Source organism: Streptomyces sp. NPDC048255, assembly GCF_040652415.1.
Taxonomy (GTDB): domain Bacteria; phylum Actinomycetota; class Actinomycetes; order Streptomycetales; family Streptomycetaceae; genus Streptomyces.
In genome coordinates this window covers 111,966-162,417 of record NZ_JBEZMA010000011.1, presented here as the reverse complement: position 1 = coordinate 162,417, position 50,452 = coordinate 111,966, and the positions used below count along the sequence as shown (strand labels likewise).

49 protein-coding genes, 1 tRNA gene and 1 pseudogene (1 of these 51 running past the window's edge) are annotated in these 50,452 nt (G+C 71.6%); 27 read left to right on the top strand and 24 right to left on the bottom strand.

The window, feature by feature from the left end; genetic code table 11:
- Positions 1–106, top strand: a pseudogene (locus AB0D94_RS12645) (lytic transglycosylase domain-containing protein); the annotation flags it as partial.
- Positions 107–308: 202 nt separating this feature from the next.
- Here AB0D94_RS12645 and AB0D94_RS12640 read toward each other — a convergent pair.
- The gene (locus tag AB0D94_RS12640; RefSeq protein WP_362049926.1) at positions 309–1,478 is read right to left on the bottom strand and encodes a steroid 3-ketoacyl-CoA thiolase; all 1,170 of its coding nucleotides are present in this window, start codon (positions 1,476–1,478) and stop codon (positions 309–311) included.
- Positions 1,479–1,721: 243 nt separating this feature from the next.
- Here AB0D94_RS12640 and AB0D94_RS12635 point away from each other — a divergent pair, with 243 nt between their 5' ends.
- A complete protein-coding gene (locus AB0D94_RS12635; protein WP_362049923.1) occupies positions 1,722–2,966 on the top strand; it encodes a cytochrome P450 in 1,245 nt (414 codons plus the stop codon).
- Positions 2,967–3,236: 270 nt separating this feature from the next.
- Here the strand turns inward: AB0D94_RS12635 and AB0D94_RS12630 are convergent, their stop codons facing one another.
- Both AB0D94_RS12630 and AB0D94_RS12625 read right to left on the bottom strand, forming a co-directional pair.
- Entirely contained in the window at positions 3,237–4,169 is a 933-nt protein-coding gene (locus AB0D94_RS12630) for a hypothetical protein (RefSeq protein WP_362049920.1), read from the bottom strand.
- Between the two features lie 249 nt (positions 4,170–4,418).
- A complete protein-coding gene (locus AB0D94_RS12625) occupies positions 4,419–6,473 on the bottom strand; it encodes a bifunctional glycosyltransferase 87/phosphatase PAP2 family protein (RefSeq protein ID WP_362049917.1) in 2,055 nt (684 codons plus the stop codon).
- Positions 6,474–6,593: 120 nt separating this feature from the next.
- Here AB0D94_RS12625 and AB0D94_RS12620 point away from each other — a divergent pair, with 120 nt between their 5' ends.
- Positions 6,594–6,929, top strand: a complete 336-nt coding sequence (locus AB0D94_RS12620; protein WP_362049914.1) for an antibiotic biosynthesis monooxygenase — start codon at positions 6,594–6,596, stop codon at positions 6,927–6,929.
- 102 nt (positions 6,930–7,031) lie between these two features.
- Here the strand turns inward: AB0D94_RS12620 and AB0D94_RS12615 are convergent, their stop codons facing one another.
- Positions 7,032–7,427, bottom strand: coding sequence for a nuclear transport factor 2 family protein (locus AB0D94_RS12615; RefSeq protein ID WP_362049911.1), 396 nt, complete (start codon positions 7,425–7,427; stop codon positions 7,032–7,034).
- Between the two features lie 261 nt (positions 7,428–7,688).
- Here AB0D94_RS12615 and AB0D94_RS12610 point away from each other — a divergent pair, with 261 nt between their 5' ends.
- A complete protein-coding gene (locus AB0D94_RS12610) occupies positions 7,689–8,156 on the top strand; it encodes a GNAT family N-acetyltransferase (protein ID WP_362049956.1) in 468 nt (155 codons plus the stop codon).
- 61 nt (positions 8,157–8,217) lie between these two features.
- Here the strand turns inward: AB0D94_RS12610 and AB0D94_RS12605 are convergent, their stop codons facing one another.
- The gene (locus tag AB0D94_RS12605; protein WP_362049908.1) at positions 8,218–10,287 is read right to left on the bottom strand and encodes an MFS transporter; all 2,070 of its coding nucleotides are present in this window, start codon (positions 10,285–10,287) and stop codon (positions 8,218–8,220) included.
- A gap of 223 nt (positions 10,288–10,510) precedes the next feature.
- On the opposite strand from AB0D94_RS12605, the gene AB0D94_RS12600 reads away from it, so the two are divergent.
- The 3 genes from AB0D94_RS12600 (at position 10,511) to AB0D94_RS12590 (ending at position 12,710) form a co-directional block, all read left to right on the top strand.
- Positions 10,511–11,386: a peptidoglycan-binding domain-containing protein gene (locus AB0D94_RS12600; RefSeq protein WP_362049905.1), complete on the top strand. Its 876-nt coding sequence runs from the start codon at positions 10,511–10,513 to the stop codon at positions 11,384–11,386.
- Positions 11,387–11,521: 135 nt separating this feature from the next.
- Positions 11,522–12,205: an HAD-IA family hydrolase gene (locus AB0D94_RS12595; protein ID WP_362049902.1), complete on the top strand. Its 684-nt coding sequence runs from the start codon at positions 11,522–11,524 to the stop codon at positions 12,203–12,205.
- A gap of 259 nt (positions 12,206–12,464) precedes the next feature.
- Entirely contained in the window at positions 12,465–12,710 is a 246-nt protein-coding gene (locus tag AB0D94_RS12590; RefSeq protein WP_362049899.1) for a hypothetical protein, read from the top strand.
- Between the two features lie 168 nt (positions 12,711–12,878).
- On the opposite strand, the gene AB0D94_RS12585 is transcribed toward AB0D94_RS12590, so the two are convergent.
- Positions 12,879–13,460, bottom strand: coding sequence for a TMEM165/GDT1 family protein (locus AB0D94_RS12585; RefSeq protein WP_362049896.1), 582 nt, complete (start codon positions 13,458–13,460; stop codon positions 12,879–12,881).
- Positions 13,461–14,038: 578 nt separating this feature from the next.
- Between AB0D94_RS12585 and AB0D94_RS12580 the strand changes: the two genes are divergently transcribed.
- From AB0D94_RS12580 to AB0D94_RS12565, 4 genes are all read left to right on the top strand, one after another.
- Positions 14,039–14,692 carry an HNH endonuclease family protein gene (locus tag AB0D94_RS12580; protein ID WP_362049893.1) on the top strand — a complete coding sequence of 218 codons (654 nt, stop codon included), beginning with the start codon at positions 14,039–14,041 and terminating at the stop codon, positions 14,690–14,692.
- A 79-nt stretch (positions 14,693–14,771) separates the two neighbouring features.
- Positions 14,772–16,430, top strand: coding sequence for an alkaline phosphatase D family protein (locus AB0D94_RS12575; protein WP_362049890.1), 1,659 nt, complete (start codon positions 14,772–14,774; stop codon positions 16,428–16,430).
- Positions 16,431–16,792: 362 nt separating this feature from the next.
- Positions 16,793–17,428, top strand: a complete 636-nt coding sequence (locus tag AB0D94_RS12570; RefSeq protein WP_362049887.1) for a VTT domain-containing protein — start codon at positions 16,793–16,795, stop codon at positions 17,426–17,428.
- A 298-nt stretch (positions 17,429–17,726) separates the two neighbouring features.
- A complete protein-coding gene (locus AB0D94_RS12565; RefSeq protein WP_362049884.1) occupies positions 17,727–18,245 on the top strand; it encodes a hypothetical protein in 519 nt (172 codons plus the stop codon).
- 165 nt (positions 18,246–18,410) lie between these two features.
- On the opposite strand, the gene AB0D94_RS12560 is transcribed toward AB0D94_RS12565, so the two are convergent.
- The 3 genes from AB0D94_RS12560 to AB0D94_RS12550 form a co-directional block, all read right to left on the bottom strand.
- On the bottom strand, positions 18,411–18,635 hold the full coding sequence (locus AB0D94_RS12560; RefSeq protein ID WP_362049881.1) for a DUF2277 domain-containing protein: 225 nt from the start codon (positions 18,633–18,635) through the stop codon (positions 18,411–18,413).
- 26 nt (positions 18,636–18,661) lie between these two features.
- Positions 18,662–19,291: a hypothetical protein gene (locus AB0D94_RS12555; protein ID WP_362049878.1), complete on the bottom strand. Its 630-nt coding sequence runs from the start codon at positions 19,289–19,291 to the stop codon at positions 18,662–18,664.
- Positions 19,292–19,703: 412 nt separating this feature from the next.
- Positions 19,704–19,778, bottom strand: a tRNA-Val gene (locus AB0D94_RS12550).
- 55 nt (positions 19,779–19,833) lie between these two features.
- Here AB0D94_RS12550 and AB0D94_RS12545 point away from each other — a divergent pair.
- The 3 genes from AB0D94_RS12545 (at position 19,834) to AB0D94_RS12535 (ending at position 22,165) form a co-directional block, all read left to right on the top strand.
- The gene (locus tag AB0D94_RS12545) at positions 19,834–21,129 is read left to right on the top strand and encodes a hypothetical protein (RefSeq protein WP_362049875.1); all 1,296 of its coding nucleotides are present in this window, start codon (positions 19,834–19,836) and stop codon (positions 21,127–21,129) included.
- A gap of 248 nt (positions 21,130–21,377) precedes the next feature.
- Positions 21,378–21,914 carry a DUF4383 domain-containing protein gene (locus AB0D94_RS12540; protein ID WP_362049953.1) on the top strand — a complete coding sequence of 179 codons (537 nt, stop codon included), beginning with the start codon at positions 21,378–21,380 and terminating at the stop codon, positions 21,912–21,914.
- 32 nt (positions 21,915–21,946) lie between these two features.
- Positions 21,947–22,165 carry a zinc ribbon domain-containing protein gene (locus AB0D94_RS12535; RefSeq protein WP_362049872.1) on the top strand — a complete coding sequence of 73 codons (219 nt, stop codon included), beginning with the start codon at positions 21,947–21,949 and terminating at the stop codon, positions 22,163–22,165.
- A 55-nt stretch (positions 22,166–22,220) separates the two neighbouring features.
- On the opposite strand, the gene AB0D94_RS12530 is transcribed toward AB0D94_RS12535, so the two are convergent.
- Genes AB0D94_RS12530 through AB0D94_RS12515 form a run of 4 tightly spaced genes read right to left on the bottom strand, consistent with a single transcriptional unit; the run spans position 22,221 to position 27,410 of the window.
- Complete coding sequence (locus AB0D94_RS12530) at positions 22,221–22,880, bottom strand: class I SAM-dependent methyltransferase (protein ID WP_362049869.1); 660 nt, start codon at positions 22,878–22,880, stop codon at positions 22,221–22,223.
- The gene (locus AB0D94_RS12525) at positions 22,877–23,707 is read right to left on the bottom strand and encodes an HAD family hydrolase (RefSeq protein ID WP_362049866.1); all 831 of its coding nucleotides are present in this window, start codon (positions 23,705–23,707) and stop codon (positions 22,877–22,879) included. The genes AB0D94_RS12530 and AB0D94_RS12525 overlap by 4 nt, the downstream gene beginning before the upstream one ends.
- A complete protein-coding gene (locus AB0D94_RS12520; RefSeq protein ID WP_362049950.1) occupies positions 23,704–26,205 on the bottom strand; it encodes a phosphoribosyltransferase in 2,502 nt (833 codons plus the stop codon). The genes AB0D94_RS12525 and AB0D94_RS12520 overlap by 4 nt, the downstream gene beginning before the upstream one ends.
- 38 nt (positions 26,206–26,243) lie before the next feature.
- On the bottom strand, positions 26,244–27,410 hold the full coding sequence (locus AB0D94_RS12515; RefSeq protein WP_362049863.1) for an HpcH/HpaI aldolase/citrate lyase family protein: 1,167 nt from the start codon (positions 27,408–27,410) through the stop codon (positions 26,244–26,246).
- A 194-nt stretch (positions 27,411–27,604) separates the two neighbouring features.
- Between AB0D94_RS12515 and AB0D94_RS12510 the strand changes: the two genes are divergently transcribed.
- Positions 27,605–28,387 (top strand): TerD family protein, encoded by a 783-nt coding sequence (locus AB0D94_RS12510; protein ID WP_362049947.1) that lies wholly within the window; start codon positions 27,605–27,607, stop codon positions 28,385–28,387.
- Between the two features lie 78 nt (positions 28,388–28,465).
- Here AB0D94_RS12510 and AB0D94_RS12505 read toward each other — a convergent pair whose 3' ends face one another.
- The 6 genes from AB0D94_RS12505 to AB0D94_RS12480 all read right to left on the bottom strand — a co-directional run bounded on the left by AB0D94_RS12505 (position 28,466) and on the right by AB0D94_RS12480 (position 32,975).
- Positions 28,466–29,206, bottom strand: coding sequence for a Tellurium resistance (locus tag AB0D94_RS12505; protein WP_362049860.1), 741 nt, complete (start codon positions 29,204–29,206; stop codon positions 28,466–28,468).
- A 123-nt stretch (positions 29,207–29,329) separates the two neighbouring features.
- Positions 29,330–30,442 (bottom strand): DUF475 domain-containing protein, encoded by a 1,113-nt coding sequence (locus AB0D94_RS12500; RefSeq protein ID WP_362049857.1) that lies wholly within the window; start codon positions 30,440–30,442, stop codon positions 29,330–29,332.
- Between the two features lie 34 nt (positions 30,443–30,476).
- Positions 30,477–31,052: a TerD family protein gene (locus tag AB0D94_RS12495; RefSeq protein WP_266936833.1), complete on the bottom strand. Its 576-nt coding sequence runs from the start codon at positions 31,050–31,052 to the stop codon at positions 30,477–30,479.
- A gap of 194 nt (positions 31,053–31,246) precedes the next feature.
- Positions 31,247–31,822, bottom strand: a complete 576-nt coding sequence (locus tag AB0D94_RS12490) for a TerD family protein (RefSeq protein ID WP_008739115.1) — start codon at positions 31,820–31,822, stop codon at positions 31,247–31,249.
- Positions 31,823–31,939: 117 nt separating this feature from the next.
- Positions 31,940–32,398, bottom strand: a complete 459-nt coding sequence (locus AB0D94_RS12485) for a peroxiredoxin (protein ID WP_362049852.1) — start codon at positions 32,396–32,398, stop codon at positions 31,940–31,942.
- 148 nt (positions 32,399–32,546) lie between these two features.
- Positions 32,547–32,975: a DUF3052 domain-containing protein gene (locus tag AB0D94_RS12480; protein WP_362049849.1), complete on the bottom strand. Its 429-nt coding sequence runs from the start codon at positions 32,973–32,975 to the stop codon at positions 32,547–32,549.
- A 441-nt stretch (positions 32,976–33,416) separates the two neighbouring features.
- Here AB0D94_RS12480 and aceE point away from each other — a divergent pair, with 441 nt between their 5' ends.
- Entirely contained in the window at positions 33,417–36,149 is a 2,733-nt protein-coding gene (aceE, locus tag AB0D94_RS12475) for a pyruvate dehydrogenase (acetyl-transferring), homodimeric type (protein ID WP_362049846.1), read from the top strand.
- Positions 36,150–36,242: 93 nt separating this feature from the next.
- A complete protein-coding gene (locus tag AB0D94_RS12470) occupies positions 36,243–37,022 on the top strand; it encodes a potassium channel family protein (protein ID WP_362049843.1) in 780 nt (259 codons plus the stop codon).
- Here the strand turns inward: AB0D94_RS12470 and AB0D94_RS12465 are convergent.
- Together AB0D94_RS12465 and AB0D94_RS12460 are read right to left on the bottom strand one after the other, a co-directional pair.
- Positions 37,003–37,452 carry a peptidase inhibitor family I36 protein gene (locus AB0D94_RS12465; protein WP_362049840.1) on the bottom strand — a complete coding sequence of 150 codons (450 nt, stop codon included), beginning with the start codon at positions 37,450–37,452 and terminating at the stop codon, positions 37,003–37,005. The genes AB0D94_RS12470 and AB0D94_RS12465 overlap by 20 nt on opposite strands.
- Before the next feature lie 221 nt (positions 37,453–37,673).
- Positions 37,674–39,281: an MFS transporter gene (locus AB0D94_RS12460; RefSeq protein ID WP_362049837.1), complete on the bottom strand. Its 1,608-nt coding sequence runs from the start codon at positions 39,279–39,281 to the stop codon at positions 37,674–37,676.
- A gap of 167 nt (positions 39,282–39,448) precedes the next feature.
- Here AB0D94_RS12460 and AB0D94_RS12455 point away from each other — a divergent pair, with 167 nt between their 5' ends.
- The 3 genes from AB0D94_RS12455 (at position 39,449) to AB0D94_RS12445 (ending at position 42,534) form a co-directional block, all read left to right on the top strand.
- Complete coding sequence (locus AB0D94_RS12455) at positions 39,449–40,138, top strand: TetR family transcriptional regulator (RefSeq protein ID WP_362049834.1); 690 nt, start codon at positions 39,449–39,451, stop codon at positions 40,136–40,138.
- Between the two features lie 324 nt (positions 40,139–40,462).
- Positions 40,463–41,602, top strand: coding sequence for an alpha/beta hydrolase (locus AB0D94_RS12450; protein WP_362049944.1), 1,140 nt, complete (start codon positions 40,463–40,465; stop codon positions 41,600–41,602).
- A gap of 74 nt (positions 41,603–41,676) precedes the next feature.
- On the top strand, positions 41,677–42,534 hold the full coding sequence (locus AB0D94_RS12445) for a DUF4429 domain-containing protein (RefSeq protein ID WP_362049831.1): 858 nt from the start codon (positions 41,677–41,679) through the stop codon (positions 42,532–42,534).
- A gap of 21 nt (positions 42,535–42,555) precedes the next feature.
- On the opposite strand, the gene AB0D94_RS12440 is transcribed toward AB0D94_RS12445, so the two are convergent.
- The gene (locus tag AB0D94_RS12440; RefSeq protein ID WP_362049829.1) at positions 42,556–42,954 is read right to left on the bottom strand and encodes a MerR family transcriptional regulator; all 399 of its coding nucleotides are present in this window, start codon (positions 42,952–42,954) and stop codon (positions 42,556–42,558) included.
- Positions 42,955–43,032: 78 nt separating this feature from the next.
- Between AB0D94_RS12440 and AB0D94_RS12435 the strand changes: the two genes are divergently transcribed.
- Positions 43,033–43,848: a serine hydrolase domain-containing protein gene (locus tag AB0D94_RS12435; protein WP_362049941.1), complete on the top strand. Its 816-nt coding sequence runs from the start codon at positions 43,033–43,035 to the stop codon at positions 43,846–43,848.
- On the opposite strand, the gene AB0D94_RS12430 is transcribed toward AB0D94_RS12435, so the two are convergent.
- The gene (locus AB0D94_RS12430; RefSeq protein WP_362049826.1) at positions 43,845–44,498 is read right to left on the bottom strand and encodes a pirin family protein; all 654 of its coding nucleotides are present in this window, start codon (positions 44,496–44,498) and stop codon (positions 43,845–43,847) included. The genes AB0D94_RS12435 and AB0D94_RS12430 overlap by 4 nt on opposite strands.
- Positions 44,499–44,567: 69 nt before the next feature.
- On the opposite strand from AB0D94_RS12430, the gene AB0D94_RS12425 reads away from it, so the two are divergent.
- The 5 genes from AB0D94_RS12425 to fabF all read left to right on the top strand — a co-directional run bounded on the left by AB0D94_RS12425 (position 44,568) and on the right by fabF (position 49,465).
- Positions 44,568–45,785 (top strand): helix-turn-helix domain-containing protein, encoded by a 1,218-nt coding sequence (locus AB0D94_RS12425; RefSeq protein WP_362049823.1) that lies wholly within the window; start codon positions 44,568–44,570, stop codon positions 45,783–45,785.
- Positions 45,786–45,874: 89 nt separating this feature from the next.
- On the top strand, positions 45,875–46,792 hold the full coding sequence (locus AB0D94_RS12420) for an ACP S-malonyltransferase (RefSeq protein WP_362049820.1): 918 nt from the start codon (positions 45,875–45,877) through the stop codon (positions 46,790–46,792).
- 19 nt (positions 46,793–46,811) lie between these two features.
- A complete protein-coding gene (locus AB0D94_RS12415; RefSeq protein WP_362049817.1) occupies positions 46,812–47,816 on the top strand; it encodes a ketoacyl-ACP synthase III in 1,005 nt (334 codons plus the stop codon).
- Between the two features lie 55 nt (positions 47,817–47,871).
- The gene (locus AB0D94_RS12410; RefSeq protein ID WP_362049814.1) at positions 47,872–48,120 is read left to right on the top strand and encodes an acyl carrier protein; all 249 of its coding nucleotides are present in this window, start codon (positions 47,872–47,874) and stop codon (positions 48,118–48,120) included.
- 79 nt (positions 48,121–48,199) lie between these two features.
- A complete protein-coding gene (fabF, locus tag AB0D94_RS12405; RefSeq protein WP_362049811.1) occupies positions 48,200–49,465 on the top strand; it encodes a beta-ketoacyl-ACP synthase II in 1,266 nt (421 codons plus the stop codon).
- Between the two features lie 66 nt (positions 49,466–49,531).
- Here the strand turns inward: fabF and AB0D94_RS12400 are convergent, their stop codons facing one another.
- Positions 49,532–50,026 carry a DUF3145 domain-containing protein gene (locus AB0D94_RS12400; protein ID WP_031150765.1) on the bottom strand — a complete coding sequence of 165 codons (495 nt, stop codon included), beginning with the start codon at positions 50,024–50,026 and terminating at the stop codon, positions 49,532–49,534.
- A 251-nt stretch (positions 50,027–50,277) separates the two neighbouring features.
- On the opposite strand from AB0D94_RS12400, the gene AB0D94_RS12395 reads away from it, so the two are divergent.
- Positions 50,278–50,452 carry the start of an SGNH/GDSL hydrolase family protein gene (locus AB0D94_RS12395; RefSeq protein WP_362049938.1) on the top strand. The gene runs 722 nt beyond the window's last position, so 175 of the gene's 897 nt are visible here — the first part of the coding sequence; it begins with the start codon at positions 50,278–50,280; its stop codon lies beyond the right edge, outside the window.

Genomic DNA, 50,452 nt, shown 5'->3' with positions numbered 1-50,452 from the left:
GACCAACCCCGCCACCCAGATCAAGTGGGGCCTGGACTACATGAACGAGCGCTACGGCAGCCCCGTCGGCGCCTGGAACTTCTGGCAGAACAACCACTGGTACTAAACCACCAGCGGCAGCAGACGCCTCAGCGGGCGCTCAGCCCCCACACGCATGGGGCGCAGCAGCCCCGCACGCATGCGAAGGCCCCGGTGGCCGGCCTCCCCAGGTCCGGCCCCCGGGGCCTTCGGCTTCCCATCCCACTGGGCTCGGTGCGCGCCGCCCGTAGGGGGTGTCCTGCCTGACCGGCGGGACGCCCCCCACGGGCTCACAGGCGCTGGATGATCGTCCCGGTCGCCAGCGCGCCGCCCGCGCACATGGTGACCAGGGCGAATTCCTTGTCGCGGCGCTCCAGCTCGTGGAGCGCGGTGGTGATCAGCCGGGCGCCGGTGGCGCCGACGGGGTGGCCGAGTGCGATGCCGCCGCCGTTGACGTTGACCTTCTCCAGGTCCTGGTCGAAGACCTGGGCCCAGCTGAGGACGACGGAGGCGAAGGCCTCGTTGATCTCGACGAGGTCGATGTCCTTGAGCGACATCCCGGCCTTGCCGAGCACGGCCCGCGTCGCGTCGATCGGCCCGTCCAGGTGGTAGTGGGGGTCGGCGCCGACCAGGGTCTGGGCGACGATCCGGGCGCGCGGCCTGAGCTTGAGGGCGCGCGCCATCTTGCGTGAGGCCCACATCACGGCGGCGGCCCCGTCGGAGATCTGCGAGGAGTTCCCGGCGGTGTGCACGGCCGTCGGCATGACCGGCTTGAGCCGGGCCAGCGCCTCCATGCTCGTGTCCCGCAGGCCCTCGTCCCGGTCGACCAGCCGCCACATGCCCTGCCCGGCGGCCTGCTCCTCCTCCGTCGTCGGCACCTGCACGGCGAAGGTCTCGCGCTTGAACCGTTCCTCGGCCCACGCGGCGGCGGCCCGTTCCTGGGAGAGCAGGCCGAGCCGGTCCACGTCCTCGCGGGACAGGCCGCGGTGGCGGGCGATCCGTTCGGCGGCCTCGAACTGGTTCGGGAGGTCCACGTTCCACTCGTCCGGGAAGGGCTTGCCCGGGCCGTGCTTGGATCCGGAGCCCAGCGGCACCCGGCTCATGGCCTCGACGCCGCAGGCGATGCCGATGTCCATGACCCCGCCGGAGATCATGTTGGCGACCATGTGGTTGGCCTGCTGCGAGCTGCCGCACTGGCAGTCCACGGTCGTCGCGGCGGTCTCGTACGGGAGCCCCATGGCCAGCCAGGCGTTGCGGGCGGGGTTCATCGACTGCTCGCCGGCGTGGGTGACGGTGCCGCCCACGATCTGCTCCACGCAGTCGGGCTGGATTCCGGTCCGGGCGAGGAGCTCGCGGTAGGTCTCGCCGAGCAGGTAGGCGGGATGGAGGTTGGCGAGCGCGCCCCCGCGCTTGCCGATGGGGGTGCGTACGGCTTCGACGATGACGGGTTCCGCGGCCATGAGCTCGTCCTCTCCTGCACAGCGCCAGCGCGGCGGGCCGTCCCGGCGCCCCGCCCTGAACTAGTACGCGTTCTAGTTCTCCCCGCAGTCTTATGACCCGGAGCCCCGTCACGCAAGGGTCTTGCACGCGGCCTGCACGGATTCCACACGCAACAGTTGACGCCCCGACCCTTGTCACTTCTAGAACTCGTTACTACCTTCAAGCCAACTTCTGATGCTCCGTCAGACTTTGGAGTTGCCCCGATGCCCTGTCCCGCGCTGCCCGAAGGCTTCGACGCCACCGACCCCGACCTGCTCCAAAGCCGGGTCCCGCTCCCGGAGTTCGCCGAGCTGCGGCAGACCGTGCCGGTGTGGTGGTGCCCGCAGCGGCGGGGCGTCACCGGCTTCGACGACGAGGGCTACTGGGTCGTGACCCGGCACGCGGACGTCAAGTACGTCTCCACGCACCCGGAGCTCTTCTCCTCCACCACCAACACCGCGATCATCCGCTTCAACGAGCACATCCAGCGTGAGCAGATAGATGCCCAGCGACTGATCATGCTGAACATGGATCCGCCGGAGCACACGCGCGTCCGCCAGATCGTGCAGCGCGGCTTCACCCCGCGGGCCATCCGCGGGCTGGAACAGGCCCTGCGGGACCGGGCGCGGAAGATCGTCGAGGAGGCGGTGGCGGCCTCGGCCGACGGCAGCTTCGACTTCGTCACGCAGGTGGCGTGCGAACTCCCGCTCCAGGCCATCGCCGAGCTGATCGGCGTACCGCAGGAGGACCGGTCGCGGATCTTCGAGTGGTCGAACAAGATGATCGCCTACGACGACCCGGAGTACGCGATCACCGAAGAGGTCGGCTCCGAGGCGGCGATGGAGCTCATCGGCTACGCGATGAACCTGTCCGCCGCGCGCAAGGAGTGCCCGGCCAAGGACATCGTGACGCAGCTGGTGGCGGCCGAGGGCGAGGGCAACCTCGGCTCCGACGAGTTCGGCTTCTTCGTGCTGCTGCTGGCCGTCGCGGGCAACGAGACGACCCGCAACGCGATCAGCCACGGCATGCACGCCTTCCTCACCCACCCCGAGCAGTGGGAGCTGTACAAGCGCACCCGGCCCTCCACCGCGGCCGAGGAGATCGTGCGCTGGGCCACCCCGGTCGTGTCCTTCCAGCGCACCGCCACCCAGGACACGGAACTGGGCGGCCAGAAGATCAAGGCGGGCGACCGCGTGGGGCTCTTCTACTCCTCCGCCAACCACGACCCCGAGGTCTTCGAGAACCCGGGCGCCTTCGACATCACCCGCGACCCGAACCCGCACCTGGGCTTCGGCGGCGGCGGCCCGCACTTCTGCCTCGGCAAATCCCTGGCGATCATGGAGATCGACCTGATCTTCAACGCCCTCGCCGACGCCCTGCCCGATCTGCGCCTGACCGGCGAGGACCCGCGGCGCCTGCGCGCGGCCTGGCTCAACGGCATCAAGGAACTCCGGGTCAGCCACCCCTGACCCGAGACCCGAGCACGGCAGGGGCCACCCCTCCCACGCCCCGGCCCCTGCCGCCCGCCGGTCACCGGCCGCCGCCGACCACGTTGCCGCCACGACCTCGCCGTCGGCGGAGTGCACGACCTCGGCCACGGTCCGGGCGGCGGCGTGACCCCTCCCGCCCGAGTGGCGGGAGCGCCGCCCGTGCCCGATCCTGACAGGACGCGGCGATCCACCGCAGGGGCGCCGGGGCCCGTTGGCCCCGGCGCCCCTGCGGCCTGTGCGCGGCTGCCGCTACACGCCGCCCGCGATCATGCCCCAGCCCTGGGCCATCCCGGCGAGCGGACCGACCGCGGCGAACTGGCCCCCGCTCAGCGTCGCGGTCCGGGCGGTCCCGCCGGCCTTGTAGAAGATCACGCTGTCCGCGGTCCGGGACACCGTTTCGAACCGTGCGGAGCTGCCGCCGTCGCGGAGAGCACTGACCTTGCCGTCGGTCGCCGTGCCCACTTTGGAGACGAACTCGGTTTTTGTCTCCGAGAAGGCGGCCATGACGGAGTCCTTGGTCGCGATCAGGTCCCCGTTCATTGCCACCAGGTCTGACAGGTACGCGTCTTCGTCCCTTGATCCGACCTGCGTGTAGACGCCGTTCTGGAGCGTCCCGTACGTCAGGGAGAACCGGAAGTCCCCTGCCGTCTCTTCCGTGCTTTCCACGATGACCATCGTGTCGCAGGAGCTGCCCACGAGCCACCAGTCTTCACCGATGTCGCCGTAATCTCGCACCTGCTGGTACACGCCGTTCTTCAAGCTGCCCATCACCACACCGTCACCCGACAGCTCCCCCAAGACCACGGAGTCACCCGACGCCGTCACAGAGTGCCACCCGTCCAAGGCGTCGTCGTCGAAGGCCTTCACGCGGGTGTACTTGCCCTCCGTGAACGTGCCGCTCTCGCCCTTTCCGCTGAACGCGTCCCACAGCAGCAGCGAGTCACGGCTCACGGCGGCGCTCGTGTAGCCGTCCGGGAGGGTGAGCGCCGCCTTCTGCTGCCAGCGCCCGGCCTCGAGGGTGCCGGTCACAGCCGCGCCGGTCAGTTCTCTGTAGAACAGGATCGAGCTGTTCGGGGCTGTCCGCGCGCAGAACTCCGAAGCGGCGGTCGCGGGCGTACCCGGGCCGACCGACAGAACGGCCGTCACGGCGGTGACAAGTGCGGCCACCAGGGATTTCCTCATGGTTCTCCCCTTTTCCTCGCACTCGGACCCGTGCGGCATCGGGGTGCAGCGGATTCCCCCTCACCGTCCGCCGGGGCGGCGGACCGGTGCTTCCCCCGAACGGTCGGACGCCCCCCTGATCATCGTGCGCGGGATCCGGCGCCCTCGCATCTCGGCTCCGGCCGCCGGCCCGGGTACGGCAACGCCGCCGGGACCCCGTCTGCGGGGCCCGGCGGCGTTGCGGTGCGTACGGACGAGGCTCGGGTGGCGCTACGCCGGCCCGGAGCGGGCGGGCGTTCGCACCCGGTCCCCGGCCTCCGACTCGCCCACGGCCTCGGCTTTGGCCGGGTCCGACGGCGTCCGCTGGCCCGGAAGGCTCACCTGCAGGCCACGGGGCCCGGACAGCGCGTACACGAGCCCGAAGCCCGCCGTCACGACGACCGCCCCGCCGACCGCGTCCAGCACCCAGTGGTTGGCGGTGGCGACGATCGCGCAGACCGTGATCAGCGGGTGCAGCGCCCCGAGGAGCTTCTGCCAGCCCTTCGGCGCGAGGACGACGATCACGATGCCGCACCACAGCGACCAGCCGAAGTGCAGCGAGGGCATCGCCGCGTACTGGTTGGAGATCGCGGTCATGGCCCCGTACGACGGGTTGGCCAGGTCCTGCGGCCCGTGGACGGTGTCGACGAAGCCGAGGCCCGGCATCAGGCGCGGCGGTGCGAGCGGGTAGAGCCAGAAGCCTATGAGGGCGAGGACGGTGGCCAGGCCGAGGGAGGCGCGGGCCCAGCGGTAGTCCCCGGGGCGGCGCCAGTACAGGACGGCCAGGATCGTCAGCGGAACGACGAAGTGGAAGGAGGTGTAGTAGAAGTTGAAGAAGGCCTCCAGCCAGGGCGTGTTCACCACGGCATGGTTCACGGCGTGCTCGATGTCGAGGCCCAGCGCCCGCTCGATGCCCAGGATCTGGCTGCCGTTGCCCTCGGCGAGGCTGCGGCTGGTGGGCGCGGCGGCCCGGATGTGCGAGTAGAGCGAGTACCCGACCCGTATCAGCAGCAGTTCCAGCAGCAGGTTGGGCCGCGACAGCACGCGCCGCCAGAACGGCAGCAGCGGCACCCGCGCCCAGCGGGCCTCGGCCGGGCGCCCGTACGCGGTCGGCACGGGCTCGCGCCAGTACGGCGACGAGCGCGGCAGGAACGGCACGGCGCAGGCCGCCGCCAGCGCGGCGAGCAGCAGCACGTTGTCGCGTACGGGGGCCAGCGCGGCCAGGTTCGGCAGCAGCACCGCACTCGGCAGGGTCATGGCCAGGACCACGGCCACCGGCCACACGGGCCGGTCCGCGGCCCGCTTGCCGACCTTGCCCGCGACGGCGAGCAGGACCCACAGCAGCTGGTGGCGCCAGCCCGCCGGGGAGACGGCGACGGCCACGCAGCCGGTGACGGCGACGGCCAGCAGCAGCTGGCCGTCGCGGGCGTAGCGGACGGCGCGGCGCAGGCCGATCCAGGCGATGGCGGCCGCGAGGGCGACGTAGAGCAGTATCTCGACGGGTCCGGTCAGGCCGAGGCGCAGCAGCGCCCCGTGCACGGACTGGTTGGCGAGGCTGTCGGGCGCGCCGCCGAGGCCCGCTCCGGCCAGGTGCTCGGCCCAGTACGTCCAGGAGTCGCGCGGCATGGCCGCCCAGGACAGGGCGGTGGCCCCGGCGAAGGTCGCGGCGGCGGCCCCGGCGGCGGGCCGGCGCCCGGACAGCCACAGCAGGGGGGCGAAGAGCAGCAGGGCGGGCTGGAGGGCCGCGGCGAGGCCGATGAGGAAGCCCGCGGGGCGGTCGCCGGGCACCCGGAAGACGGCCAGGAGCACCAGCAGCACCGGCAGCACGGCGGTCTGTCCCGGCGAGGCGGCCTCGCGCACGGGCAGCGAGACCATCATCAGGGCGACCAGCACGGGCGCGGCCAGCAGCGCGGTGCGCCGTGGGACCGGGTCGGGCAGGGCCCGCGCGGCGACCAGCCCGATGGCGGCGACGAACAGCAGGGTCACGCAGGTCCAGGCCACCTCCAGGGAGGGGGCCGCGAAGCCGGTCAGCGGCTTGAGGACGAGCCCTGCGAAGGGGGTCCCGGTGAACTGCCCGGCGTCGTACAGCGACCCGGGCAGACTGCCTGGGAGGTGGAACCCGCTGAGCCACTCACCGGGAGGCACGCGCAGCACGGCGGCGGCCTGTCTGACGGCCAGGGCCCCCGCCAGCGCCCACAGGAGCAGGCGCGCCGCCCCCAGCCTGCCACTATCGCCTATGACCCCGGCATGTCCGTTCGCACCACTGTGCTCCGCCGCGTTAGCCACGCCTCGCCGGCCTCCCGCCGTGTTGACCGCAACCCTGACTTCGCCTGGCTGCCGCGTTTCATGCACCACTTGATTACCTGGGACGAGGTTATCTCCCGCGGGATACCTAGGATGGCGTGCATGAGCATCGTGAAGATCAACGCGCTGACCGTCCCCGCCGAGCAGCGGGAGGTGCTGGAGCAGCGCTTCGCCTCGCGGGCGGGTGCCGTGGAGGGTTCGGACGGGTTCGAGTGGTTCGAGCTGCTGCGGCCCGTGGAGGGCACCGACCAGTACCTCGTCTACACGCGGTGGCGTTCCGAGGAGGACTTCCAGGCGTGGATGGAGGGCCCGATGAAGGCGGCGCACCAAGGCGGCGGCGGTGGTGCGGGCGGCGGCGAGCGCCCCAAGCCCGCGACCTCGGCTTCGTCGGTGTGGTCGTTCGAGGTCGTGCAGCAGGCGGCGCCGAAGCAGGCCTGACCGGCGGATCGGTACACCGGGGCCCGGGTCGGCGACCCGGGCCCCTTGGCGTGTTGTGGGGGCTCAGCTCCAGAAGGTCACTCCGGGAGTCAGCGCCAGGAGTCAGCGCCAGAAGGCGTCGCTCTCGTCGATGTCCTCGGTGCACTCGTCGATATCGGTGATCTTGTGGCCGATGATGGTGAAGAAGAGGCCTCCGCGGATCTCGATGCCCCGGTCGCCGCGGTCGGCCCGTACGGTGTGGAAGCTCATGACGTGGCCGCGGCCGTCGGCGAGGACCGCGTGGGGCTCGACCTGGAAGGTGCCGTGGGTCTCCTCCCCGAGCCTTCGGTAGAGGTCGAGGACGGCCTCGCGCCCCTTGTGGTGCCCCGACAGCGGGTTGCTGCCGGGCACGTGGTGGATGACGTCGGCCGTCATCAGCGTGCTCAGCGTCTCCATGTCTCCTTTGCCGAAGGCCTCGTAGCCGCGGCGGATCAGGGCACAGTCCGGATGCTCCGACATGTCGGTTCACACTCTCCCTGTGGGCGGTTTGTCCTTTTCCTATCATCGGCCCGCCCCTGTGGATATTCCACGCCACCGATCCGGCACGGACTCCACAATGACGTCATGGACAGCAAAGCGATCATCACCGCAGCCTCTGGAACCACGACGACCCGAACGACGCCCGGCACGGCGACCGGCATGAAGACCGGTACGGCGACCTGCACGAAGACCGGTACGGACACCGGCACGGCGACCGCCACCACGCCGGCGTCGTGGACGGTGACCCCGGAGTCCTTCGACACCGCGGACGCCACCGCCCTGCGTCGTGCTTACTTCGCCGACATCGCCGGCCGGTTCTGGAAGCGGCCGGTCACCGAGGCCGAGATCGACCAGGGGCTCCAGGACTTCCCGGACGACGGCCTGGTGCCGCCGGCCGGACTGTTCGTCGTCGGGCGCCTCGACGGCGCGGCTCTGGCCTGCGGCGGGATACGCCTGCTCGACCCGGCCACCGCCGAGCTCACCAGGGTGTACGTCGACCAGCGCGCCCGCGGCACCGGCGGCGGGGCGGCGCTGCTCGAGGTCCTGGAGGAGGCGGGCCGGTCGATGGGCGCCGAGCGGGTCAGGCTGGACACCCGGTCCGACCTCGTGGAGGCCCGCGCGTTGTACGCGCGCCACGGGTACGCGGAGATACCCGCCTACAACTCCGGCCCGTACGCACAGCACTGGTTCGAGAAGCGCCTCGTCTGACGGGCGTGCGCGGTCGGTGCAGGGCGGGGTCGATGCCGGGCGCGGTCGATGCCGGGCGCGGTCAGTGCAGGGCGTGGTCGCGCCGCGGCGGGGCGTCGTAGGGCTCCTCGTCGTCGGATCCGCACAGCTCCTCGTTGATCTCGGCGACCAGTTCGACCAGGTCGGTGGGGCGCTCGGGGCCCCACCAGTCGCCGAGCAGCTCGGCGAGGGACTCCTGCCGGGCCGCGGCGAGCTTGCCGGCGGCCTCGCGTCCCTTGTCGGTCAGCACCAGCGCCAGTCCCTCGCGGCGGGCCAGCCCGCGCTCCTCGGTCTGCCGGGCGGCGTCCGTGATGGCCTTCAGCGGCACGATGGTGCGTTCGGCGAGCATCGCGGGCTCGGTGGAGCCGTACTTGTTGATCCGCAGCAGCAGCCAGCTGGCGGCGGGCAGCAGGTCGTAGCCGGCCTTCGCGGTGATCTTCTCGTAGACGTGGCGGCGGCCTTCGCGGGTGCCGAGGACCGACAGCGCGCGGGCGACCTCGTCGCGCGAGGAGCGCTCGACGGGGTTGGAGGCGAGGGTCTCGGTCACATCGGGTGCGGTGACCGAGCCGCGGAGCTTGTCCTCCTTGAGGAACCAGGCGATCACGAAGGCGATGAGGACGATGGGCACCGCGTAGAGGAAGACGTCGGTGATGGAGCCGGCGTAGGCGTCGAGGACGCGGGGGCGCACCTCGGCGAGGAGTGCGCCGACGGCCCGGGGGTCGGCCTCCAGCCGCGCGACGTCCACCCCGGGCGGCAGCGGGACACCGGCGAGGGCGGCCCTCAGTTTGTCGTCGAGCCGGTTGGTGAAGATCGTGCCGAAGATGGCGACGCCGAAGGAGGCGCCGATGGAGCGGAAGAAGGTGGCACCGGAGGTGGCGACGCCGAGGTCGGCGTAGCTGACCGCGTTCTGCACCACCAGCACGAGGACCTGCATGACCAGGCCGAGTCCGGCGCCGAAGACGAAGAAGTAGGCGCTCATCTCCCAGGTGGAGCTGGTGCGGTGCAGCTGGTGCAGGAGGAGCAGCCCGAGGGCGGTGACGGCGGTGCCCACGATGGGGAAGACCTTCCACCGGCCGGTGCGGCTGACGATCTGCCCGGAGGCGGTGGAGGAGATCAGCATGCCGACCACCATCGGCAGCATGTGGACGCCGGACATGGTCGGTGAGACGCCCTGGACGACCTGGAGGAAGGTCGGCAGGTAGACCATCGCGCCGAACATGGCGAAACCGACGACGAAGCTGATCACCGAGCAGAGGGTGAAGGTGCGGATCCGGAACAGCTTCAGCGGCAGGACGGGTTCGGCGGCCTTCCGCTCCACGAGGACGAAGGCGACGAGCAGTACGGCGCCGAGGACGGCGAGGCCGATGATCTGGGCCGAGCCCCAGGCCCAGGTGTTGCCGCCGAGGGAGGCGACGAGCACGAGGCAGGTGGCGACGGAGGCGATGAGGAGGGTGCCGAGGTAGTCGATGGTGTGCTTCGAGGAGCGCGCCGGGATGTGCAGTGCGGCGGCGATGACGGCGAGCGCGACGAGCCCGATGGGGAGGTTGATGTAGAAGACCCAGCGCCAGGACAGGTGGTCGACGAACAGTCCGCCCAGCAGGGGGCCGAGCACGCTGGTGGCTCCGAAGACGGCGCCGAAGAGGCCCTGGTACTTGCCGCGTTCGCGGGGCGGGACGATGTCGCCGACGATCGCCATCGACAGCACGATCAGCCCGCCGCCGCCCAGGCCCTGGAGGGCGCGGAATCCGATCAGCTGGGGCATGTCCTGCGCGAGGCCGCAGAGGGCCGAGCCGATGAGGAAGAGGACGATGGCGTACTGGAAGAGCTTCTTGCGTCCGTACTGGTCGCCGAGCTTGCCCCACAGGGGGGTGGCCGCGGTGGAGGCGAGCATGTAGGCGGTGACGACCCAGGAGAGGTGGGCCATGCCGCCGAGCTCGCTGACGATGGTCGGCAGGGCGGTGGAGACGATGGTCTGGTCGAGTGCGGCGATCAGCAGACCGAGCAGCAGGGCGCCGATGGAGACGATCACTTCGCGGGAGGTGTGCTCGGCAGGTCCGGACCGGTGCGGACCGGAACCGGGGTCCACAGCCTCCGTGGTCACATCCTGAGCCATCGACTCCTCCTCAGGCAGGATCAACATCTCCATCCTGAGCGGTGTGTCCGGTTATGGCCTCTCGGAGGGTTGGGAGGGCCCCGGCGGGTCTGCATAATCGCAGGCAGTTGCCAGGGGAGGGATTCCAGTGAACCGTGAGCACTGTCCAGATTGCGGCGCCGTCGCTGCCGCCTGCGGGTGTGCGCCGGGTGCGGGTTTCAACCCCTTGCGCATCCGCCCGTACGTGAGCCTGCCCGACCCGGTCGAGCCTGAGGACCCGGCGCCGGCACCGGCGCCACTGCCGCCGATGCTGGGCGTGGTGGCCCCGGATCCGGGCCAGGGCCACACCCCGGCGTACGGGATACCCGTACCGCCGGTGCAGCAGCCGTGGCCGGACGGCCCGGCGTACGCGCCGCACCCGGCCGACACGGCCCGCCTCGGGCAGGTCCCGGAAGCGGCCACGGAACCCGGCGGCACGGCCGACGCAGGAGGTAGAGGCAGAAGGGGCGGGGGCGGGGGCCCCAGGAAGCGGACCAACCGTGCTGCGCAGAGCGTGCTGCCCCTGATGATCACCGCGGCCGCGATGATCGGGCTCGGGGGGACGGCCTTGGCGCTGTGGGTGCTGCCGGGTTCGTCGGGCAGCGAGGTCACCTTGCTGGACGCGAGGCCGTCGGCCGCGCCCGCGGCGAGCGCGGCTCCGGCCGGGCCCTCGGGATCCCCGTCCGCGGCGACGGGCAGCGCGTCGCCCTCGGCCTCGGCCTCCCCGAGCGCCTCCGCTTCGGCGTCGCCCTCGCCCTCCGCCTCGCCGTCCGCCTCGCCGAGCGCTTCCCGCTCCTCTGCCCCGCCGTCGTCGAGTCCGTCGCCGAGTGCGAGCCGCTCCGCCAGTTCCGCGCCGCCGAAGCCCGTACCGCAGGGTCCGACCCTGCGGTACGGGGACTCGGGCGCGGAGGTGGAGAAGCTCCAGCGGCTGCTGGCGGCTCAGGGGCTGTACCAGGGCAGGTTCCACGGCAAGTTCGACTGGCGGGTGGAGAACGCGGTGTCGACCTTCCAGTACGACAACGAGATCGACGACGAGTGGGGCGTCTACGGTCCCCCGACCCGCCAGGCGCTGGAGGGATAGGGCTCACACTCCCGCGAGTGGCGCGAACCGCCCCACATTTTGTATTCTGTGGGAACAAAGTGGTTCCGTCCTCAATCCCTGACCGGTGGACGGAACCACTTGTTCTCTTTTCCCGCCCCGTCTGGAGCCCCGCACATGTCGGCCAGCACCACCACCGCACCCGTCGTCCTGACCGCCAAGGCCCTGCTCCTGGACATGGACGGCACCATCGTCAATTCCGACGCGGTGGTCGAACGCTGCTGGCGCGAGTGGGCCGTCTCCCACGGGCTGGACCCGCAGGAGGCGCTCAAGGTGGTCCACGGCCGCCAGGGCTACGCCACCATGGCCGTCCTCCTGCCGGACCGCCCGATGGAGGTCAACCACGCGGAGAACGCGGTGATGCTCGCCCGCGAGACCGCCGACACCGACGGGGTGGTGCCCGTCGGCGGCGCCCCCGAGTTCATGGCCTCGCTCGACGGCCTCCTGCACGCCCTGGTCACCTCCGCCGACGCCGCCCTCGCCGGGGTCCGGATGGCCGCCGCCGGCCTGCCGATGCCCGAGGTGCGGGTCACGGCCGAGTCCGTCCGGGCCAGCAAGCCCCACCCCGAGGGTTTCCTCAAGGGCGCCGCCGCGCTGGGCGTGGACCCGGCCGACTGCATCGTCTTCGAGGACTCCGCCGCGGGCATCGCCGCCGGCCAGGCCGCGGGCATGCGCGTGATCGGCGTCGGCCCGCGCGCCGCCGCCCACGCCCCGACGGCCCACGTCCCGGACCTGACGGCCCTGCGCGTCACCGCCACCCCCGACGGCTCCGTCCGGATCACCCTGCACCCGCAGCCCTGACGGGCCCGCCCTGGGTGACGTAGCAGGGGCGGGGCGGCCGACGGCGCCCAGGGAAAGCGTTGGCGCCAACCGCGGCCCTGTCGGCCTCGTCGACCCGGAAACCGGCCCATCGGGTCGGCGGCCGCGGTCCTTGCCGGGCGCTCCGTTTCCGTTCCCCGGCCATTGGAGTGACATGCCGTTTCCCGTGACTTGCCCGTGATGTTCAACGGGTGACGCGTTCCTCTTCTGGCGCGTCATCCAGCGATTATCGGGAGTTCTCATGCGTATGCGCTCTGCCCTGACCGCGTCTGTCCTGGCCGCCGGCATCCTGCTGGGCGGCGCCGGAGCGGCGCTGGCCGACGACGGTCTCGACATCGACTACTTCTCCGGCGGGCACAAGGCCTTCGCGTCCACCTGCGCGTCGACCGCCGCCGTTCCGGCGCCGTTCGGTCCTGTCTACACCTCGAACTGCTCGAAGGAAGGCGAGAAGGAGTGGGCGGAGTTCGCCCACCTCGGCGCTCACTGACACCGGGCAGCGGAACAGCACAGGGGCAGTTGACGGATTTGCGTCAACTGCCCCTGTGCTGCGTACGTACGCCAGAGCGGCCGACGCGCCGCGGCCGGGCCCGGCCGCGGTCGGGCCCAGGCCACGGTCGGGCCCAGGCCACGGTCGGACTCAGTCCGCCCAGCCCGCTCAGCCCGCGATCGCCTCGTACAGCGAGAACACGGCCAGTGCCGCCATCACGGCGGCCGCGATCTTGGTGATCAGCCGCAGCGGCACGTACTTCATCAGGGTGCGCCCGCCCAGGATGCCGATGCCCGCGACCGCCCACAGGGCGAGCACCGCGCCGACGCCGACGGAGACGGGGTTGTCGTAGCGCGCGGCGAGGTTGGCGGTCATGATCTGCGTCAGGTCGCCGAACTCGGCCACCAGGATCAGCATGAAGCCGGCCCCGGAGACCTTCCAGAAGGACTGGTCGGCGGGCGGCTTGACCTCCTCGTCCTCGTCGTTCTTCTTCAGGAGCAGCATCGCCGCGCCCGCGAGGAAGAGGAGGCCGACGACGGCCTGGACGAGCCGGTGCGGCAGCAGGGTGAGGACGCTGCCCGCGGCGATGGCGAGGGCGACGTGCACGGCGAAGGCGGCGGCGACCCCGGCGAAGACGTACGAGGCGCGGTAGCGGGTGCCGAGCATGAGTCCGGCGAGGGCCGTCTTGTCGGGGAGCTCGGCGAGGAAGACGACGCCGAAGGCGATCGCCGTGACGCTGAAGCTGAACACGGGGTGGAACCTCAATCGGTCGGGCAGGACGCCATCGGCACCGAAAGACCTGGGGAGTGTCAGGGGTCGCTTCGGCTCGGCGGCGCCCTGGCTGGCGTACGCGCGCATGCGCGCGCCCACACCTGAACAGGACACTGCGGCCGAAGGTCTCGCTGGCCGGCCGCTGTCCGCGGCCTGCCTCCGGGCGCCGGCTGGTGTGACCCAGCAGTATGTCGACGGTCCGGCGAAGAGCTACTCCCCTTCTGCTCCGGCAAGCGTACTCGACGCCGCGGACCGTCCGGAATGGGCCGTTGGTCCCGGCCGGGCCCCTGAGGCTCCCCCCAGCCCGGCGCGGACGGCGGCAGCTCCCTGGTTCGGTGCTGCCCGGTCTCCGTCCCCTGGTCAGCGCCTCGGGCGCTCACCCCCCAGGTGCGGAATTTCAACTTCCCCTTAAACAAGCCCGGTTGCCCGGCTTGATGTGACGTGCCCATGTCGCCAAGCTGTCACCCGGCGCCCATCCCCGCGAAACCTGGCGCCAGCAGCATGGCCGCACCCCGCCGGGGCCGTACGGCCACACCCCCCGCAACCAGGGAGCCCTCATGGCACTCATACCCGCCGTCTACGCGCGTCGAATTGGCGTGCTCGCGTCAGCAGTCGTACTCGCCTCCCTCACCTCCCTCGTCAACGCCCCGACCGCGGCGGCCGCCCCGCCCACCCCGATGAGCGCGGCCGCCGCCCGCTCCTACCTCGCCACGGTCACGCCGAAGGCGGAGGGGTCCACCAGCGGCTACAGCCGCGACCTCTTCCCGCACTGGAGCACCGTCTCCGGCAGCTGCAACACCCGCGAGACCGTCCTCAAGCGGGACGGCGTGAACGTCGTCCAGGACTCCGCCTGTGCCGCGGTCAGCGGAAGCTGGTACTCCGAGTACGACGGCGCCACCTGGACCGCCGCCTCCGACCTCGACATCGACCACGTCGTCGCCCTCGCCGAGGCCTGGCGCTCCGGCGCCAACTCCTGGACCACGACCAAGCGCCAGCAGTTCGCCAACGACCTCAGCCGCCCGCAGCTGATCGCGGTCACCGACAACGTCAACCAGGCCAAGGGCGACCTCGACCCCGGCAAGTGGCTGCCGCCGCGGACCGCCTACCGCTGCACGTACGCCCGGATGTGGGTCCACGTGAAGCAGTACTGGGGCCTGAGCATGGACTCCGGCGAGAAGACGGCCCTGACCAACATCCTGAACGGCTGCTGACCTCTCCCCCGCCAGGGGGAGGCGCAGCTCCCGCTCCCCGTCGTACCGTGATCACAGGGGACACGAAGGAGGGGGAGCCATGGCCGGACTGCGGCTGGGGCCACTGCTGCGCTACGTCGACTGGGACACGGGCGGTTCGGCCACGATATGGGTCGAGGCGGACCGCCCGTGCACGGCGGAGGTGCGGTGCGCCGACGGGGCGGGCGGCAGCGTGCGCACCTTCCAGATAGAGGGCCACCACTACGCCCTGGTGCCGGTGACCGGCCTGACCCCGGGCACGTCGACGGCGTACGAGGTGCTGCTCGACGGCGTCCGGGTGTGGCCGCTGCCCGACAGCGGATTCCCGCCGAGCACGATCACCTCGCCGGCCCTGTCGGGCCCCGGGCGGCCCGCGTCCGGGCTGCGCGTCACGTTCGGCTCCTGCCGCCAGTCCGTACCGCCGCCCGGCCGGCACGGGCCGCACGGCCCGGACGCGCTCGACACCCTCGCGGCGCAGCTGGCGGCCGATCCGGAGGCGGTGCGCCCGGACGTCCTGCTGCTGCTCGGCGACCAGGTGTACGCGGACGCGCTGTCGCAGGACACCCGGCAGTGGCTGGCGGCGCGGCGGGACCTGCGGGAGGCGCCCGGAGCGCAGGTCGCGGACTACGAGGAGTACACCCGGCTCTACTACGAGTCCTGGCTGGACCCGGAGATCCGCTGGTTGCTGTCGACCGTGCCGAGCCTGCAGATATTCGACGACCACGACGTCATAGACGACTGGAACACGAGCGCGGCGTGGCTGGCCGAGATGCGGGCGACGCCGTGGTGGCGGGAGCGGGTGCTCAGCGGGCTGATGTCGTACTGGGTGTACCAGCACCTGGGCAATCTCTCGCCCGCCGAGCTCGCGTCCGACGAGCTGTACGGGGCGGTACGGGAGTCCCCGGACGGTACGGATCTGCTGCGCGCCTTCGCGGCGCGGGCGGATGCCGACCCGGGCACGGTGCGCTGGAGCTACCGGCGTGACTTCGGGCGGAACCGGCTGCTGATGGTGGACACCCGGGCAGCGCGGGTCCTGGCGGAGGACGGGCGGGCGATGCTCGATCCGGTGGAGCAGCAGTGGCTCCGGGAGAACGCTCTGGCGGGGCACGGGAGTTATGACCACCTGCTGATCGGGTCCTCGCTGCCGTGGCTGATGCCGCCGCTGATCCACGACGCCGAGACGTGGAACGCGGCGCTGTGCCGCGGGGAGCGGGGGCCGCGCTGGGCCCGGATCGGGGAGAACCTGCGACGGCGCAGCGATCTGGAGCACTGGGCGGCGTTCCCGGCCTCGTTCGCGGCGCTGACGGACCTGATCGAGGAGGTGGGGACGGGGCCGCGGGCTCCGGCGACGGTGTGCGTGCTGTCGGGGGACGTGCATCACGCGTATGTGGCCGAGCCCCGAATACCGAGTACGGCGCGGGTGTTCCAGCTGACGTGTTCGCCGGTGCACAACTCCATCCACACGGCGGTGAAGTGGGGTTTCCGGCTGGGCTGGTCGCGCACGGGGCGGTGGCTGGGGCGTGGTTTCTCCCGGCACGGGCGCACGGGACGGCCGCCGTTGAGCTGGCGGCGTACGGGTGGGCCGTGGTTCGGGAACCAGCTGATGACCCTGGCACTGGTGGGGCGTACGGCCCGGCTCCGGCTGGACCAGGCGCGCAAGGAGCGGAAGCGGGCCCGGCTGGTGACGGTTCTGGACCGGGACCTGACAGCGGCGGAATGAGCGGCGCCCACCCGGGCCGCGGGCACGGGTGGGCACGGGCGCTGGGGCTGCCCGTACGGGCCGCGCGGGCACGGGTGGTCTCGGGCACGGGCGCTGGCACAGGTGCGGGCTCGGGCGTCGGCACAGCCATGGGCCAACGCGGGTGCGGAGGTGCCCGGAACGCGTGGGGCACCTGAGGCGTGCACGGGTTCGCACCCGTGCACGGCGGCACCTGACACACTGTGGCCCCGGGAGCGGCCCCGGGCGTCCGGTGTGCGAACGCCAGGCGTACGCTGTATGGCTGTCAAGCCGCTCCTGCCGCTCCCCCGCGACGTCGCGGCGCTTCGTGCCGCAGAACGTCAACCGGACTGGGGAGTCCCGCTTTGTTTGAGACTCTGGGGTCGCTGACCACGAGCCCATGGATCTACGCCGTGGTGGCGTTGTCCGTCGTGCTCGACGTCTTCCTGCCGGTGCTGCCGAGCGGGGTGCTGGTGATCACCGCGGCGGCTGCCGCGGCGGCCGCCGGGGCTGCCGGACCGGTGCCGGTGCCCACGCAGGTGCCGGACATCCTGGCCCTGCTCGTGATCGCCACGACCGCCTCGGTGCTGGGCGACATGGCCGCGTACCGGCTGGGCCGGCGCGGCGGGGCCCGGCTGGACCGGGCCATCGCCCGTTCCCGTCGGCTGACCCGGGCCCACGAACGCCTCGGCACGGCCCTGGCCCGCGGCGGCGGGGCCCTGGTCGTGATCGCCCGCTTCGCTCCCGCGGGCCGCTCCGTGGTGTCCCTGGGCGCGGGCAAGACCCACCGCAAGGTGATGGAGTTCCTGCCCTGGTCGGTCCTGGCCGGCATGGCCTGGGCGGGCTACAGCGTGGCCCTGGGCTACTTCGGCACCCAGTGGCTCGGCACGCAGTGGCTCGGCACCGCGCTCTCCCTCGTCGCGCTCTTCGCGGCGGGCGCCCTGGCCGCGTTCCTCGTACGCCGCCCGGTCCCGGCCACGGCCGCCACCCCGGCCGCGTAGCCGGAACGTCCCGCCACGGCGCGCGCGGCCTCGGCGGAGACCGCCCGCGGGTCGTCTCCTCGCGTACGGTCCCCGGGTGGCGCAGTGCCTCACCCGCCGCGCGGCCTCGGTGGAGACCGGCCGCGGGTCGTCTCCTCGCGTACGGGTCCCCCGGGTGGCGCAGTGCCTCACCCGTTCACCCGGCCCCGATCGCCGCCGCCGGGCCGGGCTCCTAGCGTCCCTAGCACGGTGCGCAACCGAATCCGCGTCACATCCGTGCCCTGGCCGCGCCGTTTCGAGGAGCCGAGGAGTTCTCTCCATGCCCGCCAAGACGCACGCCACGCCCCAAGCAGTGTCCCGTCGCCTGATGCAGGTCGCGGCCGCGGCCCTCGTCGTCACCGCCGCCACTCCCGTCGCTGCCACCGTCGCCTACGCCGCGCCCTCCGCCTCCGTCACCCCGAGCACCGTCGCCCCGGGCGGGCGGGTCGGCCTCAATGTCGCGGGCTGCGGCACCAAGACCGGGAGGGCCACGTCGACCGCCTTCGGCGACGTACAGCTGATCCCCGGCAATCTGGAGGCCACCAACCTCTTCGGCAGCGCGACCGTCTACAACAACGCCAACCCCGGTACCCACCGCATCACCTTCGAGTGCGGCGGTCCGGGCGGCCAGCGCGTCACCGTCTCGCTCCAGGTCACTCCGGGCGCCGCGCGCGGCGGTACGGGCGGCAGCATGGGTGCGATGAGCCCGGGGCAGATCGCCGTGGGCGGCACCCTGGTCGCGGTCGCGCTCGGCGGCGGGGTGTGGGTGCTGCGCCGCCGCGCCCACACATCGGCCTGACGCACCGGCACGACGCACGGCCGCCGCCGACACACTCGGCCCGACGCACGGCCGACAGCCGACGGACCCCGGCACGACGGCCCGACGGCCCGAACACACGACGGCCCGACCATCCGGCCTGGACGGCCCGGCTGCCCAGCCACCCAGCCCTACGGGGGCAGGCCGTCACACGGCGGCGGCCTGCCCCCGTACGTGCACTCCGTCGAGCAGCAGCCGGGTGGCCTCGGCGATGGCGTCCACGGCCTCCTCGAACACCTCGCGGTTGTGCGCGGCGGGTACCCGGAAGCCGGACACCTTGCGTACGTACTGCAGCGCGGCGGCGCGGATCTCCTCCTCGGTGGCCTTCTCCGGGATGGCGGGCGGACGCAGGGTCTTAATGGAACGGCACATACCCCCACTATCCCGCTCCCGCCCCGCTACGGGGGCAGCTCAGCCCCGGACAATTTCATGATCAGCCCGGCCTGGAGCCGGGCCCGCAGCACGGGGTCCGCGACCTCGTCCAGGAGCGCGATGGCCTGCTGCGTGGTCTCGGCGGCCCGCCGGTCGTCGCGCAGTGAGGCGGTCTGGGCGGCCATGTGCCGCAGCGCGGTGTCGGCCCGGCGGTGGAAGAGCTGCCCGACCAGGGTCACGACCAGCCCCACCGAACTGGCGGTGACGCCCAGGTAGAGGTCTCCGCTGGTCTCGGCCTTCCACACGGCCAGCCCCACCCCGAACAGCAGGATCGCGGCCCCCGCTCCGGCGAACCGCTGGCTGGTCGCGAAGCTGCTGCGCGCCTGGGTCAGGCCGTAGGCGTAGTACTCGACGAGGAGGGGGGTGAAGTCGTCCCTGCTGGCGCCGAGTTGGCCTGCTGGGTACGGGACCCCTCCGACGTCGTGGAACTTCGGGTCCGCCGCCTCGGCGGCAGCCGGTGCGGGGACCTGGGCCAGCAGCCGGGCCCGTTCCTGTGCGCGCCGCCGCTCGAAGCCGGCTCCGGCGGCCCGCTCCAGCACCACCAGGGCCGCGACCACGGCCACGACCGCCCCACCCCACGCGAGCCACTCGCCCATGCGCCGACGATCCCACGCGGGCCCGGCCCGGCCAAGACCGCTGATGCGGCCTCCCCTGGCTGAATCTAGACTGACGAAGGCACGGCAGTTCCCGGATGAGGGAGAGGTGCAGCATGGCTAAGCGAGGCAACAAGCGACGCGCCCGCAAGAAGAAGAAGGCCAACCACGGCAAGCGCCCCAACGCCTGATCCCCCCGCACACAGCCCCCCGCCCCCCGGCCGGGGGCTCGCGGCTTGAGGTCACGCCGGCGCCGGGCCGCCACAGCGGGTCCGCCGGACCCGGCCCCTCCGCACTTCTTCAGGCGCCCCGGCCGCGAAGGTCCACTTCCGTCTCTCCGCCCGAGCGGTGATCCGCCGTCAGGACCCGCCGACGCCGAAGGCCCCCCGCCGTGACCGGCGGGGGGCCTTCGTACTGGTGGGCGTGGACGGTTTCGAACCGCCGACATCTGCTTTGTAAGAGCAGCGCTCTACCCCTGAGCTACACACCCGTGGATGAGTGGACAGCCTACATGGCGGGCCTACCCCCCACGCAAACCCGTGCCTGTGGGGGAGAATGGAGCGGGGCATGAGCGGACGCGGCACGGGAGAGGGATTGTGACGACGGCATCCCGGCGTTGGTTCGGTGGGCGGGACGAGAGTCGGCGGGCCGACGCGCAGGCGGCGAAGGATGCCGCGGCCGCGGCGTTCTACGAGCTGGACAGCGCGCAGCGGGATCTGCGGATCTCGGTCGAGACCATTGCCGCGGCGGACGGGTCGCCCGCCGCGCGGCAGGCGGGCGAGGGGTTCACCGCGCTCGGGCAGCGCATCGACCAGGTCAGCCACGTGTACATCGAGGCGGTCGACGCGCACGATCTGGACCGCCCGGAGCTGGAGGCCTCGGTCGCCGCGCGGGCCACGCAGGAGCTGACCCGGGCGCGGGAGGAGCTGGTGCGGGTCAAGGCGGAGCTGGACCGGTTCGCGCAGGGGTTGCAGCCGCTGCTGGACAAGGCGGAGACGCAGCTGGCGCGGGTGGCTCCGGCGCGGGAGCGGGCCAGGGCGGCGCTGCTGGCGGCGAGCGACGCGCTGGACGGGGCGCGGGCCCAGGGGATGCGGGCCGATGACCTGGCCGTGCGGCTGGCCCGGCTCGGGCCCGAGCTGACGCTGCTCAACCAGGGGGCCGCGCTCCACGGGGTGCAGGCGACGGTGCAGCGCGCCGACCGGATCCTGCGGGACGCGGAGGCGATACGGGCCGAGGCCGCGCGTCTCCCGGAGCGCGCCGCGGAGATCGACCGGCGGCTGGTGAGTCTGCGGACGCGCGCGCAGGCGCTGCGCAACCGCGCGGACCGGGTGGATCCGGTCCTCAGCGAGCTGCGCCGACGGTTCAGCGCGGCCTGCTGGCAGGACCTTCAGCAGGTCCCGGACGAGGCGGTACGGGATGTCGCGCGGGCCGAGGAGCAGTTGCGGGAGGCGGCCGGGGCGCGGGAGGAGCAGCGCTGGGCCGACGTAGGGGCGCTGATCGAGGCGGTCCGGGCTTCGCTGGACGCCACTGACGAGGCGGTGTCGGCGGCGCAGGACCGGCTGACGCGGCTGGAGGCGGTGGCGCGGGATCCGCAGGCGGAGGTGGACCGGACCCGGTTCGCGATCCGGGATGCGCAGCGGCTGGCGATGGCGGGCCGCAGTGTGCCCGATCCGCGGCACGCGGGGCCGCTGGACGCGGCGGTGGCGCGGGTGGGCCGGGCCCTGGCGGGGCTGGAGGGGCGGCATCCGGACTACTGGGCCTTCCTCCAGGAGATGGAGGACGTGCGGGTCGCGGTGAACCGGGTGGTTTCGGAGATCCGGGAGCAGCGCGGGCAGGGCTGACTTGTCCTGGCCGCGGGGGCGGCGGATGCTGGAACCGAGCAGAGGAGGGCGGTATGGCTGCCCACGCTTCCCACTGGTCTCGCGCTTCCCGCAGGTCCCGTGCGCCCCGCGCACCCCAGGTGCCCCCGGCACCGCAGGAGTCTTACGCGCCTCATGCGCTCTACGGGTGCCACGAGCCCCACGAGAACTACGCGCCGTACGTTGCCCATGAGCCCTATCCGACCCACGAACCACCGGTCTCCCACGGGATCCTGCGACGCCTGCTGCGCCCCGTCAACGCCCGGCTCGACGAGCATCTGCCCGCCGATCACAAGCTCAGCGTGGTCTACCGGGTCGGTGCCGGGCTGACCGGGCTGCTGCTGGTCGCCTTCGGGATCCTGGGCCTGATCGACCGGATCGGGTTCTTCGACACCGGCGGGGACACGGTCCTCACGCTGAACACGAACGGGGCGCTGAGCGTCCTGTCGATCGTGGTCGGTCTGCTGCTGTTCTACGGGACGGTCGTGGGCGGGACCTTCGCCTCGACCCTGAACATCGTGCTGGGTCTGCTGTTCATCGCGAGCGGGTTCGTGAATCTCGCGCTGCTGGACACGGGCCTGAACTTCCTGGCCTTCAAGATCCAGAACGTGCTGTTCAGTTTCGTCGTCGGCGTGATGCTGATGTGGTTCGGCATGTACGGGCGGGTGGGCAGCGCCCTGCCGCACGACAATCCGTACTGGCGTGCCCGGCACCCGGACCAGGCGGCCCGGGAGCAACGCGCCCGCCCCTCGGGGAGAACGTTCTAGTCCCTCCGGGAGAACGTTCTAGTCTTAGCCGCATGCCTCGATACGAATACCGCTGCCGGACCTGCGACGACACCTTTGAGGTCAGCCGGCCGATGGCCGAGTCCTCCGCGCCCGCCGACTGCCCCGCGGGCCACGCCGACACCGTCAAGCTGCTGTCGGCCGTGGCCGTCGGCGGGAGCAGCGCCGCGCCCGCGCCCGCCATGGGCGGCGGGGGCGGGGGCGGCTGCTGCGGTGGCGGCGGCTGCGGCTGATCCCGCGAGGACCGGCCGGCCCGGAGCCTGGGGAGACGGCCCCGACACGACAGCACTACCGCTTGCGCGACAGGGTGAGGCCGTCCGAGATCGCCAGCAGGACGGAGTCCATGCGGGGGTCCGCCGCGACGTGTTCGTTGAAGGCGCGGACCCCTGCCGCCGAGCCGGTGGCCGACTCGTCGAGGACCGTGCCGTGGTACAGGGTGTTGTCCGTGACGATCAGGCCGCCGGTGCGGAGCCTGGGCACGAGTTCCTCCCAGTACGCGATCTGGCTCTCCTTGTCGGCGTCCAGGTAGGCCAGGTCGACGTGGGGTTCGGCGGGCATCTCCCGGAGGGTTTGCAGCGCCGGGGCGATGCGCAGGTCGATGCGGTCGGCGACGCCCGCCGCCTCCCAGGCCCGGCGCCCGTACGCCGTCCACTCCTCGGAGATGTCGCAGGCGATGAGGCGGCCGTCCGCGGGCAGTGCCTGGGCCATCGACAGGGTGGAGAAGCCGGTGAAGGTGCCGACCTCCACGATGTGGCGTGCGCCGGTCAGCCGGACCAGGAACGCCAGCAGCGGGCCCTGCTCCTGCGCCGACTGCATTCCGGCGACGTCCGGGAACTTCTCGTAGGTCGTCGCCACCAGCCCCCGCTGGATCTCGTCCAGCGGGGGGTTGTGGTCGAGCATGTACTGGTACAGCTCGTCGGTGATCTTGGTGCTGTTGCCCTTGGTCATGCCCCCAGTGTGCCGAGCCTGGCGGCTTCCCCGGCGAATGCGCGGACGATTTCCTCGCCGGCGAGGACTCCCGCCGTCGGCAGGGCCGTCACCGTCGGCGCCGTCCAGCCCGCTTCGGCCAGTTCGCCGTGGCCGGGGCGCCAGGCCACGTCCGCCGCGAGCAGCAGGTCGGCGTCCAGGAGGGAGTCGCCCGCGGCGAGGGTGATGGTGGCTCCCGTACGGCGGGCCACCTCGTACATCGCCGCGCTCTTGGTGAGCGGGCGCGGGACCGCGTAGATCTTGCGGCCCTGGAGGGAGACGGTCCAGCCGCGGGTCTCGGACCAGCGCGTCAGGGTCTTGAGCCATTCCTCGGGGACCAGGTCGCGTTCGACGACCAGGTAGGCGAAGAGGTCCTCCGCCAGGCGCGCCTTGCGCAGCCAGGCCGGGTCCGCCGTGGCCAGCAGGTGGGCGTGCACCTCCTCCAGCGGGGCGCACTCCTCGGCGAGGCGGGCGGCGACCTGGCGGCGCCAGTCCCGGTCGGGGACCCCGTCGACCAGCAGCTGGCCGCCGTTGGCGCAGATCGCGTAGCGGGCCGGGCGGCCGGGGAAGCGGATGCGCTGGTACTGCTTGCGGGTCCGCGTCGTGGTCGGGACGAAGACCACCGACGGGTCGGCCGTCAGCTCCGCCAGCAGGCCGGCCGCCGTCTCCGTCATGTAGGACAGCGGCTTGCTCTCGTGCACCTCGACGCACAGCAGCCGCGGGGCCTCCGGGTCGGGCATGGTCAGGGCGAGGGCGGCCGACGAGTAGATGAGCGTGCGGTCGAGGTCGCTGGCTATCAGGACGGTCACTTCGAGGACACAGCCTTTCCGTCGGCGCCGGTGGCGCCGCGCGTGAAGCGGGGGTGGATGAGTCCGACGCAGGTGTAGGGCAGCCCGTCGACCTCTTCCACCGGGACGCCGCGCTGCTCGGCGAGCAGGCGTACGTGGTCCAGGTCGGCCCCGGCGCCCCGCTGGGCGAGGATCTTCCACGGCACCCGGCGCAGCAGGACCCGGGTGGTCTCGCCCACGCCGGGCTTGACCAGGTTCACGTCGTGGATGCCGTACTCCTCGCTGATGCGTTCCACTGCCGCCCAGCCTTCCCAGGTGGGCGAGCGGTCGGCCGCCAGCAGTTCCTTGACCTCGTCGTCGACGGCTTCGGCCACGTCGTCGAAGTGGGCGGCGACGGCGGCGACGAAGTCGGCGGAGACGTCGGCCCCGGCGAGCTCGCGGTAGAACTTCGCGCCGTGGAAGTCGGCGGGTCCGACGAGGTCGGACCTCAGAACCGTACGCGAGATGAGTCCGGAGACGGTGGAATTGAGACAGGCGGAGGGGATGAGGAAGTCCTCGCGGGTGCCGTAGGTCGAGACGCAGGAGCCGGGGTCGGCGAGGACGACGATCTCCGGGTCGAAGCCGGGGAACTCGCCGAGCGCGGCCTTCAGCTCGCGGGTGATGGCGCCCTTGCCGGTCCAGCCGTCGACGAAGACGATGTCGGCCGGGTCGTGGTGGGCGGCCAGCCAGCGCAGGGCGTTGGCGTCGATGCCGCGGCCGCGCACGATGGAGACGGCGTAGTGCGGCAGGTCGAGGCCGTGCCGGGCGGCGGCCCAGCGGCGCATGAGCACGCCGACGGGGGTTCCGGCGCGGGCCAGGGAGACCAGGACGGGCGACGGGGAGCGTTCGGCCAGGACGGTCTCGGTGACCGTGCCGACGGCCCGGGCCATGCGGGCCGCGGAGGCGGCGAGCGCGCTGCGGTAGAGCTCCTGGTACTGCGGGGACGGCTGGTACTCGACGGGCAGCGATTCGGCGTAGTGGGCGCCGCCCGCCTGGATCGCCTCCTCGCGCTCCTCGGTGGGGGCCTCCAGCTCGACGTCGGAGAAGTCCTGGAGCAGCCAGCCGACGTCCTCGGGGGCGTACGAGGAGAAGGCGGGGCCGCGCAGGGGCTCGGTCATGATCGGCTCCCGCCGGTCGGGTACGTCGGGTACGTCGGGTACGTAGGAAGGTATGACGGCCAGCAGGACGCGGCCGGTGTGCGGGGCGAGGCCGGCGAGCAGTCCGGCGCGCAGCTCGGGGGTGTCACCGGCGGAGTCGACGACGGCGACGACGGTGTCGAAACCGGCGCCGGCGACGTTGTACGCGTACCGGTCGCCGGGGCCGTCGGCGGGCGTGTCGTGGGCGGGGAAGACGAGCCGGGTGCGGATGGCGTAGCCGGGGTCGTCGACGGCGAGCACGGGCGAGCGGGTGGTGGTGGAGAAGCGGACCTCGTGGGCCGCGCCGGTCTCCTCCAGGGCCTTGGCGAGGCGCAGCGGGGCGTACATCAGCTCTTCGTTGCCGAGTACGAGGACGCGGCCGGGCCTGTCGCCGAGTGCGGCGGTGAGCTGGGCGGTCAGTTCCGGCAGGGCCGCCTCCAGGCGCTGCCGGTGCCCCGGTGTGAAGCCGTGGCGACCGCCGTCCGGTACCCCGGAGGGCCAGTGGAGTGGAATGTGCGTGACCGGCCGGGGGCCGTCTGCCGGAGCTCCGCCCCGGACCCCGCTCCTGGAACGCCGGAGGGGCTGGATTTCCCCGGTCGGGACCTCAAGGTGAGGCTCACCATCACCGGTCTCGTACTTCTCCACGAGCGCCTGCCCCTTCTCCAGGACCCCCTCCGGGAGGGACACCGTGCCGGAGGCCAGGCCGATGAGGTCGACGCGGGCGCCGATCTCGGCGGCGAAGGCGGTGAGCCGGTCGCGGTCGGCGGCGGAGCGCATGTCGACGAGGGCGACGACCACGTAGTGCGAGCGGGGGTGGCGGCCGTGGAGGTCGCGGATGGTGTTCAGGACGGTGCTGCCGGTGGAGAACTCGTCGTCGACGAGGACCAGCGGGCCGCTGCCGGTGAGCAGATCGGGGTCCTCGGGCAGCAGCAGGTGCGAGGTGGCGTGCGAGTGGGACTCCTCGAAGCCGCCCGCGGGCTCCACGCCCGGCACGGGCCGCCGGGTGGAGTGGAGGTAGGGGGCGGGTCCCAGGCCGTCGGCCACGCAGTGACCGAGCCCGGTGGCGGTCTCGGCGTAGCCGAGGACCACCGCGGAGGCGGCCTGGTCGCCGAGCAGCGCGCGGACGCGTTCGCCGAGGCCGTACCCGGCGGCGTACACGGTCCGCGGGGACTGCGGGACGTGCTTGCCCAGGACCTGCGAGACGAGCAGGTGCGCCCGCTTGGGGTTGCGCCGCAGCGCGAGCCCGAGCAGGTCCGCGAGCCGCGGTGTGCCCGGCCCGGCGGCCTCTTCCAGGCGCACGCCCAGCCGGTCTGCGACCCAGGTTCCCGACCACACTGCTTCGATCGTCTTGCCTTTCCTCGTCGGTTTCGTCAACGGCCTGCTCAGACCTGGAGCCCGGCCGTCAGGAGGTCGACGAAGCCGACCTCCTCCTTCGCCACACCGAAGACCTCGGCGCGCAGCATGGTGCGCTCGGCCCAGGCCCGGTGGGGCTTCACCTCGTTCATCTTGTTCGTGTAGACGGAACGCATCACTCCGCCGCCGCCGCGCTCGGGGCGCAGGATGTCCTGGGCGTCGCTGAACTCCTCGTGGGAGACCACCGACAGCGCGTGGACGGGGGTGACGTGCGCGGGGTGGATGCAGGTCTTGCCGAGCAGTCCGTTGGCCCGGTCGAGTTCGATCTCGCGCAGCAGCCCGTCGAGGTCGTGCTCGATCAGGGCAGTGCGCAGTTCCTCCACGCCCTCCTCCAGGAAGGGGCTGCGGCGCAGCTGGGGCTTGAAGAGGCGCTGCTGGCTGCGGAAGTACTCCCACACCGGGCCGGTGACGGTGAAGCCGGTGCCGTCGGCGCGGCTGAGGACGTTGACGACGTCGGCGATCACTCCGGCCACGATCTGGACGTCGTAGGCGGTCATGTCGGGGGTGCGCCGCAGGCCGTAGGCGGAGCAGAAGTCGGTCACGCCGAGGCGCAGGGCCAGGACCCGCTCGCGGTACGCGTTGACGGTGCGCGAGATGCCGGCGAGGGCTTCGACGCGGGTTTCGAGGTGGAGGAGCTCGGGGGTCTCCAGGACGGGCATGGCATACAGGCGGCCCTGCCCTGCGGCCGCCTCCGCCTGGGCCACGGCGTCGAGGAAGGCGGTGCCGCGGCTCTCCGTGAACTTGGGGAGTACGAATCCGGCCAATCGGTGTGCGGATCTGCCGAGGCGGCGCACGAGGTCGGGTATCTGCTCGGGCGTGCGGACCCGGATGAACAGCAGCGGGAGCTCCGCGGTGTCCTCGTCGAGCTCGGCGAACTGCCGGACGAGGTTCTCCTCGGCTCCGGTGACATCGCCGTCGCTGATGGAATCCTCCAGGCAGAGGACCATGGAGACCACTCCGCGGCCGGCCTGCTTGCGGATGTCCGCGGCGAGCTGGGGGCGGGTGGCCGGGCTGTAGAGCGTGGCGCCCAGCGCGGCGGCGAGGATGCGGGCGGGTGAGCCGGAGGTGAACTCTGCCGGTTCCTGGTGGAAGAGGTCCTTACGGACGGTGGGCGATATATGCCCAAAGTGACGCATGTGCTTCCCCCGTACTGCCTCGGCGGCCCAACTGGCATGGCCGGTAATAGTACGTACGAACGTGAGTCAAGAGTTCCTCAAGCACATGAAGTTCAGGTAACCCTCTTGCACCATGCCCAGGTCTCGCGTTCGATACAAGGCCCTACGGGGGGCCGCATTGTCCCGCTCCACCCCGGGAGGGCAGGATGACGGGCATGACGCACGCGATGCAGAAGGGCTCGAACGTCCCGGTGACCGCCGTGGCGGTCCGGGCGGTGCTGCGCTGGACCGACGGCCCCGACGTACCGGACGTGGACGCGTCCGCGCTGCTCGTGGGCCCGGACGGGCGAGTGCGCTCGGACGAGGACTTCGTCTTCTACAACCAGCCCCGGCACCCGTCGGGAGCCGTCTGGCGCCTGGGCAAGAAGCAGCTCGGCGACGGGATCACCGACGCCGTCCAGGCCGACCTGCGCGCCGTGGCCCCGGTGGTGGACCGGATCCTGGTGGTCGCCTCCGCCGAGGACGTCCCCTTCGAACGCGTGCGCGACCTGCGGATCCTGCTCTACGACGCCACCGCGACCGGCGGCTCCGAACCGCTGGCCTATTTCGACGTACGGCCCGAGACCGGCGCCGAGACGGCGCTGATCTGCGGGGAGCTGTACCGCAGGGGCGAGGGGTGGAAGTTCCGCGCGCTGGGCGAGGGCTACTCCAACGGCCTGGTGGGGCTGGCGACCGACCACGGCATCTCGGTCGACGAGAACGCCCCGGACGCACCGGCCGAGCCCGCCGCGAGCCCCACGGCCGGGCCCACCGCCGAGCAGACGGCCGCGATGGCCCCGCCCACGCCCCGGACCCCGGCGCCGCCCACCCAGGCCCCGCCGGCCGCCCAGCCCGCCTACGGGTACCCGCAGCCGGTGTCCCCGGCACCGGTGCCCGGCCCGGGCGGCGACCCGGCCTTCCGGCTGCCGGTGCAGGGCCCCCAGTTCATCCGCCGCTGAGCCGGGCCCGGCGGCCCGCTCCGCGCCGGGCGGGCCGGGGCGGGCCGCCCGGCGCGGAGGTCCGCCGGAACCGGGCCGTCAGGCCTTGGTGCTCTTGTAGCCGCGCCCCCACTGGAGCCCCCAGCCGTACAGCCGGTCCAGCTCGGCCTGGAACCCGTAGACGAACTTCACCTCGCGCCGCACGACGAGCTCGCCCTTGACCTTCTCCAGGGAGACCACCGCGCAGGAGCGGGCCTGCGGGTGCCGCTCGTCCAGCGGGATCTCGATCCGCGGCCCGGTGACCGGGTAGAGGGTCACCATGGCGTGCGTCCGGTCGAAGGCCGGGGTCTGGTCGTAGATGTAGACGAAGACCAGCAGCCGCTTGATCTCCTCCGCATGGTCGAGATTGACGTACAGGGTCTCCCCCGACGCCGAGCCGAACCGGTCGTCCCCGCTGAGTTTGACGTACGGCGCGTCGTTGAGGTCGCCCAGCAGGTTCCCCAGCGGCTGCACGGCGCCGCGGGTGCCGTCGGTCAGCTCGTACAGGCAGCCCATGTCGAGGTCGACGTTGACCATGCCCTGGGTGTGCGCCTGCACCATGTCGGGCTTGAACAGTTTGAACGGATGCCGGAAGAGCTGGCCGCTCTGGCCGGAACGGCCGCTGATGTCCGAGGTGCGCATGCGCCAGGAGAGGTTCACGCGCAGATTGCCGTGGACCGCCCCCTGTTTGGTGAGCGACACCGTCGGATGCCGTTTGGTCAGCTCGATCGCGTTCGACGAGGCGCTGCCCGACTGGAACTGCACGGCGCGGCTGCCCAAGATGCCGTCGAAGAAACCCATCCCCTACCCCCCTGAACCCCTGGTCCCTCGTGCCCCTGCACGCGTACGGAAGCGGGGCGGCCCACCGGGTCCGTGGACCCCGTACGCCGCCCCGCAATGAAGCGTTCCGCATTACCGCCGCGGTCATGCCTCGGCGGAGGCACCCTCCAGTTCGAGGCGCTTGTTGCGGCGCAGCGAGGACCAGAAGGAGCCTGCGATCAGCACCACGCCGATGAGGCCGGTGATGAGCTCGCTGATCTCGTGCTGGATGGTGACCAGCAGGATGACCGCGAGGGCGCCGATCGCGTAGTGCGCGCCGTGCTCCAGGTAGACGTAGTCGTCCAGCGTGCCCTGGCGGACCAGGTAGACCGTGAGCGAACGGACGTACATGGCGCCGATGCCGAGGCCGAGCGCCATCCAGAAGATGTGGTTGGTGATGGCGAAGGCGCCGATGACCCCGTCGAAGGAGAACGAGGCGTCGAGGACCTCGAGGTAGAGGAAGAGGAAGAACGCGGCCTTGCCGGCCAGGCCGACGGCGGAGACGGGCTTGCCCGCGGCCTTGGCCTTCTCCTCCTCCTCGTGCTCGCGCTCCTCTTCCTCCTCCAGCTTGTCCTCGAAGTACGAGGACAGGCCGCCGACGATGAGGTACGTGATCAGGCCGGCGACGCCGGCGAGCAGCACGGTGGCGGACTTGTCCGCGTGGCCGGTGCTGGTGTGGGCGTTGGTCGCGAAGGTCATCGCCGAGACGAGCAGCGCGATCAGGGCGATGCAGACCGACAGCATGTCGACCTTGCCGAGCTTGGCCAGCGGGTGCTCGAGCCAGGCGAGCCACTTGTGCTCCCGCTCCTGGAAGATGAAGTCGAGGAAGATCATCAGCAGGAACATGCCACCGAAGGCGGCGATGGCCGGGTGGGCGTCGGTGACCAGGGCCTCGTACTGGTCGGGGTGGTCCAGCGCCAGCTGGATGGCCTCGATCGGTCCGACCTTGGCACTGATGGCGACGATCGCCACCGGGAAGACCAGCCGCATTCCGAAGACGGCGATCAGGATGCCGACGGTGAGGAAGATCTTCTGCCAGAAGGCGTTCATCTTCTTCAGGATTCCGGCATTGACGACCGCGTTGTCGAAGGACAGGGAGATCTCGAGGATCGACAGGATCAGTACGACCCCGAACGCCTCCCACCCCCACTGCCACGCGGCAAAGGCGAGGCCGAGCGCCGTGATGGCGAACGACCAGCCGAAGGTTTTCAGAACCACTGGCACCTGGCACCCCATGCGTCTGTGTACGGCTTTACGAAACGTTGACCCCGAAGTCTAGAGCGATGCCCCGGAGGCCCGACGCGTACCCCTGCCCCACCGCGCGGAACTTCCATTCACCGCCGTACCGGTAGACCTCGCCGAAGATCATCGCGGTCTCGCTGGAAGCGTCCTCGGAAAGGTCGTAGCGGGCGAGCTCCTGCCCGTCGGCCTGGTTCACCACGCGGATGAAGGCATTGCTGACCTGGCCGAAGCTCTGGCGGCGGCTGTCCGCCTCGTGGATCGAGACCGGGAAGACGATCTTGTCGACGCGCTCCGGCACCTTGCTGAGGTCGATGATGATCGACTCGTCGTCGCCGTCACCCTCGCCGGTGAGGTTGTCTCCCGTGTGTTCGACGGAGCCCTCGGGGCTCTTCAGGTTGTTGTAGAAGACGAAGTACTCGTCCCCGAGCACCCGGCCGCTGTTGCACAGCAGCGCGCTGGCATCGAGGTCGAAGTCGGCCCCCGTGGTCGAGCGCGCGTCCCATCCCAGACCGATCAGAACCCGGGTGAGGTTCGGTGCGGCCTTGGAGAGGGAGACATTGCCCCCCTTGGCGAGTGTGACGCCCATGATGTGGTCCTCCCCGGACGACGGTGTGGCTGGAGCGGGTGGAGCGGGTGAACGTTCGGAACGCGTGATCCCGCCGGCGTGGTCCCGATGGCGCAGGCGGAGTGAGTGGAGCGGGCGGATCCGGTGGAGCGGGTAAAGCCGGTCCGGCGCCGTACACACAGTGCACGGCGCCGGACGGGTGAACTGCTCTCGGCTCAGACGTTGACGCCGAAGTCCTGCGCGATGCCGCGCAGACCGGAGGCGTAACCCTGGCCGATGGCGCGGAACTTCCACTCCGCACCGTTGCGGTACAGCTCGCCGAAGACCATGGCGGTCTCCGTCGAGGCGTCCTCGGAGAGGTCGTAGCGGGCGAGCTCGGTGTTGTCGGCCTGGTTCACGACGCGGATGTACGCGTTGCGGACCTGGCCGAAGCTCTGCTGGCGGCTCTCGGCCTCGTAGATCGAGACCGGGAAGACGATCTTCGCGACATCGGCCGGGACGCCGGCGAGGTTGACCTTGATGGCCTCGTCGTCGCCCTCGCCCTCACCGGTGGTGTTGTCACCGGTGTGCTCGACGGAGCCGTCCGGGCTCTTCAGGTTGTTGAAGAACACGAAGTTCGCGTCGCTGGCGACCTTGCCCTGGTCGTTGGTCAGGATCGCGCTGGCGTCGAGGTCGAAGTCGACACCGGTGGTGGTGCGAGCGTCCCAGCCCAGACCGACGATGACCGCCGTCAGGTTAGGCGCGGCCTTGGTCAGCGAGACGTTGCCGCCCTTGCTGAGGCTGACTCCCACGGGTCCTCCATTGGTATTTGTGTGGGGCGGGGCCCCGTCGTGCGGTTGCTACAGGATCAACGGTTCGATCCTAGTGACGGGTTCCCGCCTGTAAACGGTTTTCGGGCGGATCTGCGCTCAGAGGCTGTCAAGTGCCTTGATGTACTCGTTCAGGTCACGCGCGTCGGGCAGCCCGTTGACGACAGTCCACCGCACGATGCCGTCCTTGTCGATGATGAAGGTGCCGCGGACCGCGCAGCCCTTGTCCTCGTCGAAGACGCCGTACGCGCGCGAGGTCTCGCCGTGCGGCCAGAAGTCCGACAGCAGCGGGTACTCCAGGCCCTCCTGCTCCCCGAAGACCCGCAGGGTCGGCACGGAGTCGTTGGAGACCGCGAGGAGCTGGACGTCGGCGTTCTGGAACCGCGGCAGCTGGTCGCGCAGCTCGCACAGCTCGCCGGTGCAGACGCCGGTGAAGGCGAACGGGTAGAAGAGCAGCACGACGGCCTTCTCCCCCCGGAAGTCGGAGAGCCGCACGGTGGCACCGTGGTTGTCCTTGAGCTCGAAGTCCGGGGCCTTGCTGCCGACCTCGATCGCCATCTCTCTCTTCCCTTCGGATCCTGCATTCCTGCGTTGGGCTGTTCGGGTGAGACACCCCCGGACAACCTTAGGTCGTGTGAACGCGCACACCCCGCCGACCGGGGTCGACGGGGTGTGCATACGTGTCCGCTCGGCTGCGGGGCGCGGCTCAGCGCTTGGACTTGACGGCAGCCTTGGGCGTCACCAGCTTGGTGGCGGCCCACTCCTTGCCGACGGGGGCGCCCTTGGCCAGCGAGAGACCGGCGGTCTCCGCGGCTTCCTTGATGTCGCTGGCCTCGACGTAGCCGGGACGGCCCGTCTTGGGGGTCAGCAGCAGGATCAGTGCGCCGTCCTCGATCAGCTCGGTGGCATCGACCAGTGCGTCCGCCAGATCGCCGTCGTCCTCTCGGAACCACAGCAGTACGGCGTCGGCGACGTCGTCGTAGTCCTCGTCGACGAGGTCGCCGACGAGCTCATCAACGACATCACGGAATTCCTGATCGACGTCGTCGTCGTAGCCGATCTCCTGGACCACCTGTTCGGACTGGAAACCCAGCCGGGCGGCCAGGTTCTCCGCGTGGTCCGCGGTCGCGCTCACGGGGTGCCTCCTGCTCATGTTCGGTGAATGTCTTCGGCGGCGCGCGTACGCGCAGCATTGGACGTAGTCCACACGGGCGCGGCGGATCGCGCAAGTACCCGGCCGCCGAGACCGTCGAAACGGTGACGATTGCGGCCGTCTCGCCGCAACTTTCAGCCTCCCCGCGTACGCCCCTGGTGATTCATCCCACACCATTCCCACTCATTGGACATCCCTTGAGGACTTTCCTACCTGTTTGAGAGACGAACGGCCTTACGAAAGGGTTGACCGACTTGGGCGTAAGATCGCGATTTGGCCGTACCCCCTGCTCGTCCCCCCTCCCGGACTCCCCGCCGACTCCAGGGATTACCCAGTGGTAAAGGTGACGATTGGGGCCGAGCGTAAGACCATGGGAGGCGGCGAACCCCAAGGCACGACTCCCCCCGACAGCGAAGGAACAGCGTGGCTTCCGCATCCGATCGCAATCCGATCATCATTGGCGGCCTGCCGAGCCAGGTCCCGGACTTCGATCCGGAGGAGACGCAGGAGTGGCTCGACTCCCTGGACGCCGCCGTCGACGAGCGGGGCCGTGAACGCGCCCGCTATCTGATGCTGCGGCTGATCGAGCGGGCCCGCGAGAAGCGCGTGGCCGTGCCCGAGATGCGCAGCACGGACTACGTCAACACGATCGCCACGAAGGACGAGCCCTTCTTCCCCGGCAACGAGGAGATCGAGCGCAAGGTCCTCAACGCCACCCGGTGGAACGCGGCCGTCATGGTCTCGCGCGCCCAGCGCCCCGGCATCGGCGTCGGCGGCCACATCGCCACCTTCGCCTCCTCGGCCTCCCTCTACGACGTGGGCTTCAACCACTTCTTCCGGGGCAAGGACGAGGGCGACGGCGGCGACCAGATCTTCTTCCAGGGGCACGCCTCCCCCGGCATCTACGCCCGCGCCTACCTCCTGGACCGGCTCTCCGAGCAGCAGCTCGACGCGTTCCGGCAGGAGAAGTCGAAGGCCCCGTACGGGCTTTCCAGCTACCCGCACCCGCGGCTGATGCCGGACTTCTGGGAGTTCCCGACCGTCTCGATGGGCCTCGGCCCGCTCGGCGCGATCTACCAGGCCCGGATGAACCGGTACATGCAGGCGCGCGGGATCGCGGACACCTCCAGGTCCCACGTATGGGCGTACCTCGGCGACGGCGAGATGGACGAGCCGGAGTCGCTGGGCCAGCTGTCCATCGCCGCCCGCGAGGGCCTGGACAACCTGACCTTCGTCGTCAACTGCAACCTCCAGCGCCTCGACGGCCCGGTGCGCGGCAACGGCAAGATCATCCAGGAGCTGGAGTCGCAGTTCCGCGGGGCCGGCTGGAACGTCATCAAGCTGATCTGGGACCGCTCCTGGGACCCGCTGCTGGCCCAGGACCGCGACGGCATCCTGGTCAACAAGATGAACACCACGCCGGACGGGCAGTTCCAGACGTACGCCACCGAATCGGGCGCGTACATCCGCGAGCACTTCTTCGGGGACGACCAGCGGCTGCGCGCGATGGTCGAGAACATGACCGACTACCAGATCCAGCACCTGGGGCGCGGCGGCCACGACCACAAGAAGGTCTACGCGGCGTACGCGGCGGCCAAGGCGCACAAGGGCCAGCCCACGGTGATCCTGGCGCAGACGGTCAAGGGCTGGACGCTCGGCCCGAACTTCGAGGGCCGCAACGCGACGCACCAGATGAAGAAGCTGACGGTCGACGACCTCAAGCGCTTCCGCGACCGCCTGCACATCCCGATCACCGACGCCCAGCTGGAGGGCGGCGCTCCGCCGTACTACCACCCGGGCCGCAATTCGCCCGAGATCCAGTACATGCACGACCAGCGCAACGCGCACGGCGGTTACGTGCCGACCCGTGTGGTGCGCGCGAAGCCGTTGCAGCTGCCGGGCGACGCGGCCTACGCCGCGGCGAAGAAGGGTTCGGGGCAGCAGTCGATCGCCACCACGATGGCCTTCGTCCGCATCCTGAAGGACCTGATGCGGGACAAGGAGATCGGCAAGCGGTTCGTGCTGATCGCGCCCGACGAGTACCGCACGTTCGGTATGGACGCGTTCTTCCCGAGCGCCAAGATCTACAACCCGCTGGGCCAGCAGTACGAGGCGGTCGACCGCGACCTGCTGCTCGCGTACAAGGAGTCGCCGACCGGCCAGATGCTGCACGACGGCATCTCGGAGGCGGGCTGCACGGCCTCGCTGATCGCCGCGGGTTCGGCGTACGCCACGCACGGCGAGCCGCTGATCCCGGTGTACGTCTTCTACTCGATGTTCGGTTTCCAGCGCACCGGTGACCAGTTCTGGCAGATGGCCGACCAGCTGGCGCGCGGTTTCGTCCTCGGCGCGACCGCCGGGCGGACCACCCTCACGGGTGAGGGCCTCCAGCACGCGGACGGTCACTCCCAGCTGCTCGCGTCGACGAACCCGGGCTGCGTCGCGTACGACCCGGCCTACGGGTACGAGATCGCGCACATCGTCCGGGACGGTCTGCGCCGGATGTACGGTCCGCAGGCGGAGGACGTCTTCTACTACCTGACCGTCTACAACGAGCCGATCCAGCACCCGGCCGAGCCGGCGGACGTGGACGTGGACGGGATCCTCAAGGGCATCCACCGGGTGTCCGCGGGCACGTCGGGCGCCATCGGGGCGCAACTGCTGGCCTCGGGCGTGGCGGTGCCCTGGGCGCTGGAGGCGCAGCGCATCCTGGCCGCGGAGTGGAACGTCAGGGCGGACGTCTGGTCGGCGACGTCCTGGAACGAGCTGCGGCGCGAGGCCGTCGAGGTGGAGGAGCACAACCTGCTCCACCCGGAGGAGGAACAGCGCGTCCCGTACGTGACGCGCAGGCTCTCTGGTGCTGAGGGGCCGTTCGTGGCGGTCTCCGACTGGATGCGGGCGGTGCCGGACCAGATCTCGCGGTGGGTGCCCGGCTCGTACACCTCGCTGGGCGCGGACGGCTTCGGCTTCGCGGACACGCGCGGTGCGGCCCGGCGCTTCTTCCACATCGACGCCCAGTCGGTGGTCCTGGCGACGCTCACCGAGCTCGCCAAGGAGGGGAAGATCGACCGCTCGGTGCTCAAGCAGGCCATCGACCGGTACCAGCTGCTCGACGTGAGCGCGGCGGACCCGGGCGCGGCGGGCGGCGACGCCTGACGCCGGCGGCGGGCCGTCCGTCCTGAGGCACGAGGTGCCCCCCGGCAGGGCCGGGGGGCACCTCCGCTTTACGCGTTCCTTACGATGCTCCGCATGAAGGAACCCTCCCGCCAGCTGCTGTGGGAGCGGCGGAGCCAGACCCCGCTGCTCCTGCTCGCCGTGGCGTTCGCCGTCGCCTACGCCGTGCCCATCGTCGTCCCGGACGCGAGTGCGGGCGTGCACCGGGCCTGCACCTACGCGGAGTGGGCGGTGTGGGGTGCCTTCGCGGCCGACTACCTCGTACGGCTGGGCCTCGCGCAGGACCGCCGGCACTTCGTCCGCACGCACTGGCTGGACCTGGCCGCGGTGGTGCTCCCGCTCGTCCAGCCGCTGCGGCTGCTGCGGCTGGTCGCCACCTTGCTGCTGGTGGGCCGGCGGGCCCGGATGGCCCCGCAGGTCCGGTTGACGACCTATGTGGCCGGGGCGGTGGTGGGGCTGCTGATGTTCGGCTCGCTGGCGGTGCTGAGCGTGGAGCGGGACGCACCCGACGGGAACATCAAGAACCTGGGCGACGCCGTGTGGTGGTCGTTCACCACGATGACGACGGTCGGGTACGGCGACCACTCCCCCACCACCGGTCTGGGCCGGGTGCTGGCCGTCGGCCTGATGCTGTCGGGGATCGCCCTGCTGGGTGTGGTCACCGCGAACATCGCGGCCTGGTTCATCGCCCGCTTCGAGCGCGACGACCAGGCGGAGCGCCTCCAGCTGGCCGCCATCCGGGAACTCCAGGAGGAGGTCCGGGCCCTGCGCGGCGAGGTCGCCCGGCTGGGCGGCGGTCAGGCCGACCGGCCGGGCGCCCCGGCGCCGCGCGGGACTACCGCTCCCACACCTTGAACGCCCTTACCTGGTAGGGCGACTGGGGCAGCCAGACCCCGTCGCCCGGGTAGGTCTGGAACTCGCCGGTCTCGGCGCATTCCGCCGACTGGTACGTGGTGACCGGGCGGCCGGTGCGGTTGGTGAGCGACTGGGCGCTGGTGCCGGCGGGCAGCGCGGTGCAGCTGTTGATGTCCAGGGTGCTCAGCTCGTAGGTCTGCCGGGTGCCCTTGAACTCCGGCTTCACCCACAGGCACAGCTGCCCGGTCGCGCAGGCGCCGAGGGTGGGCGGTCCCGCGGCGTGCGCGTGGGTGGCCGTACTCGGGATGAGGGCGGTGAGCGCCAGCACGGTCGCGGCCAGGACGGTGGTGGCGCGGGCGGCGCGGGTGGTGTCCGCGGTGTTCGCGGCGTGTGCGGTGATCGTTGTGTGCGTGGTGCGACACGTACGCATGACGGGTCAACTCCTTGTGGACGAAGGGCGCTCCGGACGGTTCCGGAGCGCCGACGACACCACGCTGACCTGGGGCGACGGGCGGGCGGAAGAGGCTTCGGACGGGTCCACCCTGATAGGCGACAGCCCCGCCGGAACCGTCCGGCGGGGCTGTCGTACGTACGGAGTTGACGCCTCCGCGGGGCTTCCGGGCAGCCTGGTCCGGCTCCGGACGCCGGCGCTCAGACGTGGGCCGCGCCCGCGCCCGCGGCGGCGTTCTCCCCGCGCTTGGTGAAGCAGGCCACGACGGCGGCGAGGACCGCGACCGTGCCCGCGACGGTGAAGGCGGTGCCCATGCCGGAGACGAAGGTGTCGTGCGCGACCTCGCTGATCGCCCGCGCGACCTCCTCGGGGGCCTCCGGCGGCACCGGGGCGATGCCCACCTGGACCCCCTTCTCGGCGAGCTCCTGCTGCTCGGGCGCGAGCGGGGGCAGCTGGGCCTCCCGCCAGTTGTCCCCGAACGAGCTGCCGACCGTGCCGGCCATGACCGCGCCGAGGACCGCGGTGCCCAGGCTGCCGCCGACCTGCATGGCGGCCTGCTGGAGTCCGCCGGCCACGCCGGAGAGCTCCAGCGGGGCGTTGCCGACGATGACCTCGGTGGCGCCGACCATCACGGGCGCGAGGCCGAGGCCGAGGAGGGCGAACCAGAGGGACATGGTGAGGGTGCCGGTGCCGGGGGTGAGCTGTGCCATCCCGAAGCAGGCGGCGGCGGTGGCGACCATGCCGGCGACGAGCGGGACGCGCGGTCCGACCTTGGTGATCGCGGCGCCGGCCAGCGGCGAGCCGATGATCATCATGCCGGTGAGCGGCAGCAGGTGCAGGCCGCTGTCGACGGGGCTCATGCCGTGCACGTTCTGCAGGTAGAAGGTGACGAAGAACAGGCCGCCCATGAAGGCGAAAGCCATCAGCACCATCAGTACGGTGCCCGCGGACAGCGGCAGCGAGCGGAACATGCCGAGCGGGATCAGCGGTTCGGCGACCCTGCTCTCCCAGAAGGTGAAGAGGCCGAAGCAGAGCACGGCGGCGGCCAGGAACAACAGGGTCCTGGAGTCGTCCCAGCCCCACTCCGCGGCCTTGATCAGTGCCCAGATCAGCGAGAACATCGCGCCGGACAGGAGCAGGATGCCGAGCAGGTCGAAGGAGCGCGGGGCGTTCTCGGCCCGGTGGTCGACCAGGATGAACAGGCCGAAGAGCAGCGCGACGATGCCCACGGGCACGTTGATGAAGAAGACGGACTGCCAGCTGACGTGCTCGACGAGCAGACCGCCGACGATGGGCCCGGCGGCGGTGGAGGCGCCGATGACCATGCCCCAGATGCCGATGGCCATGTTGAGCTTCTCGGCGGGGAAGGTGGCGCGCAGCAGGCCGAGGGCGGCGGGCATCAGCAGCGCGCCGAACAGGCCCTGCGCGACGCGGAAGCCGATGACGAGCTCGACGCCGTCGGAGAGGCCGATCGCCGCGGAGGACACGGCGAAGCCGGCTATGCCGATGAGGAAGGTCTGGCGGTGGCCGAAACGGTCGCCGAGCTTGCCCGCGGTGATCAGGGAGACCGCGAGGGCCAGCAGGTAGCCGTTGGTGATCCACTGCACCTCGGCGAGCGAGGCGCCGAGGTCCTTCTGGATGGCGGGGTTGGCGACGGCGACGATCGTGCCGTCCAGGGTGACCATCATGACGCCGATCGCGACGGCGAAGAGGGTCAGCCAGGGGTGGCCGCGCAGTCCGTTGCGGGCGGTGGCCGGGCCTGGCTCCTTGGCGGGTACCTGATCGTCGACGGTGATCTGACTAGTCATGCGCACAGGCTAGTGACAGCGACTGACACTTCACAGACGGGTGAACGGGACAGTCGCTGTCACGTCCGTCACAGGTACCCTGACCGCTCACTCAGCGTCAGATCAGCCCCGAGCCGGACCCTGCCCCGGATGCGGACCAGCAGACTCAGGAAGGACCCCCCACGGTGATGAGCGACGAGCGGCCGGCGGAGGGCCGGGGGACCGGACTGCGCGAACGCAAGAAGCGGCGCACCCGGGACGCCCTGCTGCGCGCCGCCCTGCTCCTGTTCATCTCCCAGGGATACGAGCAGACCACCGTCGACGAGATCACCGACGCCGTGGACGTCTCCCAGCGCACCTTCTTCCGCTACTTCGCCAACAAGGAAGAGGTCGCCTTCGCCGTCCAGGAGCTGGTCGAGTCCCACTTCTTCGCCGAGCTCAGCTCCCGGCCGGCCGCCGAGGGCCCGCTGGAGGCGCTGCGCAACGCCGTGCTCGCCGCCTGGGACACCGTCGAGGAGGCCATCTCCGAGGTGGTGCCCGTCGACCTCTACATGCGCAGCTACCAGCTCATCGAGTCGACCCCGGCGCTGCTGGCCGTGCACCTGCGCCGCTCCACCGAGCTGGAGGAGCGGATCGCCCGGCTGATCGCGGCCCGGGAGGGCCTCGACGTGGACGCCGACCCGCGGCCGCGGGTGGCCGTGGCCGCCTTCTCCGGGGTGATGCGCGTCACCGGACGGCTCTGGGGACAGGGCGAGGACGCGAGCGTGGACGCGATCCGCCGGATGACCGAGGCGTACATGGACCAGATCGGCCCGGCGCTGGCAGCGGACTGGGGCCGTAAGCCCACCACGGGCCCGGCCCGGAACCACCCGGCCTGACCCCGGCCTTGGCCCGCCCGGGGGCAGCCCATCCAGCCTCGCCGGCGTTTGAGGCGCGGGGTCCGGGCCGGAGCCCCAGGAAACCCGGCTCCGCCGGGCACCGGGCTCTGCCCGGACCCACGCCTCAAACGCCGGCGAGGCTGGGTTCGGTTCCGCCGGGCCGGAGGCCGTGAGGCGTGTCACCCGGCGCGCCGTCAGGCCGGGAGGTCTCCTACGCTGGTCCCAGTGAACCTGCCCGGCCCCGCCCTCCCCCCCGCTCACGAAGCCGTCCCGCGACGCCCCGCCGCCCTGCGCACCCTGCTCGCGCTCGCGGTGGTCTTCGTCATGCTGGCGACCACCGGCTGGACCGCGGTGCACCGCCCCGAGGCCGGCACCCCCCTGCGGGCCACCGCCCTCGCCGCCTGGGCCTCGGCCCGGATCAACGGCCGCCCCGTACCGCCCGCCGACGCCCCCGTGCGTACGGTGGCCCGCTTCTTCGCCGGGCTCGACGGCGCCCAGCGGGCCCGCCTCGCCGACGGCTACCCGCTGGTCGTGGGCAACCTCGACGGGGCGCCCGTACCGACCCGCTACCGGGCGAACCTGCGCGGCCTGGAGCAGGCCCGTCTGATCGAGGACGCCCGCAGCCGGGACGTCGCGCTGACCCCGGCCGACCGGGCCACGGCGACCCGCCGCGCCCACCGCTTCGCCTCCCTGGCCGAACCCGGCCGGCAGATCCTCGCCTTCGACCCCACCGGCGGCGGCCGCGTCGCCGAGGTCTTCGGCGACCTCGAACGGGCCCGCCGGGTCTCGGTGATCGTCCCCGGCGTCGACACCGACCTCATCACCTTCGAGCGCACCCAGCGCCGTTTCAGCGCCCCGGTCGGCATGGCCGAGTCCCTGTACGAGGCCCAGCGCGCGGCCTCGCCGGACGCCCGGACCGCGGTCATCGCCTGGGCCGGCTACACCGCGCCCACCGGGGTGGGCATGGACGCGGCCACCGGCCGGATGGCCGTCGACGGCGCCGTCCGGCTGAGGGCGCTGGCCATGGCCCTGCCTGGGGATTCGAGCATCGCGCTGTTCTGCCACAGCTACGGCTCGGTGGTGTGCGGGGTCGCCGCGCACGAACTGCCGGACCGGGTGACGGACCTGGCGGTCGCGGGCAGTCCCGGGATGCGCGCGGAGAACGTGGACGACCTCGACACCTCCGCCCGGGTCTGGGCCATGCGGGACGAGGGGGACTGGATCGAGGACGTGCCGCACCTGGAGGTCGGCGGGCTGGGCCACGGCGCGGATCCGGTGTCCCCGGAGTTCGGCGCGCGGCTGCTCTCCTCGGCCGGCGCCAGGAGCCACACCGGCTATTTCGCGCCAGGTACCGGCTCGGTGGACAACCTCGCCAAAATCGGAACCGGCGCATTCGGTTCCGTGGTCTGCGCGGACGCGGATGACGCCTGCCGCCGCGGAATCTCCGGCACAGCAGGGGACTGACGCGCGTAGAGACCCGGAAACGGGCACCGCAACGAGGGGGACGCGCGGGGGCACCGCCGTTTACCATGTGCCGCATGGGTGACGTACTGGCCGGAAACCATGCCGTCTGGGAGTTCGACTCGGACTCGGTGCTCATCCGCTTCGCACGGGGGATAAGAACGCCGAGGACGCCGAGACTCTTCCAGGCCCTGGGCATGCGCCGGATCCCCCTGGAAGCGGTGTGCGGGGTGGACCTGACCCCGGGGAAGCGGGACACGGTGGTGCTGCGCGCCACGCCGCGGCCGGGGGCCGATCCGCTGATGGAAGCCGCTGCCGGGCAGTTGAAGGAGGCCTGCGACCCGTACCGGCTGGTACTGCCGGGCGAACGGGCCGCGCAAGCCGCCTCCTTCGCCGACGCGCTGCGCTCCCGCCTCTCGCCGGACGCCGCCGAGCCGGCCGGGCGCTTCCTGGTCGAGGCCCCGCAGCCGCCGGTCCACCTGAAGGCGTACGACGCGCGGCTGGGCTTCGACGGCGGGGCGGTCACCTTCCGCTGGTCCCGCACGGGCGCCACCAGCACCAAGTGGAGGGCGGGCGACCAGCGTTACCCGCTGTCCGCCCTCAGCGGCATCGAGTGGTGCTCCCCGGAGGGTCCCGGCGGCCACCTGCGGCTGCTGCCGCGCGAGCCCCGGCAGAGCGGCGCCGACCTCCGCCCCGACCACGACCTCGCCACGGCGGTCTTCCGGGTGGGCTACGGGGCGGTGCACGAGTCGCTGCCGTTCGCCGCGGCCGTCCTCGCCGCCCTGCGCGGCCGCGCCCCGGTCGCGTCGGTCCCCGGCCCCCGCGCCGGCGACGACCGCCTGCGGCACCTGAGCGAGCTGCACGGCGCGGGGCTGCTGACGGACGCCGAGTACGCGGCCCTGCGGGACCGGTTCAGCTCCGCGGCCGACGCCTGAGCCGCAGGGGCGTCCCGCCGGTCAGGGCCGCCCCGGCTCCGTGCAGGTGTTCCTCCCGTACATCCCGATCTTGTGGTCCAGTACGGCGAGCGCGTCCGTCAGTTCGGTGAGCCGCGCCCGCACGTCGCGCCGCGTCCGCTCCAGCAGCTCGCGGCGTTCGTCGACGGTGTGCTCACCCGCGCGCACCAGCTCGGCGTACCGGACCATGTCCGCCACCGACATCCCGGTGGCGCGCAGCTTGCCCACGAAGGCCAGCCAGTGCAGGTCCTCGTCGCTGAAGCGGCGCTGGCCCGAGTGGGAGCGGCCCACCTGCGGCAGCAGGCCGATCCGCTCGTACCAGCGCAGGGTGTGCTGGGTCAGACCGGTCCGGGCCTCGACCTCGCTGATCGTGTACCGCGTCTGCGTCAGGCTCTGGCTCATGGCCCCACGCTAAAACCTTGGAGCGCACTCCAAGCAAGTAGGCTCGGCCGCATGGAGAGCATGGAGGGCGTCAACGGCATGGAAAGCCTGCGGATCATCGAGACCTGGCCGGTACCGGCCGCCGCGGCGGCCGTCGTACGCGCCGACGGCAGCCTGGCCGGCTCCCACGGGCCCGTCGACCGGCGCTTCCCGCTGGCCTCGGTCACCAAGCCGCTCGCCGCGTACGCCGCACTCGTCGCGTACGAGGAAGGCGCGATCGAGCTGGACGAGCCGGCCGGGCCCGAGGGGTCCACGGTCCGTCACCTGCTGGCGCACACCAGCGGCCTGGCCTTCGACGAGCACCGGGTGACCGCCCCGCCCGGGCAGCGCCGGCTGTACTCCAACGCCGGCTTCGAGGTGCTCGGCGACCACATTGCCAAGGCGACCGGGATCCCCTTCACGGAGTACCTGCACCAGGCCGTCTTCGAGCCGCTGGGCATGACCTCCTCCACCCTGGAGGGCTCGCCCGCCAAGGACGGCGTCTCCACCGTCCTTGACCTCGTGCGGTTCGCCGCCGAACTCCAGGCGCCCCGGCTGCTCGACGTCCGCACGGTCGCCGAGGCCACCGGAGTCGTGCACCCCGGCCTCAAGGGCGTCCTGCCCGGCTACGGGCACCAGTCCCCCAACGACTGGGGGCTCGGCCTGGAGATCCGCGACGGCAAGTCCCCGCACTGGACGGGCAGCTCCTCCTCGCCGCGCACCTTCGGCCACTTCGGCCAGTCCGGCACCTTCCTGTGGGTGGACCCGGACGCGCGCGCCGCGTGCGTGGCGCTGACCGACCGCGCCTTCGGCCCGTGGGCCGTCGAGGCCTGGCCCCCCTTCACCGACGCGGTCCTGGCGGAGCTGGCGCGCTAGGGAAGTTCCCAGATCAGCACTTCCCCCGGGGACCCGGCGGTGATCTCCAGGTCCCGTTCGCCGGTGATCCGCACCGAGTCCCCGGGCCCCAGCTCCTCGCCGTCCAGGCGCAGGTCCCCGCGCACCACGTGCAGGTAGACGCGCTCGGCGGCCGGTACGGGGACCCGCTCGCCCGCGCCGGGCCGCCGCACGTGCAGGACGGCTCCGGCCGCGGGGACCTCGTAGGGCGTGCCGTCGGGGATCCCCCGGACCACCTCGTACGAGGGCTCCCCGCCCGGGGCGAGCGGTGCGAGCCACATCTGAACGAAGCGCAGCCGGCCGACGCCGTCGTTGCGCTCCACGTGCCGGGCCCCGGATCCGGCGCTGAGCCGCTGCACGTCCCCGGCCCGGACCAGGCCGGTCTGCCCGGTGGTGTCCTTGTGGGTGAGTTCGCCCTCGACGACCCAGGTCACGATCTCGGTGTGGCTGTGGGGGTGTTCGTCGAAGCCGGCGCCGGCGGCGAGGGTCTCCTCGTTGCAGGCCAGGACGGGTCCGAAGCGCAGGTTGTCGGGGTCGTAGAACGACCCGAAGGAGAAGGCGTGCCGGGTGGAGATCCCGGCCGCCGGATCCCCGCCCTCGTACCGGTCGGCTCCTCGGCGTACATCAATCATGGAGGCCACGGTAGCCCCGGTGGCGAGACCGGACTCCGCGCAGCCGTCCCGATAAGGCAGTCTTGTCACGTGCCTCAACCCGAACGTGAGCATTCCCCCGCGACACACTCCGCGCATCCCGCTCCCGCCCATCCGCACACCGCGACGCTGCGCCGCCTGGAGAAGTCCTCCGGCCGGCTCGCGGCGAACGCGATCGCGCGGATGGACGAGACCCTGCCGTGGTACCGGGCGATGCCCCCGGAGAACCGGTCCTGGATCGGCCTGGTCGCGCAGGCCGGCATCGCCGCGTTCACGGAGTGGTTCCGGCACCCGGAGACGCCGCAGGCGATCTCCACCGACGTGTTCGGGACGGCTCCGCGCGAGCTGACCCGGGCGATCACGCTGCGCCAGACGGTGGAGATGGTCCGCACCACGATCGAGGTCATGGAGACCGCGATCGACGAGGTGGCGGCGCCGGGCGACGAGCAGATCCTGCGCGAGGCGCTGCTGGTGTACGCCCGGGAGATCGCCTTCGCGACCGCCCAGGTGTACGCGCAGGCGGCCGAGGCGCGCGGGGCGTGGGACGCCCGGCTGGAGTCCCTCGTCGTCAACGCGGTGCTGTCCGGGGAGGCCGACGAGGGCGCGCTGTCGCGGGCCGCGGCGCTGGGCTGGAACTCGCCGGAGCACGTGTGCGTGGTCCTCGGTACCGCTCCGGAGGGGGACAGCGAGCTGACGGTCGAGGCGATCCGGCGGGCGGCCCGGCACCACAAGCTCCAGGTCCTGACGGGTGTGCTCGGGGACCGTCTGGTCGTGATCGCGGGCGGCAGCGACAATCCGATGCAGGTGGCGAAGTCCCTGATCGGGCCGTTCGCGGCGGGTCCGGTGGTGGCGGGTCCGGTGGTGCCCGACCTGCTGAACGCGACGAAGTCGGCGCAGGCGGCGGCGGCCGGGCTGAAGGCGTGCACGGCGTGGCAGGACGCGCCGCGACCGGTTCTGGCAGACGATCTCCTGCCGGAACGCGCGATCGCCTCGGATCCGGCTGCGCGAGAGCAGTTGGTAGAGGAGATCTACAGACCGCTTGAAGAAGCGGGCTCAGCTTTGCTTGAGACGCTGAGCGTGTACCTGGAGCAGGCGAGCAGTCTGGAAGGGGCCGCCCGGATGCTGTTCGTGCACCCCAATACGGTGCGCTACCGGCTGCGACGTGTGACCGACGTCACCGGCTGGTCGCCCTCCGATGTCCGTTCGGCCTTCACCCTGCGGATCGCCCTGATCCTCGGGCGTCTGGCCGACGGAGATCCGCAGTCCTAGACTTTTGTCGGACATCAACAATTACCCCGGCCGTTCTTGGTCCCTGTCCCCACGGGCGGCAGGGACCATCCACAAGAGAGAGTGTGAGGGTGCTCGTACTCGTCGCTCCCGGCCAAGGCGCCCAGACGCCTGGCTTCCTGACTCCCTGGCTCGACCTCCCCGGTGCCGCTGACCGCGTCGCCGCCTGGTCCGACGCCATCGGGCTCGACCTTGCCCACTACGGCACGCACGCCGACGCCGACGAGATCCGCGACACGGCCGTGGCCCAGCCGCTGCTGGTCGCCGCCGGTCTCCTGTCGGCCGCCGCGCTCGGCCCCCGTACGGCCTTCGGTGCCGTCGCGGGCCACAGCGTCGGCGAGATCACCGCCGCCGCGTACGCGGGGGTGCTGTCCGACGCCGACGCCCTGTCGTTCGTCCGCACCCGCGGGCTGGGCATGGCCGAGGCCGCCGCCGTCACCGAGACGGGCATGGCCGCGGTCCTCGGCGGCGACCCCGACGTGGTGGTCGCGCACCTGGAGAAGCTGGGTCTGACCCCGGCCAACATCAACGGGGCGGGCCAGATCGTGGCCGCCGGCACCGCGGAGCAGATCGCCGCGCTGGTCGCCGAGAAGCCCGAAGGCACCATGAAGGTCGTCGCCCTCAAGGTCGCGGGCGCGTTCCACACGCAGCACATGGCCCCCGCGGTCACGACGCTGGAGAAGGCCGCTGAGGCCCTCACTCCGGCCGACCCGGCGCTGAAGTACGTCTCGAACAAGGACGGCCAGGTCGTGGCCACGGGCGCCGATGTCGTCGCCCGTCTGGTCGGCCAGGTCGCGAACCCCGTCCGCTGGGACCTGTGCATGGAGACGTTCGGCGAGCTGGGCGTCACCGGGATCATCGAGCTCAGCCCCGGCGGAACCCTGACGGGCCTGGCCAAGCGGGCCCTGAAGGGCGTGCCGAGCGTCGCCCTGAAGACCCCGGACGATCTCGACAAGGCCGCGGCGCTCATCGCCGAGCACTCGGCCTGAGAGAAGGAGCCCACACAGCATGTCCAAGATCAAGCCGGCCAAGGGCTCCCCGTACGCCCGCATCCTCGGCGTCGGCGGCTACCGGCCGACCCGTGTGGTGCCCAACGAGGTCATCCTCGAGACGATCGACTCGTCCGACGAGTGGATCCGTTCGCGCTCCGGCATCGCGACCCGGCACTGGGCCTCGGACCAGGAGACGGTCGCCGCGATGTCGGTGGAGGCCTCGGGCAAGGCGCTGGCCGACGCCGGTGTCTCGCCGGAGAAGATCGGGGCCGTGATCGTCTCGACGGTCTCGCACTTCAAGCAGACCCCGGCCGTCGCGACGGAGATCGCGCACCGGATCGGTGCGGGCAAGCCCGCCGCCTTCGACATCTCCGCGGGCTGCGCCGGCTTCGGTTACGGACTGACCCTGGCCAAGGGCCTGGTGGTGGAAGGTTCCGCCGAGTACGTCCTCGTGATCGGCGTGGAGCGGCTCTCGGACCTCACCGACCTGGAGGACCGCGCGACGGCCTTCCTGTTCGGGGACGGTGCGGGCGCCGTGGTCGTGGGCCCCTCGGACGAGCCGGCCATCGGCCCCACGGTGTGGGGTTCGGAGGGCGACAAGTCCGACACCATCAAGCAGACCGTGCCGTGGGACGAGTACCTCGGCAAGGACGGCGGCGAGAAGTTCCCGGCCATCACCCAGGAGGGTCAGGCGGTCTTCCGCTGGGCCGTCTTCGAGATGGCCAAGGTGGCCCAGCAGGCGCTCGACGCCGCCGGGATCACCGTCGACGACCTGGACGTCTTCATTCCGCACCAGGCAAACATGCGGATCATCGACTCGATGGTGAAGACTCTGAAGCTGCCGGAGCACGTCACGGTCGCCCGTGACGTGGAGACCACCGGCAACACCTCGGCCGCCTCGATCCCGCTCGCTATGGAGCGGCTCCTGGCGACCGGAGCGGCGAAGAGCGGCGACACCGCGCTCGTCATCGGCTTCGGGGCGGGACTCGTCTACGCCGCGACGGTCGTTACCCTCCCCTAGGACCAGGTTCCACTTCCCGGTCCGAGTACCCAGTCAGCTAGAGAAGGAGCGCCACATGGCCGCCACGCAGGAAGAAATCGTCGCGGGTCTCGCGGAGATCGTCAACGAGATCGCCGGCATCCCCACCGAGGACGTCGCGATCGAGAAGTCGTTCACCGACGACCTGGACGTCGACTCCCTGTCCATGGTCGAGGTCGTCGTCGCCGCCGAAGAGCGCTTCGACGTCAAGATCCCGGACGAGGACGTCAAGAACCTCAAGACGGTCGGCGACGCTGCCGGCTACATCCTGAAGCACCAGGCCTGAGCCTGACGAGCGTTTGTCGCCACCTGGCGGTGGCGCCGTGACAATTCAGCACCCCCTTAGACGTGGAGAAAGAATTCCTGTGAGCCCGACCAATCGCACCGTGGTCGTCACCGGTATCGGCGCAACCACTCCGCTGGGTGGCGACAGCGCTTCGACCTGGGAAGGTCTGCTCGCCGGCCGTTCCGGCGTAAAGCCCCTGGAGGGCGAGCGCTTCGCCGAACTCCCGGTCCGTATCGCCGCCCCGGCCGCCGTGGACCCCAGTGAGGTCCTGCCCCGCCCGCTGGCCCGCAAGTTGGACCGCTCGGCGCAGTTCGCCGTCATCGCGGCCCGTGAGGCCTGGGCCGACGCCGGTTACACCGCTCCGGCCGGTGAGGACGCGGCCGTCGAACCCGAGCGCCTGGGCACCGTGATCGCCTCCGGCATCGGCGGCGTGACGACCCTGCTCGACCAGTACGACGTACTGAAGGAAAAGGGTGTGCGCCGGGTCTCCCCGCACACCGTCCCCATGCTCATGCCGAACGGCCCGTCGGCCAACGTGGGCCTGGAGGTGAACGCCCGGGCGGGCGTGCACACCCCGGTCAGCGCGTGCGCCTCCGGCGCCGAGGCCATCGGCTACGCCGTCGAGATGATCCGTACCGGCCGCGCCGACGTGGTCGTCGCGGGCGGCACCGAGGCGGCCATCCACCCGCTGCCGATCGCGGCCTTCGCCAACATGATGGCGATGTCCAAGAACAACGAGAACCCCGAGCAGGCCTCCCGCCCCTACGACAAGGGCCGCGACGGCTTCGTCCTCGGCGAGGGCGCGGGCGTCGTCGTCCTGGAGTCCGCGGAGCACGCCGCCGCGCGTGGCGCCCGGGTCTACTGCGAGGTGCTGGGCCAGGGCCTGTCCGCGGACAGCCACCACATCGCGCAGCCGGAGCCGACCGGCCGCGGTGTCGCGGCCGCGGTGCAGAACCTGCTCGACAACACGGGCCTCGACCCGGCCGAGCTGGTCCACCTGAACGCGCACGCCACCTCGACCCCGCAGGGTGACACGGCCGAGCTGAAGGCCCTGCGCAAGGTCCTGGGCGACGACCTCGACCACATCGCGATCTCCGCGACCAAGTCGATGACCGGTCACCTGCTGGGCGGCGCCGGCGGTATCGAGACGGTGGCGACCGTGCTCGCGCTGTACCACCGGATCGCTCCGCCGACGATCAACGTCGACGAACTCGACGACGACATCGACGCGGACATCGTGCGCGACGAGGCACGCAAGCTGCCTGCCGACGGCCCGATCTCCGCGATCAACAACTCCTTCGGCTTCGGCGGCCACAACGTCACTCTGGCGTTCCGCACCGTCTGACCCGTACGCATACGGAAGGGCCCCGCCCGGCAGTCGCCGGGCGGGGCCCTTCCGTATGCGTACGGGTCAGACGACCTGGTGGAGCCAGCGGACCGGGGCGCCCTCGCCCGCGTAGCGGAAGGGCTCCAGCTCGTCGTCCCAGGGTTTGCCGAGCAGTTTGGCGATCTCCGCCTCCAGATCGGTCTCGCCGCGCGCGGACCGGGCGAGGGCGGCGCGCAGCCGGTCCTCCGGGATCAGGATGTCGCCGTGCATGCCGGTGACGGCGTGGAAGATGCCGAGCTCGGGGGTGGAGCTGTAGCGCTCGCCCTCGGAGGTCGGGCAGGGTTCCGCGGTCACCTCGAAGCGCAGCAGGTGCCAGCCGCGCAGCGCGGAGGCGAGTTTCGAGGCGGTGCCCGCTTCGGCCTGCCAGGAGAACTCGGCTCTCCAGGTGCCCGGGGAGGCGGGCTGCCTGATCCAGTCGAGGTTCACCCGCACCCCGAGCACGCCCGCCACAGCCCATTCCACGTGCGGGCAGAGCGCGCGCGGTGCGGAATGCACGTACAGAACTCCACGTGTCGTCACCTGGACCTCCAGTGTGGGACGAGGTCGGGAATAAACTCCAGAAAACGGACAGTTTGTGACGTGATGTAATGTAACGGAAATTATTTGACATTGCGCTACGGGACTTGCGGCCGAAACGCCACGGGAAAAAGCTACCGTGCGTCAGGGGTCATGGTGTGACGTACCGTCGCTCCGAGGCCCGTAATCACAGAGCTTTCACTCAGCAGGACGCCCCGGCCGACGCGGTCGGCGACACGGAGGGGACCGACCCGATGCGCACCACCGCTCCGCGCCGCACGGCGCGCCGGAACCTCGCGGGCGCGGGTGCGGCGATCGCCCTCCTGGCCGGGGCGGTGACGGGGTGCCAGTCGGACGGGGGGCGGGATCCGGGCGAGCGCGGGGCCGAGGCCGCACCGCGGTGGAACACCCAGCCCGCCTCGATCGCCG

What these genes read in the sequence shown, in the direction of transcription:
- AB0D94_RS12515 (WP_362049863.1), bottom strand. Translation starts at nt 27,410, where the DNA reads ATGCGTCACTTTGGGCATATATCGCCCACCGTCCGTAAGGACCTCTTC.
- AB0D94_RS12560 (WP_362049881.1), bottom strand. Translation starts at nt 18,635, where the DNA reads ATGTGCCGTTCCATTAAGACCCTGCGTCCGCCCGCCATCCCGGAGAAG.
- AB0D94_RS12485 (WP_362049852.1), bottom strand. Translation starts at nt 32,398, where the DNA reads ATGGCGATCGAGGTCGGCAGCAAGGCCCCGGACTTCGAGCTCAAGGAC.
- AB0D94_RS12615 (WP_362049911.1), bottom strand. Translation starts at nt 7,427, where the DNA reads ATGTCGGAGCATCCGGACTGTGCCCTGATCCGCCGCGGCTACGAGGCC.
- AB0D94_RS12590 (WP_362049899.1), top strand. Translation starts at nt 12,465, where the DNA reads ATGCGTATGCGCTCTGCCCTGACCGCGTCTGTCCTGGCCGCCGGCATC.
- AB0D94_RS12430 (WP_362049826.1), bottom strand. Translation starts at nt 44,498, where the DNA reads ATGATTGATGTACGCCGAGGAGCCGACCGGTACGAGGGCGGGGATCCG.
- AB0D94_RS12640 (WP_362049926.1), bottom strand. Translation starts at nt 1,478, where the DNA reads ATGGCCGCGGAACCCGTCATCGTCGAAGCCGTACGCACCCCCATCGGC.
- AB0D94_RS12415 (WP_362049817.1), top strand. Translation starts at nt 46,812, where the DNA reads ATGTCCAAGATCAAGCCGGCCAAGGGCTCCCCGTACGCCCGCATCCTC.
- AB0D94_RS12620 (WP_362049914.1), top strand. Translation starts at nt 6,594, where the DNA reads ATGAGCATCGTGAAGATCAACGCGCTGACCGTCCCCGCCGAGCAGCGG.
- AB0D94_RS12580 (WP_362049893.1), top strand. Translation starts at nt 14,039, where the DNA reads ATGGCACTCATACCCGCCGTCTACGCGCGTCGAATTGGCGTGCTCGCG.
- AB0D94_RS12410 (WP_362049814.1), top strand. Translation starts at nt 47,872, where the DNA reads ATGGCCGCCACGCAGGAAGAAATCGTCGCGGGTCTCGCGGAGATCGTC.
- AB0D94_RS12505 (WP_362049860.1), bottom strand. Translation starts at nt 29,206, where the DNA reads ATGGGTTTCTTCGACGGCATCTTGGGCAGCCGCGCCGTGCAGTTCCAG.
- AB0D94_RS12450 (WP_362049944.1), top strand. Translation starts at nt 40,463, where the DNA reads ATGCTGGCGACCACCGGCTGGACCGCGGTGCACCGCCCCGAGGCCGGC.
- AB0D94_RS12575 (WP_362049890.1), top strand. Translation starts at nt 14,772, where the DNA reads ATGGCCGGACTGCGGCTGGGGCCACTGCTGCGCTACGTCGACTGGGAC.
- AB0D94_RS12455 (WP_362049834.1), top strand. Translation starts at nt 39,449, where the DNA reads ATGAGCGACGAGCGGCCGGCGGAGGGCCGGGGGACCGGACTGCGCGAA.
- AB0D94_RS12435 (WP_362049941.1), top strand. Translation starts at nt 43,033, where the DNA reads ATGGAAAGCCTGCGGATCATCGAGACCTGGCCGGTACCGGCCGCCGCG.
- AB0D94_RS12595 (WP_362049902.1), top strand. Translation starts at nt 11,522, where the DNA reads ATGTCGGCCAGCACCACCACCGCACCCGTCGTCCTGACCGCCAAGGCC.
- AB0D94_RS12465 (WP_362049840.1), bottom strand. Translation starts at nt 37,452, where the DNA reads ATGCGTACGTGTCGCACCACGCACACAACGATCACCGCACACGCCGCG.
- AB0D94_RS12470 (WP_362049843.1), top strand. Translation starts at nt 36,243, where the DNA reads ATGAAGGAACCCTCCCGCCAGCTGCTGTGGGAGCGGCGGAGCCAGACC.
- AB0D94_RS12565 (WP_362049884.1), top strand. Translation starts at nt 17,727, where the DNA reads ATGCCCGCCAAGACGCACGCCACGCCCCAAGCAGTGTCCCGTCGCCTG.
- AB0D94_RS12510 (WP_362049947.1), top strand. Translation starts at nt 27,605, where the DNA reads ATGACGCACGCGATGCAGAAGGGCTCGAACGTCCCGGTGACCGCCGTG.
- AB0D94_RS12555 (WP_362049878.1), bottom strand. Translation starts at nt 19,291, where the DNA reads ATGGGCGAGTGGCTCGCGTGGGGTGGGGCGGTCGTGGCCGTGGTCGCG.
- AB0D94_RS12460 (WP_362049837.1), bottom strand. Translation starts at nt 39,281, where the DNA reads ATGACTAGTCAGATCACCGTCGACGATCAGGTACCCGCCAAGGAGCCA.
- AB0D94_RS12535 (WP_362049872.1), top strand. Translation starts at nt 21,947, where the DNA reads ATGCCTCGATACGAATACCGCTGCCGGACCTGCGACGACACCTTTGAG.
- AB0D94_RS12605 (WP_362049908.1), bottom strand. Translation starts at nt 10,287, where the DNA reads ATGGCTCAGGATGTGACCACGGAGGCTGTGGACCCCGGTTCCGGTCCG.
- AB0D94_RS12445 (WP_362049831.1), top strand. Translation starts at nt 41,677, where the DNA reads ATGGGTGACGTACTGGCCGGAAACCATGCCGTCTGGGAGTTCGACTCG.
- AB0D94_RS12440 (WP_362049829.1), bottom strand. Translation starts at nt 42,954, where the DNA reads ATGAGCCAGAGCCTGACGCAGACGCGGTACACGATCAGCGAGGTCGAG.
- AB0D94_RS12495 (WP_266936833.1), bottom strand. Translation starts at nt 31,052, where the DNA reads ATGGGCGTCACACTCGCCAAGGGGGGCAATGTCTCCCTCTCCAAGGCC.
- AB0D94_RS12530 (WP_362049869.1), bottom strand. Translation starts at nt 22,880, where the DNA reads ATGACCAAGGGCAACAGCACCAAGATCACCGACGAGCTGTACCAGTAC.
- AB0D94_RS12630 (WP_362049920.1), bottom strand. Translation starts at nt 4,169, where the DNA reads ATGAGGAAATCCCTGGTGGCCGCACTTGTCACCGCCGTGACGGCCGTT.
- AB0D94_RS12635 (WP_362049923.1), top strand. Translation starts at nt 1,722, where the DNA reads ATGCCCTGTCCCGCGCTGCCCGAAGGCTTCGACGCCACCGACCCCGAC.